Origin of the sequence: Teredinibacter sp. KSP-S5-2 (assembly GCF_032773895.1) — a bacterium.
In the GTDB taxonomy this organism is placed as follows: Bacteria; Pseudomonadota; Gammaproteobacteria; order Pseudomonadales; family Cellvibrionaceae.
Genome location: NZ_CP120416.1, coordinates 4,641,445 through 4,698,333, shown reverse-complemented (window position 1 = coordinate 4,698,333; position 56,889 = coordinate 4,641,445). Strand labels below are relative to the sequence as shown.

Sequence of the window (56,889 nt, the reverse complement as noted above, 5' to 3'; positions counted from 1 at the left end):
CATTCAAACTCTTCTTCCGTGCATGCATTAATTCTGTTCATGCTTGCAATGGCTATATTACTATCGTGTTGCCATGAGACATTTATCGCTTGTAATAAGTTGCCTTTTTGTAATAGATGGATACTGGGATCTTGGATGTGTTTATTAACCTGTAAAACGGAATCCAATACATGAATAAAATCGTCAAAAACAAAATTTCGAATTTCACCTGGTAGGTTAAAGCGGTTTTTTTTATAACAGACATAATTGGATTCTAACGCGTACAGAGGTTGATACTGAGGAATATAGCGGCGGTTAAACGCCGTAAAAAAAGTAACTTTTTTTGATTTAGATAAACTAATCAAGCTTTTAACTTCATCCAAGTAGTAAGCAATCGGTTTATCGATCAGCACTGGAATTTTGTTTTCGAGAAAAAAGCTGGCCAATTCAAAATGGCTTTCTGTCGAAGAATGTACGGTTACCGCATCAATGTTCTTTTTAATTAACTCCCGGTAATCCGTTACATACTCCGCTATTCGATATTGACTTGCCAATGCCCTTACAACGTCTTCGTTTCGGCTACACAGGACTAACTCGATGTTTTTCCAACAAGCTAACAGGGGAAGATATGCTTTTTGAGCGATATCCCCCAGGCCAATCATTGCTATACGCATGTACACCTCAATTATTTGTCGTTATTTGAATGTTAGAGCATCCGAGTTTGGCTCAGAAAAACCTGTACCTAATGTGAGATTTATGTGTTGAGGCCAGTTCTGAGCCATCTTGTTTACAGCATATGGCGATCAACTACCAAATCCCAGCCCCCAGACAACTCATGACAGCCGCCCAAGCGAATATTTGCCTCTGGCACCCAAAATCAGGAGTGATCTCAAGTTCAAAGCACAACAACGATCGGAGACACAAAAAATTACACTAATGAAACATATTCCCGGTTAGAAGAAAATCAAAATACCTTTTCCCCCGAGCGATCTTCCGCTGCAGACCGGATTGATACCAAGCTTCGAACGAGCAAATCTACGACTTTGTTTTCTAAGAAGACCAAATTTCCGGGTAAGCTACCCTTTAATCTGAGAAGGAAGATAAAAAAACGGTGTTGCCATACACCTACGACAACACCGTTTTTAATATTGGTGAGAATTAAAGGCCTAGATGTTTCTCTAATCGACGATTCTCTGTTTCGATGTACTTGTAGAAATCGGGGTCGTCCAACTTAGAAGCCGCAGCTTCGTCAATAATTACGACTACATCTTGGTGGAACTGTAATGCAGAAGCAGGGCACGCAGCAGAAAGAGGCCCTTCCACGGTTTGCTTAACAGCATCTGCTTTGCCTTCTCCAGTAGCAAGTAGAACCACTTTCTTGGCTTCCAGAATAGTGCCAATACCCATAGTAATGGAAAGTTGTGGTTGGAACTCACCTTCTTCGAAGAAACGCGCGTTATCTTCCACAGTTTCCTTGGTCAAGGTTTTTACGCGAGTACGAGACTGCAGAGATGAAGAGGGTTCATTAAAACCGATATGACCATTTCGCCCAATACCCAAAAGCTGAACATCGATACCGCCAGCCTTTTCGATCATGCGCTCATACTCAAGGCACGCTTCAATCGGGTTGTTAGCATCACCCGGTGGAACATTGGTGCGGAACTTTTCGATATCGACATGATTAAACAATTTGTCATTCATAAAGTAGCGATAGCTCTGCGGATGATCTCCAGGTAAGCCAAGGTACTCATCCAAATTAAAGCTGCTTACTTGTCGAAAGCTCACTCGACCTTCTTTATTAGCCGCGATAAGTTCTTGATACATAGCGACAGGAGTGGAACCTGTTGCCAATCCCAAAACAGAATCCGGTTTTTTATTGATTTGTTTTACAAATATTTCTGCACCGTATTTAGCAACTTCTGCAGCGTCATTCAAAATTACGACTTTCATTAAATTCTCCGTTGATTAATGAGCCTGGTGATCACCAGCAACCCACGTATGTTGCACAACAAACTTTTCATTAAAATGGACTAAATCCGCTCGATGGCCAGCTTTAACTCGCCCAAGCTCAGATTCAAGCTGCATAAATTCAGCGGGATATAGCGCAGACATCCGCAACGCCTCTTCTAAACTGATTCCAACATCTTTATGCATAATTCGAACAGCGTCGATCATACCGATTGCACTACCGGCCAAACGACCTTCTGCGTTCACCAAGGCACCATCTTTCTCAAAAATCTCTTCACCATAAATAGTGAACGATTTTTCATCTGACCCAACCGTCGACATGGCATCAGTCACAAGGTAAAGCTTGCCCTGAGGTTTTGCAGCCAATGCCACTAGGATGGAGCCCTTATGTACATGGTGGTTATCCGCAATTAATCCACACCAAGTAGTTTTACTCGACAAAGCAGCACCCACGACACCTGGCTCTCGCCCGGTTTGAGGACTCATTGCATTATACAAGTGGGTGAATCCTTGGAGCCCTTCCTCAATACCATTAACAATATCATCGTATTCAGCATTGGTATGGCCGGCACAAACGACCACCCCAGCATCTGCCAATGATTTAATTTGACCGGCTTTTGCTTTTTCAGGAGCCAGGGTCACCATAACTTTGAAACCCTCGATATCCGAAATCCAGGAGATATCTGTCTTCTCCATTTCCCGGATGTACTTCTCATTATGCGCACCACGTTTTTCCACCGAGAAAAACGGGCCTTCAATATGCACACCCAAAATACCCTTCATTCCCTTTTTGACCGCATCAGCAACCGCTTGCACACCTGCCTGATGAGTTTCACGCGTGTCACTGATCATGGTCGGCAACATTGATGTTGTCCCGGTAGGACGGTGACCATCGAGCATTCTGGCTAAGGAATCAACTGTGGTTTCGTTGGTAAAGAAAGCACCACCACCACCATTAACTTGAAGGTCAATAAAACCGGGGGCAAGAATACCGCCACCCAAATCAACTGAGTCTTGGTCAGAAGTTATTTCGCAAGCAGGAATCACTCGTTCAATTCGATCACCCTTCACTACGACGGCATGATCATGCAAAAAGCGGTCACCAGTAAAAATTTTGGCTCCCACAAGTACTGTAGAAGTATCAGACATGGACCTAAGAACCTTTGTCTCGGTAATAAACCGTTATGAATTTGATGGATTGCGTGTAATGGAGCTTAGTTCAAGTCGTACCCAAAAAGCTCCGGGAGCGCGCACCATATAGTATAAATTGTGCGATTAAAAGAGGTTGTGAAAAGTCAAACTCAGGACAAAATAGCCCAATCAAAGTGAATTTGACCCTCACCAAAGCATGACCAATCAAATGTGACACAATTCACAAATGTGACGGCAAAATTTACACTTGCACATATTAAAAACACGCCAAAACAGATAACCCATTGAAAATATTAAGAAATTTAGTTCTGGCATCAAACCTGCATAGTGCTGAGCAAGTTATGTTTTTTATCCATAAAATTTCTAACAAGAGAAATAGTTATGTTGTCTATTAATAAAGCAATTATTGGCTTGGGCTTGTTGGCTGCATCAACAATCTCAAACGCTGTGCCAGTAGACTTGGGTACTGCCAGCGATTACACCCTGCTTGGCGCAGGTCCTGGAGCATCTCCAACATCAGGCCTTATGCAACTTGGTTCTGAAGCTATCATCCACGGTAATGTTGGTGGTCGCGGCTTTGTTGGCCTTTCTTCCGGTGTGGAAATTCACGGCAACCTTGATGGTGGTTATTTCTCATCTGCTCCCGACGCCACAGTATTCGGGGATACAACCGTTCGCTCAGATGCATACTGGGACGGTGTTTATGCTGACCTGCAAGCAGCGTCTATTGAAGCCTTATCATACGGCGGACAAAGCCTAAGCAGCATCACATCCACCACTGTTTTATCTTCTCAAGGTAGCGGCCTTTCGGTATACAACATCGATGGTTCTATTAGCCTTGGAAGCGGTGAATCCCTAACTATCAGCGGATCTTCCAGCGATACCTTCATTATTAACGTGTCAGAAAAGCTTTACTTAGATTCATTATCCGGAATTCTGTTAGACGGCGTTGAAGCGGATAACGTGCTGTTCAACTTCTATGGTGCAGGTTCTGACGATTCCGCCTACAACAACCACCTTGCCACAATCATTGGCGGTGCTGAATTTAGCGGTACATTCATTGCGCCACGTGCATACTGGCAAATCGGTGACGGCGCGATCATGAATGCAACGCGCGTATTGGCAAATGGGCTGCAAGGAAATCTTCAGGAAGTATTCGGTATTACTCCAGGTACTCCAGTTGAAGTTCCAGAGCCATCATCACTTTACTTGCTGGCTGGTGGTCTTGCACTAATTCTATTACGTCGAAAAATCAACCAGAAAAGAAGTGCTTAATTCTTTTTTGCAATCTACTGACAAAGCCCGGCAAGCCGGGCTTTTTATATACCAATAAAAGCATCCCCAGTCAGTAAGTACCTACTGTCGCACACCTCTCGGTTATATTCATCGCTAACTCCTACTGCACGTAAAACCCTGCCTAGAACTTGATTCTTCATACACTCAAACACCAGAAAATGGCCACTACATGTAACCTGGTTTAAGCTTGTATTAGGACTCAGAATCAAAAGGTGTCTCAGTGACAAACGAAAGCACTCATATACTTATCGTCGAAGACAACAAAGATAATCAGGAGCTGGCAACCTGGATACTGGAAGATGAAGGTTACTCAGTAACCTGTGCGGATTCAGCAGAAGAAGGCCTGGAGCTACTTGAACTCAGGAAATTCGATTTGATACTAATGGATGTATCCCTGCCTGGAATGAGTGGAAAGGATGCAACAGTAAAAATCAAATCATCTCCCCATCTCTCAGACATCCCAGTAATTGCGTTGACAGCACATGCAGTAAAGGGAGAAAAGGAAGAAATTGAAGCCAGCGGTGTCGACGGTCTTCTCACTAAGCCAATAGATGAAGAGCTTTTGATTCAAACATTGGAGACAATATTACCTTCGAAATAACGACCAACCGGTCTAGATATCCCGTACTTTTTCCAAATGGTAATAATTAATAGGTAACCCCTGCTCTAGCTCAACCACAGCGAAACCCGCGTTTTCAAATAGCTCAAGCTTATTGTGGCTATGCCACGCATCCAGGAAAGGTTCATGAACAAAGTTGGCCAGGGTTTTGAAGTAAACTTTTAACCAGCCTTTTTTACCGAAAAATTCTTTCAGTTTAAAAGATTCTAACTGCTGTTCAGATGGCTCAGCGACAATAACTTTGCCGCCAACTTTCAATACCCGGTTAAAAGAAGCAAATGCTAAACGAGCGTATTTAGGTGGAACTTCGTGGAAGAGGAAACAAGCTGCAACACCATCCAATCGTTTATCCGGGAAAGGCAGATCTTCTGCCACCCCAGGAACAAACTTAACACAAGGATGATCTTCGGCGGCATGCTTTAATAAATAGGGAGATGGATCTATACCCCATACTTCCTCCACGCCAGCATCCTTAATTGCACGCCCTGTTTTTCCACCAGCAGTACCAACATCAACAACCGCGTGACATGATTTCAAGCGACTGGCGATCCAACCTCTGGCAACGTCGGCATAACCGAGCATGGAAATGTCGAAGCCGGTTATGTAACCGCGGGAAAAGCGACGAGAGTAGTTACCATTAGGTAGGTTGTGAAACTCTTGCAAGACGTATTTCGGAATTGCGACCTGTTCTAACAAGCTGCTAGGAACGCTGACAGGCCGACGCTTACCAAAGATCAACTTGGTAAAATGCCAGGCACCCGAAAAGGTTCCCAAGTCCAATGAATCCGGCCACGTATCCTCCAACTGAACTTCTTTCCAGTTAGGAACCGCCGGGTCATTTAATTCTCTTGTAACTGCTGCAGAACTCATTGTTTTTTTTATCCGTTTACAGAAACGGAGTTAAGTCACATCGTTTTAGTGGCTATTATCCATCTTTCGTGGAGCCTGCCACACCCAAATTAAAACGGCTTCTGTTCCAGGATGTCATTCCAGATCGAGGAAAACACCTTCGCTTTATGCCCTCCCTTAACCCGAATAACGTTCTTTTCCGGTAATCGAGAGGCCAATAACTCATGGCCAGATAGGCGATCTTTGTCGCCATACCCCAGCCAGATTCTACCACTTGAAAATAGCGCGCCATTATCCAAAATCCAGGCCCATAAAGCCAGAAAGTCTTTTGAATCTTCCTCCTGCCAACGGGCACTTTCCCACGGTGAAGGCCCCGATCCCGCCAGGTAGGTTTCAATATCTTGATGCAATTCTGCCTCACCACTGTATGGCGCAATCAGCACAGCACCGGCAAACTCCGATTCACAACACTGGAAGTTAATGAGGCTTCCCAGGCCACCCAGAGAGATCCCCACCAACCATATTTTTTTATAGCCTTGCGCTCTGGCCGGTTTAAACACATCTTCTTCCAAACGATCGCGCAGGTTTTTTTCTTTGTAGTAGCCAAAGTGCGCATCGGGAATCATGACGTCAAATGACGGGTAATGGCGATGTAAATCAGAAATAAAATGATATTTTTCAAAGCTTTTGACTGAGCCGCCTATACCACGCAAGGCAACTACGAGCGTTTTGCCATCACTTTGTGGCCCAGTATACGAAAGCATTGGCATTGGGCTTTGGGTTGAGGCACAGCCAGTAACACCTAATACCCACATTACAAGGCATGCTTTTAGCAGAGAAAATCGGGAAAGAACATCCATGAAAAATACCTTTACGTAGTGTTTCCCTTACATACGTTTAATAATCAAAGATGTATTAATCCCACCAAAGGCAAAGTTGTTGGTCATCACGAACTCATGATCCATTTCGCGGCCGTCACCAACGATGTAGTCTAGATCACCACATTCAGGATCAACATTCTCCAAGTTGATGGTTGGCGCAAACCAGTTATTGCGCATCATTTCCAGACTCATCCAAAACTCTAGAGCACCACAAGCCCCTAAAGTATGGCCGAGATAGCTTTTAAGTGAGCTAATCGGTTTACCAGCACCCAAAACCCGCGCGGTGGCATTGGTTTCGGCAATATCACCTTTACCGGTTGCTGTACCGTGGGCATTCACATAACCGATATCAGAAGCTGAAACTCCTGCGTCTTTTAACGCAAGTTCCATCGCAATACCCATAGTATTGGCACTTGGCTCGGTCACATGCTGGCCATCGGAGTTGGTCCCATAACCCACCACTTCACCGTAGATTGTTGCTCCACGAGCTTTGGCATGTTCGTATTCTTCGAGGATGATTGAACAGGCACCTTCCCCGAGAACCAGTCCGTCGCGATTGGCATCAAAAGGTCTTGGGGTAAGTTTTGGATCGTCATTTCGTGTACTGGTAGCAAACATCACATCAAAAACGGAGACCTGAGTCAGGCAAAACTCTTCTGAGCCGCCCGCAACCATTAAGTCTTGTTGACCATACTTAATAGCCTCGTAGGCATAACCTATGCCCTGGCTACCAGAGGTACAAGCAGAGGTGGTCGGAATAATTCGCCCTTTCATACCGAAAAACAATCCGATATTCACCGGCGCGGTGTGGCTCATCACTTTCAGGTATGTACCCGAGTTCAAGCCCAATGTGGACCCTTCTGATAAAACCTGGGAAAGCACGGGAACATCCCCGGGTGTGCCAATACAGGAGCCGTAAGAAACACCCATTGCCCCTGACTTAACCACGTCATCATCGAGCAGGCCAGCATTCTCTAATGCCATTTCTGTAGCGCGAACAGACATCACGGCCACCCGCCCCATACTGCGAAGCATCTTGCGCGGGTAATGCTTAGGGGTAGAAAAATCCGTTATGGGTGCCCCCAACCGGGTATGTAATCCCTGGATATCATCCCAGGGCATACGCTGTACACAGTTTTGCTTTGCTTTAAGGCCGTTAAAGATATCCGGCCAGTTATCACCAAGTGCACATATACCAGACATCCCTGTGACCACGACTCTTCTCATAACTACAACATACCACCATTAACTGAAATTACCTGGCGAGTAATATAGGCTGCGCCATCCGAAACAAGGAAGTCTACCAGATTCGCCACTTCCTCTGCCTTACCAAATCGACGCAAGGGAATCATCGCCTTAATCTCTTTCTCGAAAACATCATCAATCATATCGGTTTCAATCACACCAGGTGCCACGCAGTTGACGGTAATTCCGCGCTTACCCAGCTCCAGAGCCAGGGTTTTGGTTACCCCGGTGATCGCGGCTTTAGTCGCGCTGTAATTTGCTTGACCGCGATTACCAGCCAACCCGGAGATAGAAGACATCGTAACAATTCGGCCACCTTTTCTGGCTCTGACCAAAGGCATAATAATGGGCTTCAAAACATTATATAAACCATCCAGGTTGGTGTGGATCACCGAATCCCACTCGTCGTCGGTCATCGCCGGAAAAGCGTTGTCACGGGTAATACCCGCATTACATACCACACCAAAATACACGCCGTTGGCTTCCATATCAGCTTCAATGATGTCTTTCGCCGCCTGGCGATCGGCCACATCAAACTGCAGTACAACCGCTTCCCGGCCCATAGCCTGAATTTCATCTTTCACTTGCTCTGCGGCTTCTCGCCCACCGCGACAATGCACGGCAATGTCATATCCACTGGATGCTAGTTTAAGCGCAACCGCTTTGCCAATGCCCCGACTGGACCCCGTTACCAGGACTCTTTTTACCATTCCACATTCCCCTTCAAATATGCGCTAAGGTCTTCGGGTCGGTAACAAGTGATGTCTCCCCTCGCCAATTGTTCGCCCGATTGATCTTTAATTTCACCTGAAAAAACCATCGTATTGTCTGCTGCCAAAATAACGCGGACATCAATTTGTAATTTACCGAGAGGGAAAAAAGCCTGTTCGGCAATAAAATCGCGAGAACCGAGTAAAAAACCCAGTGTAATCTCTTGATGGTTTTTCAAATCTTCCAATCCAACCCAAGCCGCTACCGCTTGAGCCATTAATTCGATGCCTACCCACGCGGGTAAACCATTAAAATCTGGATCATAAAAAATATGTCCACTATCTACTATGGACTCAGCACTCAAGCCTTTATCTGTGGCATCAAGTACTCGATCGATAAAACGCATTTTACCGCGATGAGCAATGAGTTTTTCCGGCTGGTCAAAGTACATCACTATGCTCTCCTGCCGAGGATCACTGCGGCATTATTGCCACCGAAAGCAAAGGAGTTACTCAAATGAATTTGCTTTCCTCCCGCTACTAATCCAGCTTGGCAGTGACTATCGTTCAGCATAATCAAACTTAATTCCGGGTCCTGCTTGCCATCCCATAAATGCGGAGGCAATTGACCCGAGGTATTCATACTGGAAAGTGCCAACCAACACAGCGCAACTTCATTGGCTGCAGCGGCACCCAAGGTATGCCCTATCTGACCTTTACTGCTACTGCAGGGTACATCCCCGCCAAACATTCGGTGGATCACTTTGGATTCCATCGCATCGTTTAGTCGCGTTCCGGTACCGTGTAAATTGATATAGGTAACCTCTTCCCTGGCAAGCCCCGCGTTATCCAACGCTTGCTGAATCGCCCTTTCCGCACCGCTGCCTTCGGGTTCCGGGGCAGAAATATGATGCGCATCAGAAGAGGCCCCAACAGACATCAACTCAATCGCTTCTCCGCCCACTTCCCTGGTCAATAAGAACAACGCAGCCCCTTCACCAATATTGATGCCTTTGCGATTTTCACTAAACGGATTTGTAACTTCATCAGACACCGATTCCAAAGCCGCAAAGCCATTCACGGTCAATCGGCACAGCGAATCCACTCCGCCAACAATCACGGCGTCAGCGAAACCTTCGTCAATAAGTCGTTTAGCACTGCCAAGTGCGTGCGCGCTGGAACTACATGCGGTGGAAATCGTATAAGCAGGGCCGGCCACACCTGAGTATTCAGCGACAAACTCGGCCACGGTGCCGATTTCCTGCTGCTGGTATTGGTAATTCGTTGGCCGACTTCCAGTTTGCTGGTACTGGAGAATCGCTTCTTCACCCTCTGCGATACCAGAGGTACTGGTACCAATCACCACAGCTATGCGCTCAGCCCCATACTGGGCTTTTGCCTGCTCAAGCTCAGGCTTAAACTGCTGTAACGCGTGCAGGGCGAGTTGATTGTTACGCGACTTAAACTCACTCAGCTTATCCGGTATGACCGGCAGTTCTACATCAACCTGAGCCACGTAGGTAGTTGTTTCCGGAACCCAGTGATTCTCCACCACATTTTTTTGCGAGTTCGCCAACATGTTACTCAATACGCTGGTTTTATCGTGACCCAGCGCATTTACAATACCGAGAGCATTTAGATATACCGTCATTTACCATCCAAAATAAATACTTAGCATGCGGTTAGATATAAGTAATCAATAAAAAATTACCGGGCATTATTTAGCCGTCTTAGCTGCACATTGTATCCTAGATGGGGCAGGGTTAATCCAATTTGATCTACATTCTCATCTTGATAATTTGCCACTAACCAGCCGGTATTTTCCATACCGGAGCGGTAACAAGCGGGCGTATTTGCCTCATTCGCAGCAACAATAACGGCCTGAATCACACTCTTAAAGCGAATATCGCCTAATAAAGGCATGATTTTTTCGTTTTGAAACCCAAGGCGGTTATCTATTTGGGATGAATACACCTTGGCACCCAAACTGTTCAACACCATAGTTTGTAAAAGCGCATCTTTATATTGGAATAACAATATAAACTGATGTTGTTGATCCGGCGCCTGGAGATCCAGTGAATAGGAATAGCTGATAGTGTCAGCCTGAAAGTTTTCGGCGAGCTGGGTGCAGGTCAAGTCGAGATTCCAGCGCTCAAACTGCTTGGCCTGAGTGTGAACGAAGGGCAACCAACTACACCCCGATAAAAACATCAACGAGGTTAAAACAAATACCAAAACGATTTTGGTCAGCCGCCCTTTTTTTTCATTCATATTTAAGCAATACCCATACGACAGATTTCAGCTAACACATTCATTCTTCTGTTAGGTTCTTTTACGTAAGGGTTTTTCTCATCCCAAGCGTAACCAGCCAAAATAGAGCAAATCATATCGGAGACTTCTTTCTTTTTATCCTTATAGAAAATAACATCCTGTAACCGGCAGTCATACCAGGATTCAACAAAGGTTCTAAAAGTATTCACACCTTTTTTCAAGGGTACTGAATACTCGGTTTCCCAGTCCACATCGTCGCCGCTCAACTGCCTATGCAATATATTTGCAGCCATACTAGCCGAACGCATGGCAATGGTGACACCGGAGGAAAACACAGGGTCCAAAAATTCGCCGGCGTTACCCAATAGCGCAAAGTTTTTGCCATACAAACTGGTAACATCTGCCGAATAACCAATAATTTCCCGTGCGGGATAGTTGTATTCTGCTTTCGCTAACAGCGCCTTAAGCTCGGGCGCTTCGTCGACAAAGCGTTGAATATGTTTTTCAATAGTGTCTTCTTTACGACTGTTAATTTGATCTTCGCGCGCAACCACGCCTAGCGAACAGCGACCATCACTAAAGGGAATAAGCCAAAACCAAATATCATCTTCTTCCGGATGAACCGTCACAAGAATTTTGTTTCGATCGTAATTTTCGTCAGAGATATGATCATCAATGTGGGTAAAAATAGATTTACGCACAGGGAAATCTGAAGGCCGTTCCAGGTCGAGTAACCGGGGAAGCACACGCCCAAACCCACTCGCGTCTAGCACGAACTTAGTCGTAATCGTGCTTTCATTCCCGGCGGCATCGGTATAGCTCACCAACGCCTGCTCTTCTTTAAACTCCACCGCTGTTATGGTGTATTCGTAAAAAATGGCAACGCCCTGTTTTTCCGCTTCGTCAGCCAGTAACTTATCGAACGTACCTCGTTCTACCTGAAAAGTGGTACCAGGCCCTTCACTAAACTTCTCTCGAAAATCAAAAAAGCCGTACTTACCCGCTTTACGAAAAGCCGCACCATTTTTAAATTGAAAACCATAATTATTCACGGCTTCCAGCATCCCGGCTTCCTCAACGAATTCCATACAATGGGGCAATAAACTTTCCCCAATAGAAAAACGTGGAAAGGTCTGCTTTTCCATCACAACAACACTGTGGCCTTTACTATGTAATATCGCTGACGCAATCGAGCCGGATGGACCAGCACCAATAATCAATACGTCCGCATGCGAAGGAACCGAGTTCATTTAAATCTCCACTATTTCGATTTAATTCTGAGTTTTTATAGCCAGGGGTGCACAAATGAAACAAACAACAATGCCGATAAGCAGAGTGAAGCCAAAACCATGAATCGCCTCTGTTTCACTCAACGACAAAAGTCCAAAAGCCAGGATGGTAGTTAACACCGAAAGACTAATAGCAAACAGTGTTTCTTCCGGCTCATTTTTGGACTCACGTAAAAATATCGTGTAATCAATGCCAATACCCAACACCAGCAACATCGCCATTAGGTGAAAGATGCTAATACCTGACCCTATCAGGGTCAGTATTACCGTAGCGATGGCGGTGCCAAGCAAAGGCGGACAAACTGTACTTGCTGCACCTCGAAAACCATATCGAACAACCAACAATACCAACACGAGCAGATATGCCACGCACAACAGTATCATTGATCTGATACGATAGTTTTCCAGTAACAGATTCATTTCGCTGACGGTATCCACCCAAATCACTTGGTCCATCGACTGAGCCGCTGCAGCAAAAGCGTCACTTGGAAGAGTACTATTCACTAATACAATCGCGTGCATCCGCCCATCGAGTTCAAATAAGCTTGGAAAATCAATAACACGATTTATTTTGGGGTAGGCTTCAGCAAGAGTAATCAACCGTTCTGAAGAAGGCGTATAGCGCTCAACAATGGTTTCTTTAACATCAGGTTTCACCCCCAATTGATCAAGAAACATTGGTAATTGACCGGATCGAACAAGAGCGTCATAGACAAGTTGCTGATTAGCTTTTTGTTGTCCTTCGGTTTCGATCCAATTGGCGGGAGACTGCAATGTCGCATCCAGCCCGGCGGTGTTGGCGGTTAGCTGTTGTAGCCTCTGGATTAAATCCGCCTCGTCGTTTCCAGATACCAGATAATATCGTCGTCCACTATTTTCCTGAGTTATGGTGTTTATCTCAATGGCTTCACTTAATAACCCTGGATCCAAAGACTGCATAGCTCGAATATCGTCATTGATTTGAAGGTAATGCAATGAAACCGCAAACAGGGTTAAAACAGTCAATACACAACCAAACAGCAACGTCCGTTTTGCTTTTATGTTTATCCAAAAAGCACTATATGCTTTTAAATATCCGAAGATACTCACCAACAGAGGAATGCTTTCAAGTGGCTGACTTTTTGACCGAAAAAGGACAGGGAAAAGACCAATGACTGTTAGGTAGGCGGCAATAAGGCCCGTCGATGAAAATAATGCGATTTGCTTGAGGCCTGGAAATCCCGAAAACACAAAACAGAGGTAGGCACTGGCACTGGTAATCAACCCCATGGTCAACCCGGAGAAAATTCGACCAAGACCATTTTGAGCGACCCACTGTTCTCCAAGAGATAAGCGTGTCGTTAGAAAATGGAACGAGTAGTCGATTGAAACACCAATCAAGCTCACACCAAAAACCATGGTCACCAAATGAATTTGGTTGTAGACCAAACTCACACACAGCATTCCTGCAAGAACGCCCACCACTGCAGGGATCAGTGCAGAAAACAATACAGGCAGCGAACGAAAGACAAAAATTAGCAGAAGCACAATACCAAGAATGGATCCCAAACCTACTGTAGAAATTTCTTTCTTAGCCTGTGTTGCACCGGAAAGGGAAAAGAAAAAGGTGCCGGTTGACAATATATTTAGCTCAGGGTAGTGATCCAGTAACCGTTGTTTTTCCTGCATCAGCACATGATAAATCGCATCTTGGGAGCTGATAGAAAAGGAGGACTCCGCAAGTAACACCTGCACTAACGCATAGTATTTTCCTTGATAGTTGGCAACAAGAAGCCCTTGTTCAATATCCATTTCTTTGGCCAGATTCGACGTAGCCTGTTTTAAATAGTTATCCGAAAACCCAAGGGGGTCTTGAACAAACGCATTAGAAGATAATTGTGCCGGGTGAGTAAAAATTTGAAAAAGCACTTTTTGAACAAGTGCCTGACTGTCTGTTTTTATCGCAGTTTTATCCTGAGTCGATAGCAACGAACCGGCATGTTCGCGATAAAATCCAGCAAGAGCTTCTATATCCTCAGGAGTATGTTCGTGAATCACTTGAGCAACATAAAGTGAAGACTCCAGACCTTTGGCATAGTCTTCGGTTGCCGACTTGATTTGCTGGATATCATCACCGGCAACCAGTACAACAATTCGGTTGGAAATATATTTCGCTATCGATTTTTCTGCGTGGTCGCGCTCAGGAGATGGCGCGGCATTGGGAAAGAGTGTGAGAATATCGCTGTCGAAGACAGTCTTTGGCACATAGACGCCAGCTGCTATCAACAAGCAACACACCACGATCAAACTTAATCTTGATACAAACCCTATGCCCATTATGAATTACTACTACCCGATTACTATTGATATTGAAAGCTCAGTATCTGCTTATCTGCGTTTTGCTGTTGTTCTTGTTTGGTTTCAAGAATAACCACTTTCGTAACTTTTTTTGTATCGTGTTCAATACGAATAGAACTAAATACTTTTTTTAGAAAAGCTTTTTTTGGGTGCATTAGAACAGCAGACTCATCAGTAACAGATTCAATATCAAACCAATTCGTCAGCTCTTCGTTTGAACCCGAAAAAACTTTGGCGAAGAAGGAGAAAAAGCCATGCAGCATGGGGTCGTCAGTTTTGGAAACTTTTCGGCAGCTTTTTTCGTCTTGCAAGTTCGTACACTGCTGTAAGGTATTCTTGTGGTATGAAAAGGCCACAGAAAAAGGCTCATTCACCTGCCATTGTATTGTCTGGTCTTTATCAATGGCGAAATGTCCTTTTGATATTAACGGCATTTGCAGAATTGACAGGTGCCTTTCCTGGGTAAATTCACCTTTATAACTATCTTGCTCGTCCAACTTCTCCAGTACTGATTCCCACTCAGGTTTGTCAGTTACCGGCTCAGCGGCAAATGACACCACGCCGAATAACAGAGCGATGACTCCACATCCATAGAAAAACATTTTCATTCTGCGTTTGCACCTATACGTTGTCGGAAAACTTCGGGTGTCGCATAACACATTTCACGGTTAGTAATATCGATGGCGACTTGTACCGTGTAGCCTTTTGTGAGCACCTCACCGGTTTCAATATCGGTAATCACATATCGAAGTTTTAACCTAAGTTCCCATTCTTCGATTTTTACTTGAACTCGAATACGCTGATTAAAAATGGCCGGACGAACATATTTCAACTGAATATCGACAATCGGCCAACCGTAGCCACAGTCTCGCATTTGAAAATAGTTCACTTGCAGTTGATCTAACAACTTACAACGTGCCACCTCAAAATATTTCACGTAGTTGCCGTGCCAGGCAATTTCCATTGCGTCGACATCATAAAAAGGTACCGTGATGTCGACACTTGTTTGCCAATGTGCCGGAATTGTTTTAGGCACCGTATAAACTCCATCGTCGTTCACGAATGAACTGAACCGTTTGGCGTAACACATGCTCTAATGGACGGTCTTCATCAAGAATATCGAAGAACTCCCGAACATTTGAATACATTTTTTCCAACGAAGGTGTAATTGCCGCCTGATCGAAATCAGCATCATTTTTTCGCAGATACAACGCTTGTGTAACGGCCAGCAATTGCGCCGCAGCGATTTGTTCTGTTAATTCCAGCACCCGGATACAATCACGCGCGGCAATGGTGCCCATGCTGACTTTATCCTGGTTGTGACACTCTGTAGAACGGGAAAAAACACTGGCTGGCATCGTATTTTTTAACGCTTCAGCGGCCCAAGAGGAACAACCTATCTGTACCGCTTTAAAACCATGATTAATCATTGCCCGGTCCGGTGTTGCACCTGACAAGTTGGATGGCAAGCCGTTATTAAATTTGGTATCCATAAGCAGCGCCATTTGTCGATCCAATAGATCCGCCAAGTTGGCAACGGCGTTTTTCATTGAATCCATAACAAACGCAATGTGTCCACCATAAAAATGACCGCCGTGTAGCAGGTGCTCACCTTCACCGTCGATAATCGGATTATCGTTAGCGCTGTTTAATTCTGTTTCAATAAACTGACGCATCCAGGGGAAGGAATCTTCAAGCACACCAATAATATGTGGGGCACAGCGGATTGAATATCGGTCTTGTAATCGATTGGAGTTTCTCGCAACGACATTGCTTTTTAAATCCGAACGGATACGACGCGCCACTTCACCCTGTCCAGGGTGTGGCTTCACGGAAAAAAGTTTTTCGTCAAAATGGTTGGCATTACCTTTCAGTGCAACGGTGGCCATAGACGTAATTTTGGTCACCAATTCAGAAAGATATTCAGCTCGGCTATAAGCCATACACGCCACCGCAGTCATCACCGCAGTACCATTCATAATGGCCAAACCTTCTTTTGGTTTCAGGTGTAATGTTGGTAAACCTTCTGCTTCAAAAGCTTCCTTAGCAGGTATTTTCTTACCCTTGTAATACACTTCCCTTTCACCCATTAACGCCGCAGCAACATAGGAAAGCGGGGTTAAGTCACCACTCGCGCCAACCGACCCTTCTTCAGGTACAACAGGCACGATACCCCGATTCATCATTTCAATCAGGGTTTGTAATAATTCGAGACGGACACCGGAAAAACCCTGTACTAATGAAACAGTGCGCGCAGCCAAAATCGCCCGACCGTAGGTTTCATCAAAATACCGACCCATGCCACAACCATGGAACCGGGTTAAATGAATGGGTAATTCTTCAACCAAATGCGCCGGTACGGTCACAGTACAAGAATCACCATAACCCGTTGTCACACCATAAATCACACCGTCTTCACGCCACAGATCGTCCAGGAATTTGGCACTGGCTTGAATTTTATTCAATTGATTTTGATCGTCTGTCAGGGCAACTGCCCCTGTTCCATTGGCAATAGATACAACTTCCTCAATAGTAATCGGGCTTGCGCCAAATTCGACCGACTGGTGTTTATTAGTCATTTTTCCCAATACTCCTAGTTGCCTCTTCTGTGAGAGACTGCTGATTTAATTCTTTTTGTGTTTGCGGGGTAAAATCACCCCAGTAATCGTAAAAATTGAACCACTGTAAGGGGTGGGCCTTACACAAGTCACTCAATGCATCCAGATACACCGCCGCTAGGGCTTGCACTCTGTCACCCCGTTTTGCTGATGCTGCTCGTTGTTTTACTTTTTCACCAATATTGTCATAAACCACTTCATAGCCATTGGCGGCTTTGACACACGACATAAAAACAACCGGCGCACCCAACGCAACCGCTAGACGGAATGCGCCCTCCGGTAAAAAAACATCATCACCTAAAAAGCGAGCGGCAATTTTTCGGTTTTCACTGCCTTGCGCAATTCTGTCAGCCAGCAAAACCAAACACTCACCTCGATCCAATTTTTCGCGAATACTGATGGCGGTTGCTGGAGTTAATTCATCCATCGCAATCAAGTTCACATCAACGGATGAACTCAAACTGCGCAGCAAACGATTAAATTGTTCGGTATGACGTGAATTCACCACCACGTTCATCACTACATCTTCTTCGCCAATTACTGCGCGACTCATTTCCAGGTTACCGGCGTGAGAGCCCAGAATAATGACGCCCTTGCGCTGCCTGGTTAAACTGAGAATTTCTTCCTTTTCTTCAAAAGTAATATCCTTCAATTTTATGTGGCCCAGCCAGGCGGATGCGCGCTGAAACAACGCATCAGCAAACGCCATGTAGTGACGCCAGGACAACCACAAATTAGGCTGCGCCCAGTTGCCTCCCTTCTCACGGTTTACACGCTGGAGGTAGGCCAAGGAACAACGACGGGTCTCCCGGTTGGAAATAAAAAAATAAAACACCACCACTAACAACACGGGATACATGAGCCATTTTCCACCCCATGCATAGAGCACCATCAAGGCTTTCATTCCCCAGTAGTTACCGCGCTCTTTTACCTCTGTCCAACGACTGTCTGCCATAATGCAACATTCAGCTCTTAATTAATTTTCTCGCCAATAACCACGGCAAACGGATTATCATCCCCAGCGTAAGTTTGGTGTGCATCCAGCTGATACGCAGGTTATCCCGGAACATTCGGAAGTTTGAAACACCATTATCTGGATATCTCACTTCGGTCGGCACTGAAATAACATCCACTCCCCGCCAAAACAGCCGCACAATAATATTGGTATCAAAATCCATTCTTGATGCAGCACTTCGATTGAGAATGCTGACGGTCGGTGCCAACGGGTACACGCGAAAACCACACATGGAATCTTGTATCTTGAAAGACAATGTCTCAAGCCAAACAAAACAATGGGTAATATAGCGACTGTAAAAACGTACCCTTGGCACACTGGCGTCATAGAGCGGTACACCGGTGACCACTGCATCCGGATGTTGCTCTGCTTTATTTAGCAGTTTGGAAATGTCTTCCACCGCGTGCTGTCCATCAGCATCCACTTGCACCGCGTGGGAAAACCCAAGCTCCAGTGCTTTATTGAACCCCAGTGTCACTGCCACACCTTTTCCCGCATTGGGGAACTGCTCTACTAAAGTGGCGCCTTCCGTATTTTGAAAAAGCGCTCGCAGTTGTTCCGTTGCCTGCACATCACCACCATCATTGACGATAATGCAGTGGATACCCAGTTTATTAATCGGTTTAAACACCTGAGACACTAGATGTGCGTGATTAAACACCGGAATGACCGCACAGGCTTTGAAGTCACTCATGCAGGCAACTCCATGGGTTCAACCATAAGATTACCTGCTGCACACTTACCCAGTTCATTTTCAATTTTGTACTTCAGCACCCCTTTTTCCGGCAGATACTGCAACATAAGGTCAATATTTGTTGGAGGCTGAATCAACTGTGTAAACTTAACCGAGCGCATACCTTTAAATGCCAATCGTATGCCCAAAGCTCGTTCCAGAATCGCCATGACCAAGCCTATTTGCACCACACCGGCCAATACCGGCGCTCCGACAAAATGCCCTTCGAAATATTCGTAGGACTCATCAATGGTCATTGAGGCTTTAACAATGTTGCCATCGCTCTCTACGGTTAGAGATTCTGGAAACTTCACGTTCGTAATCCTTATACCTGCTCTAGTTTGGCGGTCGATGCTGTTGCCGTGTCAAATAGGCCAATTAATTGTTGGTACGTTACCTTGCCCTGGCTATCAGCCGGGAAGCGGGTGACATACCGCCATTTTCTCGGCAATAGCGGCTGCTCGAAGTAGTTTGCCAAATACTGTTTTAACTGAAGATTAACGGCGCGCTTTTTCCCTAGTTTTATTTTTTCATTACCAGCGTCGGAAAGTACAGCAACCACATAGACTTCATCACGCTTGGCGGAATTGACGACCAAAACCCGGCTATCAATTACCAGGGGGTGAGCAACGAGCCGCTTTTCCATTTCCGTCAGGGAGAAGCGCTTACCCTCAACCTTGGCGACCTTATCAACACGTCCTTTTAGCAGGAACCGATTGTTGTCATTTGGGCTAAACGCCACCAGATCGGACATTTCATAAATGCCCTCCTCGGCGATATGCTCCGCCTCGATCAGCAGGCATCCAGTATCTTCCGCCTGCTGTACTTTTACCCCGGGAATGGGCTGCCAGTAATGGGGCATTTCACCTTTTTGCTGACGCCAGGCCACCCCCCCGGTTTCTGTGCTGCCAAATATTTCCCAGGGTACTTCCCCTGTCAGCTTGGCAACAGCCTGGGAATCCGCCAGGGGTAACACACCGGTTGAAGAAAAAATAGCGCTAAAGACAGGCTTGGCCTCTTCCAACTCCGCACTCAAACTACATTCCGGCAAACGCTTTAAATGGGTTGGACTGGAAACCAACACCATTGGAGCCAAATGGCATGCGATACCAATTAGCGATTCCGGGTATTGCACGACTTCGTCAATTACCGCAGCTCCGCGGTACAAAGGCCACAAAATATAATGCAAGACGCCGTATATATGCTGATGACTGACCGTCGAGATCACGCAGTGATTAGCCAGCCGCTCCCCCCACAATTGATGCTGTGCCTGAACTTCAACAAGCAACAGTTCTAGGGTTTTGTATATGGATTTGGGCTCGCCGGTGGTGCCAGAGGTATAAAGAGTGACCTCAATATGATCGCTTAGCTGTAGCACAGCTTCGCTCTGGTTTTCAGGTAAGGCATCCCGCGCGTGCAACGCATCCAAATACACCAGTTGAACCAAGTCATAAGATAATTGATTAGATTGGCCAAACGGACTTTCGGTTAGCAAGGCATCGAATTGCCCAGCCAGGTTTTGCATGGTTCCCAGCATTAGATTGCCGGGTAAGACGATGTGCTTATTTGCAGCACACAAGGCAAAAAACTGAACGATAAAGCCTTTGGCAGTATCAGCCCACAACACCCATCGTTTTTCTGGACGCTTAACTAAAACACCGGAAAGAGCGCTCACCTGCTGTCGAAATTGTTGAAGATCCAACACCACGTCGGGTTGGTTGGCAGACAACACCAACGGGCTATTCGGCCCGCTAAAGAGCCGATGGGAAAAGGACTGAGTTAAGCTCATTTCTCGTCCTTTTTATAAATAAAGTTGCGGTAACCCAACTCACCGAGGAATACCAACCCGATAAGTATGTACGCAATAAATCCGTTGTAGAGAGTCCAGGTTTCACGGGAAGTAAAAAAAGCCGTATAGGCGGCAATGGAGCCATTCACAATAAAAAAGCCGATCCACAGGTAGGTCACGCCATCGGTATAACGAATTAATTCATCGTCGAGTTCGCCGTGGGACCTTTGGGCAAATTTGGCAGGGATAGTCGGCCGCTGTAGCAAGGAATGAAGGAACACGCCGCAAAAAACGAAATTAATAATGACCGGCACCAGAACCAATAGCCTTTCACTGTTGATTCCCCAGACAAGCACAGCAACACCCACTGCGGCAAGACACACCACTATCCGCGCTTTAACACTGGTTGAGGTGATAAGTAGCCTTACCAAATATACGAACACAAAGGTTAAGCCGAGAATTCTCGGCTCGAAGCGCTGGAGCCCGAAATATACCAAAACGGGATACGTAATACTCAGGGCTCCAATCAATAGCCAAAGCGCTTTCATAGGATGTAACAGACAGGATGCAGTAACGAGGTTACTGCGGGTTATTCATCAGCAAATAGTTTTGCTACTACAGAGACCACGTCACCAACGGTTTGCACATCGCGAAACTGCTCAGGGTTAAGCTGCTTCCCGGTTTGAGCGTGAACTTTCGCCGCCAAGTCGATCGCATCAATACTGTCAAAGTCCAGATCGTGGAAAAGATGCGCTTCCCGGGTAATATCGTCCGGCTCAAGCATGAAGGACTCAACAAGAATCGATTTTAGTTCTTCAAAGATTTGTTCTTCTGTCATGGTAATGTCCTGCTATTAACCTCTTTTCTCATTTACAAACTTCGCCAATGTGGCGACAGAGCGGAAGTGCTCCTTATTTTCCTCTGAGTTAGCTTCTAACTTAACACCGAAGCGTTTGTTAATGGCCAAACCAAGCTCTAAAGCATCGATCGAGTCCAATCCCAAACCATCGACAAATAACGCATCATTTGTGTCTATGTCGTCAACTTCAGTATCTTCCAGATCAAGCTCCTCAATAATCATCTGTTTGATTTCCGTTTCTAAAGCAGATAACGCATTACTATCAGACATATTCTTGCAAACCTTTTTCAAAATACTCTTGTAAGTTTTTTGTTAATTTACGTGCAGCGGCAGGAGGATCTTCACAACCATCGGCCATATCGATCGGGTCCAGCCATTCACGCACATAAATATCAATTACCGCCTTAGACGGAGGTACTTGGTACCACGCCTCCCCCTTAATCAGGGTGATGGGATTACAGGTAATAAAGACCGACAACATAGGCGCCCGAGTGCGGACGGCTATATTAGCCGCTCCTCGGCGAAATTGTAATGGTTGTTTTGGCACAGATCGCGATCCCTCTGGGAAAATGATCAATGCATCCTGGTCTTCAAACGCCTGCTGAGCACCATTAATCATCATATCCGCATCATCATTACTGATGAAACCGGCCAGAGTAACCACTCTTTTCAGGTATTTGTTGCGAAATAATTCCCCTTTAACCACACAGTTGGGGTAAGGAACAAGCGAGGCCAGAATCACCACATCAATCAGGGTTGGGTGATTAGCAATCACTAGACACCCCTTGGCTTGCTTAAGCAGGCCAGCGTTATGGGTCCTCACTTTAATCAGGCCAAAAAACTCCATTTGACCCACAAACCAGCGAAACGTGTAATGGATAGCCTGCCTGGCTCGGCGGCTTTTCTGTAGCCGGGTTCCAGGCCAAAGATAAAACACTGGAAACAGGGTCGTGGATATAGCAAAGCCACACAGGAAAAAGGTGGCAAAACACAGCCCCGTCGCCAGCACACGATTGTAGTGTTTCAGGCGTACAACAATACGACTCATGAACGGGAGAACCTCCAACTCAAACGTTTCCCGTTATATGTCATATCGGTCTTTTCAGCGTACCAGAAGGATAAGAACTGAATTCCCAATGACAGCTCTGACGCATCGGTTGACTTAGAGCCTGCCGCTTCATAGCCGACAGAAAGCGTGTTGTCCCCACCTTTATTGAGTACCAGCGCAAAAGCGTAAGGCATATCGCGCTCATCGGTATCAGGGAGATAGAACTCTGCCAGAGGCTCATCGACCATGACCAACAATACCCTGTCATGCCCGTCACTCAGTAAGCCATGGGCTTCAATAAAAGCCTGGGCAAGACTGTCTTTACCCGACGCCACAGCCAATGCGGGGCCAAAAACCTGGCGCACCATGGAAAAAATACCGGAGGAAGAATTATGTACGGATAGACTAAACGCCGTAGGCGAAAGCATTTCTTCTTGAGCAATAGACTCTAGCAGGCTTGCTGTGCGGCGAGTGTCGCCATGCCGGGAGGCAAAAATGGTCGGTGTATTTTGATCAATTGATTCAGAACAGGCGGTAGCAACTTCCAAGGCCATTCGACCCCATTGCGTCAGACGCCGCCTGATCATGGGGGGAACCTGTTTGCATTTTGGCTTTTCATCAGCACAAACAGGCATGCTATCCACAGCCCAAGCTCTCCAGCCTTCCTCCGTTTCTATACCCGGCGCCCAGGCAGAGAAAGCCTCAATACCAAACTCCATCATCATCTAACTTATTTAACCGACATTTTTGTTTTTTCTAATAATGCCTAAGTGTACCAGACAACGATTATACAAACGCCATTAAAATGGTTATTCTCCCCATCCAATTTCCAGATGCGCCATATCTATGGAGTTACCTGTTGCTTAGTATCAACGATCTCAGCTTTTGCTACCCAAACAGTTCTGCCTCCGTGTTGCACCATATTTCCCTGGAAGTCGCTCAAGGGGAGATATTAGGCCTACTTGGGCCGAACGGTGCGGGTAAGACCACTTTGGTGTCCCTGCTAGTTGGCTTGCTTAAGCCGGCATCGGGCGCGATTATGATCGGCGATAAACCAGCAGTGCTCGGCCGTAAAGATGTGGCACTAGCGCCTCAAGAATATGCCTTTTATCCACAACTAAGCATTAGAGAGAACCTATCGTATTTTGCAGGTGTACTAGGCGGACATAACAATAAATCGATTGAACAACTGATCGATCACTGTAGCCTCACCTCCGTCGCATCTATTCCTTCCGGGAAATTATCCGGCGGCGAAAAGCGACGACTGAACCTGGCAATCACCTTACTGCAAAACCCCAAAGTACTAATTCTGGATGAACCGACAGCCAACGTGGACCCTGCGTCACGCGCTCAAATTATCGAATTGGTGCAGAAGCAAAACGCCCTGGGAACCACGATTATCTATACCTCTCACCTGCTTGGCGAAGTACAGTCCTTTTGTCAAACTATGGCGCTTATCCACAAGGGAACCATTGCGTTATCCGGTGAATTGAACCGGCTGCTTTCGGCCCACCACCCCATTTTGGAACTGAATTACCTCGAACTGAACAACGAGCAAAGGCAACAATTACTTACCATTGCTCCCGAGGCCAAGGCCAGGGGACAACACAAATTCGACATCCCCATAGCACAGGGAGCTCAAGGAGCTATTCAACTACTGGAACGGTTAGGCGAGACCAAACTGGCACCTGATAGTTTTAGTTTTGCCCAGGGCAGCCTCGAAGAATTATTTCTCTCTATCACAGAATCGGATTCACCCCGGCCATGACACGCTTACTATACCCTTCATTAAAAAAAGAGTTTTTGCTGGTCTCCCGGGACCTTCACGCTCTGCTTGTACTCTTTGTCATGCCGATAGCGTTTATCTTAATTATGTCGCTGGCCCTACAAGAACAATTCAAAGGCGAGTCAACGTTAAGCATTAAAGGTCAGTTACAAGATAATTCCAACAGTGCCTTCGCGCAGCAAATTACAACCTACCTGGAATCCACCCCTTTCGTCACATTGGATTCAGAGGTGGCAACACCACTATTTACCTTGGAGTTCACACCAAACCTGGAACAAGCCATTGTTGGTGAATTTAACGGTGAACCGGCAATTCGGATTTTTTACGCAGCGGAACTAGGCAAAAGAGAACGCGCCTTAATACAAGCCGCCGTGCAGGAGGCCTTTGCTTATATTAATGTTAACCAGACAGCAGAAGAATTGGGTTATGACGAAGAGTACGCAAAAACTCAACTGCTGAAAGAAGGCGCGGTGGTTACACAAGACCAGCTATCCAATACCGAAAAAGCCTCAACACCCACATCAACGCAACAAAATGTACCGGCCTGGCTGGTATTTGCCATGTTTTTTGTTGCGATTCCGATCTCCACCACCATGATTGGTGAAAGACAGCAAAGAACACTTACGCGCCTTAGAACCATGGCCATGTCGCCAGCAATATGGTATTTCGCCAAACTGCTTCCCTATTTCATTATTAACATCTGCCAAATGTGTTTGATGCTGGCAGTGGGAGTGTTCATAATACCCGCTCTTGGTGGTGAGCAACTTCAGCTCAATGTTGATTTTTTTGCGCTCTCACTCATAACGGTCGCGGTTAGCATCTCAGCTCTGGGTTTTGCAGCTCTGGTCGCCACGCTTGCAAAAACAACCGAGCAGGCAACCATACTCAGCGGTACAGGTAATATTTTATTTGGCGCAATAGGCGGCATTATGGTGCCCAGTTTTGTTATGCCTGAGTTTATGCGCTGGATCACACTGCTGTCGCCAATGGGATGGGGATTACAAGGCTTTCTCGATGTATTGGTTCGTCGGGGAGATATACAAAATATTTTAACCGAAGTCATCGTTTTAACGACTTTCGGCGTATTACTGATGTTTATATCTATATTGCTATTTAAGTATCAAAAAGAATCAGGTCGATAAACTAATGGAACAATTAAAACAAGAACTAAAAGAACTTATTATCGAAGAGTGTGAAAAGGATATTTCCCCTGAGGAAATCCTTGATGATCAACCGCTGTTACGCAACCCAGAACTTGATCTCGATTCACTGGATGTACTGCAGATCTGTATGGCGATAAAAACCAACTACGGCGTAAGAATTGAAGGCTCAAATACAGCAAGAAAGCTATTGCAAGACATCAATACACTTGCCGGGTATGTGGCAGAAAACCGAAAGTAATGTCAGTTTATCTTCATAACGCTGCACTGAAATGCAGCCTTGGCGACACAATTCAAGCGTGTACCGATAATTATTTAAGCTATCAAAACACTCCTAGTGATGTGGTGGTGGCCGACTTAAATATGCCGGTAACCATGCCCTATTTCACTTTTGCATCGTCAACCGACGAACTGCCTCACGAAAGAATGTATCACGTGATGGATGAGCAGGTTCGTGATGCTATTGAGCTATTGAATCTGTCGAAAACTGAACGACAAAGAACTGGCTTGTTTCTCGGCTCGTCTTCATTTTCAGCCAACCATTCAGAATACTCCTACGCGCAAGAACTGCATCAACAAGCGACAGACCCTTTAATTTTGCCCAACATTGGCTACGGTAAAATTACTGAAGATTTACGTAATAAATACGACTTGAGTTTTCATTCTTATACTTATGCCACAGCTTGCACATCCAGTGCGAATGCCATGCTCTACGCCAAACGTTTTATTGATCACGGCATTTTGGATCATGCGATTGTGTTGGGCTATGAATTTTATAATAACACCACTGCACTCGGCTTTTACGGCCTGGAACTTATCTCTCCGTCGAAAAGCTTGCGCTCTTTTGACGCCAGAAGAGACGGCCTTATTCTCGGTGAAGGCTGTGCAACACTGTGCCTGTCGAAACAGAAAAAACACAGCGCAATAAAGATTAAGGGCGGCGCCATCAATACCGATTCTCATAGTTTGACAGCGGCTAATCCAGACGGATCTTCAATTGCCAACGTATTTGAAAAAGCGTTGCATTCTATATCCGCTCAACAGGAAGAGGTAGTTGCCGTTAAAACCCACGGTACCGCTTCAATTATGAACGATGAAGCCGAGGCCGCGGGATTATTAAAATATTTTACCCGTACTCTACCAAAACTGTTTGCGATTAAACCCTACATCGGGCACACCTTGGGGGCTTGTGGCGTGCTGGAAAGCATTCTTACAACAGAAAGCTTGTCACGCGGAATTATTCCGGCAACCCCAGGCCTGGCCTGCGCCACCCACGCAGACAAAAAACTGGGGGTCACCCTCGCCCAAGAAAATTCAAATGCAACGCCGGGATTGTACCTACTTAATTATTTTGCCTTCGGTGGTAACAATACTGTGCTCGTTCTGGAAAAAGAGTATTAAATGTTTGTTCTCGCAAAAAGCACATTGTTACACGAAATAGCCGATGAATCGCCAAACATCGTACAGATTCTGGCTTCACTTACCGACATGAAATTTCGACGTATCGATCGCTATACGCTGCTGTGCCTTGCGGGTGCATTAAAGTGTGCACAAACCGTCACCAATATGCCTCGAAATACCAGCATGGTATTAACCACTGGCTCAGGCACAGTTTCAACATCCATTAAAACCATGGATTCCATTGTTGTTAAAAAGAATCCCCCAAAGCCTTTTCATTTTGTTAACTCATTAGGTAATTCTGCTTGTTATTTACTGGCAAAGGCATTCAATCTTGATGGTTCATCCATTGCGTTATCACAGGAACGTTTTTCATTTGAAGCGGCAATCACTCAGGTTTATTTGAATTTCATTTCAGATGATGGGGAAACATCATTAATTGGTGGGGTAGACGAAGCCCCAACGCCGATAACGGATCAACTAAAGCGCTTAAGTATTCAAGGTGATTACACATCCTGTTACGAAGGCAGCCACTGGTTATATTTAACCAAAAACAAACCTGAAAAGCCCTGCTGCCAGATTCACCAACCCGAATACTGCCAAGGCAAACATGAAGTCATTCAATATCTTGAAAGGAATAACATACGCCAGGTATTCTTGAACTACTGTCCGTCCATAGAGTTACACGAGCAATATTCCAACTCTTCCATTCAGATGACCTATCCGAAAGAGGAGTGTTGCCCACACGGCAGTTATTCTGGCCACAATTACATTTTGGCGATCGATTTTCTGGAGTCACATCCAGACACAAACAAAGTAGCGGTTATAGCTAAAGATATGCGCAGCACAGACACACAAAGTGCAAACTTTTGCGTAACCATGCTTTCACGAAGCGAATAAACGATTATTTATTCTTAGACCAGCTTTTTAGTTGCCGCCATACATCCTTTTCCTTTTCGGCAACGACAAGTACTTTGTCAGCTAATCCGTTCAAGTCCATCACACCTTTCGCTTTGGTCTGCTGAACCGCACTCACGGCGAAATCTCGCCATGCATCACCAGTATCCGTCATGGAATCGGAAATTTCTTTCAGTTGCGAATCACCCATTATGCGAGAAGACTCTTCAAGGAATGAAGCATAGATAAAACGAAAACCCGCACCGCCCGTGCCAATCTCTTCCTGCATCCGGACAATATGCCCAAGATACAATTTCTGATCGCGAAGTTCTCGTTTTTTCGATAGGTTTCTTACTTGTTTACTCAAGTGTCGAATACCTCGAATACCGATAATTGGTAGAGGTGCACCTAGCATAACCTTGTAATTTTTCTTTATCGCTGCGGGAATATGTTGCTCGTAATCAATAGTTTCAGGCATCGATTCCAGTGTGTACATCAAGCCCTTGGGAGCAAGTGCACCTTTAGCAAAACGCGCTTTGGTTAAATCTTTTTCCGTTACTTCCACAACATCTTCAAAAACCGGGTCGCTAATCAAGTAGCTGCCGCCCTTTTTCCCATAAACCAACATATTGTGCGCATTAAAATGAAATCGCATTTCTTCGGGGAAATAAGGTAGCCAATATACAGAAGTCTGTAATCCAACAAGCTTTCCGGATTCCACTTCTCGCTCCAAGGCTTCGGCGCCCTGTAACGGATCTTTGAAATTCTGAAAGTTGATTTTTAGTTTTAATCGTTTTGCCAAGCCTTTAATAATGAACTTAGGTGGCAACCGGTAGGATATTAAAGGCTGACCGGCCAGCTTAATGAAGGGAATGTAAGCAAACGCAACGGCATTCGACAAACCCAAAGCCATTGCCTCACTCATCGGCAACCCATTATGCGTCAGCAAAGCCGACATAACCCCGGTTTCACAGTGGGCAGACTGATTGTGTTCAAAATGCATAGTTATTCCGAAATTGTTTTTAATTCTTCAACGGAGATGCCGAACAGATCCGAATATTTTATTAGTTTTTTTTCTGATAATTTTGCAAAGACTTTGGGGTTAAAATGACGTTTTAATTGCCACTGAAACACACCCACAGCTTGGGACAAAAACGGGACGTCCATTCTTTTATCATACATATGGAAGACTAAAGGAGAAAGCTTACCGTCTTTATAACCGTTTTTGGCTTCCAAAGCTAAGCGTTGATACTCTTCCACCGCATCAAGCGTCGCAGCTTCTTCTATTTCCCATCCAGAGGATTTTATCGTCGAATAATTACCGGTCTCGTCTTTAGCATAAAGTAGCTTATGCTGTCCATCATAATGTTTAAGTTTATCCTGAGGCACTTCATTTGTTTTCATTGCGCACCCTCAATTATAACTAGACGACAGTTAACTGAATAAAGGCAGTGGAAAATCTCCCGCTTTCAGGAACATAACAAAGAATCTTCTCACCTTTATTTAGTTTCCCGCTATTGAATAACTCTTCCAAGATAATATAAATCGACGCAGACCCTGTATTACCTTTGTCAAATAGGTTTGTAAACCATTTCTCTTTTTCAATCGAAAAGTCAATGGACTCCAAGGACTGAGCTACTTTATCTTCGAAATAGCCAGAGGAAAAATGTGGCAGAAAATAATCGTAGTCGGAGGTGTTCAAACCTCGTTTATGAATCGATTGTTTTAGCGGCTCTTCCAAAGTATATTTCAAAACAAATTCATTCAACTGCTTTACGTCCTGAGTCACGGTCATACAGTCAGCACGCTCTTTAGATTGAGCATCAAAATTCCGCCATCCGGTTAAGCTTCCGTCAGCATTTTTTGTTGCGCCAGCATACATGCAGGCAGACATTTCGTTTGCAAAGGAGTAAACATCAATCCAATCAATTTTTAATGAGCTTTTTTCATTCTGATTGGGCGTATCGGAAAGCATCATTGCACCGGCACCATCCGATAACATCCAGCGCAAGAAATCTTTTTCAAAAGCAATTTCCGGCTTTGATTCTAACAACTCAACTTTTTCTTCATTTTCGACATCAAAGTGTTTTGCCGTCATCAACGATGAGGGCGCATCTGCAGCACTGGATACAGCAACGGTGGAATCACCGGCCGCGATACTCAGGTAAGCATATTTCAACGCTGTAGCACCGCACACACAGACACCCGAGGTTGAAATCACTTCACAACTGGGGTTACCCAACTCACCGTGAACCATTACACCGTGGTTAGGCATTGTTTGATCCGCCATTGTGGTAGAGCACACCATACACTCAATATCACTAAGCTGAAAACTGTCGCCTTCTAGTTTTCGAATCGCCTCAGCAGCCAATTCGGCAACTGTGTAATTCGGCCGTAGTGTTTCCCTATCAATGGCATAGTATCGTTTTTTGATTTTGTTACTACGCAAAATAAGTTTTCTGGCTCGTGAAGGTCGCGGACCTACTTGCCCCAAAATACGTTCCATATCCCCATTTTCAACAGGTTCATTTGGAAGGAACGACGTAATTTTATTTATATAGACCGATTTCGACATCTTTAAATTACTTCAAGATTACAACTTATCAACAGATTCACCCGAAGGTGCCGCATAATATAATTTTAATTTTTCATTACTGGCCTTCATAAAAGGCGCAAGCAAACGTTTTACCACGTAATTTATTGGTACTACCGTACAAATCAGCGTAATCAAAAAAGCTGCATATGCAAAAACCAAAACTTTGCGTAAAAAGACTTCTTGCCCACCACACTTGAGGAATAACTTCCCCCAAATTTTAAAGCTGCGAGTCGCGATTTTCTCACTGGCAATTTGATTAACATTAATCTTTACCGCACCCAGCCCCCGAAACACTTTATCATCAAGGGGGCGCTTCTCAGACACGTAGCTAAGCAGCGCGTCACCGAAGCGTGACGAGTTTCCGATTTCTTCTTCGGACACCCCCGCTTTAGGGATACCGAATGCAAACGGCCCTTTTTTCCCTGTCCACATCCACAGTGGCGTGGAGAGAAAACTGTACCCGGCTCCTCCTTCATCGGTGAGCGCAATATTGCCCACCAACTCCGCATTCATACGCTGAAGATGAGCCTTGACTCGTTCCTGAGCCTGTAGCCACATGTTACGACAGGCAATCACCGTCACCACGGGCTTATCCCGCATCAGTCGTTCAGCGGCATCAGAATGAAGAAATTCCGTAATTGGGTTGGACGGAGCTAAAAACCAGACTTGGTAGCCAAGTACGATCAGGTCGTAATCCTGGAAGATTTCATCAGGAATGGGTTTGATATCACAGCCCTTTTCATAGACAGCCTCTGGAAAGCTGTTCAGAAATCGAACAAAAGGCCAGGGAAAAGGGTATGCCTTCACAGGCTGGATATTGAGGAAAGAAACATCACAGAGATCGCTTTGCACAAGCGGCGAAACAACAGCCTTGGCAACATCATCTAATTGACCAGTCTGGGAGTAATGGACCACTAGAACTCGAAACGGGGATTCCTTGTCAGGTAACACTGTGCCTAATAACCTTTTTTACTCTTATTGAAAACGCCGTAAGGCAACCAAAACGAACTTAACCCAGTATACTTGTCAAAGCTTCCATGAAAGCAGCGAACCGGAAACCTGCGCTTTGCGCAACAAACTCACCACTCTCCCCCAAAGGGCAACAGAGTTTAGCATGACGATCAATCGATGTAATCTCCTGCATAAGTGTGGCTTCTATCAGGCTTTAGCCGTTTTAATGGTATGCCTCTTCTCACTTTCCACCCAGGCAGAAGCTGTAAGGCTAAGTTTAACGATTGATGGCAATTATTTCCCGAATCATACTCTCTATTTAGCCTTGTATCGTATTGAAACCGAGCACCCCATGAGCTGGCAAGATGAGCCCAGTCTGCAGAAAAAGCTGATCATGAAGGAACAGGAAAAGGGTGAATACTTTTTAGAGGATATTCCCCCAGGCCGCTATGCCATTAAGGGATATATCGATTTAAACCAGAATCAGGTACTGGATAAAACAGTGAAGGACCGACCGAAAGAACCTTTTGGGGTAAGCCTGGGAGAAAACAAAACCAAGCCATCGCTAAATATTCAGCAATCCATCTTCGAAGTATCCACCGAGAAAAACTCCGCAGTATTCGTTCTTCGTACACCCAAGGCAGCTTACAAACTGGCCAATACTGCTCGCCCGGACGCTATTTGAGTCCCCTGTGACTCGATACTAAAGATCACCAGATTCTCCGTTTTAGCCTGTAAGCTCACTGAGGCTAGCTCTTCAGGCCGCAAGATGTTGAGGAACTTCACTTTTTTCAGTGATGAGATGGTTTTTCCAGGAAATGCATTGATGATGGCATCTTCCACTTTGGTTAGCAAAAAAGCACCCGGAACAATTGGCATACCGGGAAAATGCCCCGAGGTACACGGATGAGCCTCACCTATTGTAAACTCTACGGAAATTGCCGAATCGCTCTCAGTCATAGTGGGCCTCACCCTGTAAACTTAGTTCGTAAATTATGTCAAAAAGCCAAATCGCTCATCAAGATATCCCCGCGTTACTGCCTCACAAAGGCGGTATGGTTCTCATTGATACCATTAAATCCTGGTCTGACGAACAAATTGTGTGCACAGCGAAGAGTCATAAATACCCGGATAACCCGCTTCGCTCATTGGATCGCTTATCTTCCATGGCCGGTATTGAATACGCCGCTCAGGCAATGGCAGCCCATGCACGACTTCGGATATCAGAACAAGATCAACAAGGCGAGCCCCAACACGGCTTTGTCGCTGTTGCCTCAAAGGTTAACTGCTTTGTTCCCAGGTTGGATAATCTAGCCGACGATTTAACCATTAAGGTAAATTTGCTGGATTCTACCGGGGATGGTTCACTCTATTTTTTTTCCATTCACAGTAGAGACGTAGAGGTCATTGAAGGTCAATTATTGGTTATGCTGGAAAAATAAAAGCTCATTCTCCGCTTAACAGTAACGAATTTTAAACCCCAAAACCGAGCAAAATGCCGCCGCAAGCCCTTCTGCATCAATGATGGCGGTTTGAATTTCTATCCGATTAGTGTCTTCACCCAGTTCTCGCTCTTCTGTAAGGTGGTACAGCACGTTCAGATTATTTTTTTCCGTAAAAATAGAACTATCTTTATATTTAACTAAGGCTTCAGTTGCACACCACAGGCGAGCAAACCGGTTTTTTTGTTGCTCCTCATCGTCAACACCACTTACATAGCGCCCAACCTCCGGGTTTAAAAAACCTTCGGCTCTTTTCCAGGGCTGCCCACGTCTCTGCAAAGGTTCGATATCAATACCAAGGTTGTGCTCACCAATCGCAACAGCAACATGAGTATCACAATGGGAAATGGAGAAATACGTATTGATGTCGGCTTTTAAGAATGGCTTGCCATTTTCACTGTACCGCAAGCCAAGATCCGCAATAGGTGAGCCGGTTCTCTGATGAAGTGCTTGTTTTAATATTTGGCGGGCATACATAAAGCGTATTTTGGCCGGGGTACTCTTAAACTTTTCTGCTCGACTTTTCTCCTGCTCGTCCAGATATTGCTCTGCTAGGCCAAAATCAAACTGTGAAGAATCAGGTATTTTCTTTAGGTAAAAATCTATTTCCATGAATCAATATCGGGATAATGGGGAGGTATGCGGTTATTTAACTGCACCCTTGCCAGACTCAATGACGCAGCAATTTCGACCTTTCTTCTTCGCGGTATAAAGTGCATTGTCAGCCCGCTCAAAGGCTTCTTCTACTGCATCTTCAGCCTCAAATTCGGTAATACCGAAAGAAATGGTTATCTGTACGGGGCTACTCTTGAATCGGAATGGTGTTTTGCCTACAGCAGCGCGAATTTTATCGAGAACCTTGTGCGCCTGACTAACGGTGGTTTCGGGCAATAAAATAACAAACTCTTCACCACCGTAACGAGCAATAAAATCAACCTTACGCAATCGCGTCTGAACGACTTTCGCAATAAGCTTTAGAACTTTATCGCCGGCCTGATGGCCAAAAGAGTCATTAATTTTTTTGAAGTGGTCGATATCACACACAGCCAAAGCTAACGGCCGGCAATAACGTTTGTAACGCTGATACTCGTGGAATGCTCTCTCGTTATATGCCTCCCGATTAGGAAGCCCTGTCAAAGTATCATGCGTTGCCTTATGTCTTTCCTCTTCCAATAGCTCTTTGGTTTTTTTCGATTCACTCTCAATAACATGAACTCTTTCGAGCAACGTTCTCAATTGATCAGTAAGTGACAGGCTCTCTTTACGGCTGGACTTGTAATCCCCCAACGCGGAATGAATAGCAGTCAGATGGTCAGTCACCGCCTGCTTTAGGCCTTCCAATGTGTCGGACGACGCAACCGTATCCTTCATCATTTCCATCTGCTCAGACACGCAATCGGACAGTCTGTTAGCCGCTTCGGTATTTTTCTCTTCAGCGGACACAGCCAAACCCAGAGCTTCGCTGATGCTGAGCAGTTCATCATTTACCCGTTTCAGATAGGAACTAAATTCCCGATCAACCTCCAAGTAGCGCTGCATTAGGATGTCACGGATATCTTCCAGTGTCACCGCCAGTACATACCAATCCATCCCTCTGGCAATTCTCGCTCGAACCATATCCACTCGATGCTTGATCACCTCATTTGGTTCAATTTTCTCAACCAGCTCTCGAAGCGTGTCAGCAATGCGTTCCGCAACCTGGGTGTAACTCTCCTCATCATCCTCTAACGTAATAGACTGTTTGTTATCAGCCATCGTCCGCGGTTTTGTTTCCTGCTGGATTTGCTGCTGATCCTTGTCAGGGCTCAATTCCAATTCGGATGTGTGTACATCAGGGGGGACAATTTCGCCCTCAATAATCGCTAGAGCAAGATCCTCACGCTTTTTCTTCCCATCAGCTTTATTGATAGTTCGCCCAGACTTTATTCTTTGCCAGAAACTCTGTTCAGGATTAGCCGCTGCATCAAAAGCCAGTTTTTGCAGATCACTAAACTCTTCAACAACGCCGGGATAAGCACGATAGTTAGCCAACTTAGTTTTTAGGGAACCACGGAAACTCTTTAACGTGGTTTTTAAATCTTCAGGGATTTTGAGCTCCAGAAGCTGATCCACTAACTTCGCAAGCCTTTCAGCTGCGCCAGCATGCTCTTGATCCCGTATCCGCTCAAACTGGACAACAGCCCTGTGCACATGCTCCATTTGCTCGATTACCTGGGCAGCTCCAGCACCACGCATTTTGTCTCGCAGATTAACGAGAGAAGCATCTATTTGTTTATCCAGCCCATGTGCCGCAGAACCAAGATCAAACAAGGTTTTCCGCATGTAATCCATTTGGGCATTGAACTGACGCTCCATGCGCTCCTGATCATCCAAAGCCTGGCGATACTTTTCTCGATACCCACCCGAATCGGTCATGTTTACTCTGTTAAGTCGTCTAAAGAAAAATGGATGTTGGCCTAATAAGCAAGTATAGCGGTGAATGAAGAGAGAAGTGACGTCGAAATCCGGAATTGAGACGAGCGTTTGGATATGAAGGTAGGCACCGGGGCTGCCTACCTCACACTATGAACTACTGACCAGCTTTTTTTGCAGCACGTTCTTTTTCGATTAAAAAGTTGGCAACTTTCAACATATCTTCTTGAGAGTTAAGTAAGCGTCCTGAAATACGGTACTTACCAGCAACTACCAACTCAGGCGTGCCAGAAATGCCAAATGAGCGTGCACGCGCATCCGCTTGCTGAACCTGGGCTTTTACGCCAAAAGAATTAAATGCTTTTTTGAAATCTTCTTCAGCAACACCGGCTTCTTTGAATAATTTGGCAATGGCTTCTTCATCAGCCAAAGATTGACGAGGAGAACCATTTAAAGCAGCAAACGCCTTGTCGTTGACTACTTCATCCACTCCTAAGGCTTTAGCAGCGAAATAGATTCGAGAATGTAGCGCCATCACATCACGCCAAATAGCCGGATTCTTAACCAACTCGACATCATCAGCCAAAGTTTTTTGCCAGGGTTTTACAAGCTGCTCAAACTTATAACAGTGGCCACAGCCATACCAGAATACTTCGGCAACTTCTATTTTGTCCCCAGTGATCGTGCGCACTGCAGGATTAATCTCATAGTAGTGCTTACCCGCTTCATATGTATTCTGAGCATCACCTTCGGCACAGGCCGCCAGGGAAAACAGTAGCGACAAAACAAACGCAGCAATACGCATAACTAACTCCTAATAGTTCTTTTTGCGGTTAGAGTAACAAATGTATAGTGAGTTTCATGAACTGAGGCTGAAATTCCCCGTTTTATTCACAATTAGGTCTTTCTCCAAAAAAAAAGGCAGCCTAAGCCGCCTTTTCTTTTGCACTTCCAACTCTAGTTCAGGCCGGAAATATAATTAGCTACAGCTTTAATCTCAGCGTCGCTCATATGCTCTGCAACAGCACGCATAACCATTGCTTCACCGTCGTTTGTTCGATCACCTGCACGGAAGCTTTTAAGTTGCTTCTCAATGTAATCAGCGTACTGACCACTCAAACGAGGGTAACCTGCTGGATCATTGCCTAAACCTCTTGGCGAGTGACAGCCACTGCATGCAGGAACCTTAGTCTCCTGGTTACCCGCGCGGTAAACCTTTTCACCAAGTTTCAATGCATCGACTTTGATACCTGAATTCACTTGAACCTGAAGTTCTTTTGCTCCAGAAAGCTGAGTGGTTTTAGAGGCAAAGAACGCAGCCAGATCTTTCAGCTCTTGCTCACTTTTGCCATCCAACTGACCCGCCATTTCTGGAATTGTGCGTGAACCAGCTTGGATATCTTTTAGTTGCTTAAGCAGGTATTTCTCACCCAAACCTGCGATTTTTGGAAACATAGGTAGCGAGCTATTTCCGTCAGCAGCATGACATGCTGCGCAAGCTGCGGATAACTTTTCCCCATTGGCAACGTCACCCTGAGCTAAAGAGAGCTGACTGAAACCAAAGAGCCCTATAAGTGTAAGTATAATTTTTGTAGAGCGTTTCATTAGTTCTTCCGTTATGTCGGCGTTTGCCTAATTCTTATTCTAAATAGTGGAAATTCAATGGACCTAATCGGTTAGAATAACCGGAATTTAGACCCTGTTTTAAAAATAGGCGCAAATTATATACGTTCATCCGCTATAACTCACCACCTAAAGTAGATAGTTTTTCAATGTCAGGTATTAACTTCCGAAACGCTCAATTTTTAATCAGCTCTCCATCGCTGGCCGATTGTCCCGAAGAAGGCGGAGCCGAAGTCGCTTTCGCCGGGCGATCCAATGCTGGTAAATCCAGTGCAATCAACACACTGACGCAAAACGGTAAGCTTGCACGAACGAGTAAAACACCGGGTAGGACTCAACTCATTAACTTTTTCACTTTTGATCAAAGTGGCCAACAACGGATTGTTGATTTACCGGGTTACGGCTATGCCAAGGTTCCACTGGAACAGAAAAAGAAGTGGCAAAAGCATTTATCCACTTATCTTTACGAACGTAAAAGCCTAAAAGGCCTTGTTCTATTAATGGATATCCGCCATCCCATGCAGGAATTCGACACCATGATGATCAACTGGGCGGCCGAGGCGGAGATGCCTGTCCATGTGCTGCTAACCAAATCAGACAAATTGAAGCGAGGAGCAGCCAAAAGTACGCTTTTGCAATTTCGAAAGTCGATTAGCGAAGCCAATATAAGCGACTTGGTCAGTGGTCAGTTATTCTCCTCTCTCAAGAAGGAGGGCATTCAGGAACTGGAAGAAGTGCTTAACCGCTGGCTCTCCCTTGACGCATCTACTGAAAATTAATTGCTGCTTTAAAGTAAAAAAGCCCGATGGCTTTTGGGGGATAACCATCGGGCTAGAAATGATGCTATTTCCCATAAGGAATTAAGCATCTAGGGCATAGTGTAGGACTAAAAATAAGGGCTGGAGTTCAAACATACGAGGCCTCTTTGCCAATTTACATAATTAAGCCATATTTACCAAATAACCGTGCAAAAATAGATATTTAGACGACACAAAAACTGGAGATAAAAAAAGCCTCGATGTTAGGGGGAGAACATCGAGGCACGCATGCTTGGGGAAGCTTTTTCTCAAAAAATGAGTGCAAAGTTAAGGACAATCAAGGGCCAAAAAATCAATGTCTGTCTAAGGGGTTAAACTGTACATCATTAGCCTGTTCGTATTCTCTGACTGACCCAGCAAAACTAAGTTCCGAATAAAACGCTTAAATTGCCGTTTTTTTTGAAAAAAAGCTCAAATACCTCTTTTCACACCATTTTTGCTACATTAAACGCCACTTTTGTGTATTTCGCAGCGTTAGTTAAGTACGCTATTAGTGAGCTTCATCCCAATTTTCACCCTCACCGACCTCAACAACCAACGGAACTGACAACTCAACAGCTCCTGACATGAGGGCAGAGAGTTCCTCTTTAACTCGACTCAGATCCTGTTCGGCAACCTCCAGAACCAGTTCATCATGCACCTGCATAATCATCAACGCATCAACGTCACTTTCTTCTAACCAGGCGTCGACCTTAATCATAGCCATTTTGATAATATCCGCAGCTGTACCCTGCATTGGCGCATTGATCGCTGTTCGCTCCGCAGCCTGACGACGCATCCCATTTCTGGCGTTGATTTCCGGTAAATACAACCGTCTTCCCATCAGGGTTTCCACATACCCCTGTTCCGATGCCTTGCGACGAATATCATCCATAAACTGTGCAACACCAGGGTATCGGTGAAAGTAGGTATCGATGTAGCTCTGAGCATCGTTCCTACCAATATGTAGCTGTTTAGCCAAGCCAAAAGCTGACATGCCATATATCAGACCGAAGTTGATCGCTTTGGCACTTCTACGTTGTTCAGCACTCACATTATCCAAGTCAACATCAAACACCTCAGCGGCTGTCGCCTTATGAATATCCAACCCATCAGCAAAAGCGCTGCGCAGTCCCTGATCCCCAGAGAGGTGAGCCATGATGCGTAATTCAATTTGCGAGTAGTCTGCCGCCACAATCCGATATCCAGGCCTGGCAATAAACGCCTGCCGAATTCTGCGACCTTCCTCTGTTCGAATGGGAATATTTTGTAAATTTGGGTCCGTGGAGGACAAACGGCCGGTTGCCGCAACCGCTTGATGATATGAGGTATGCACCCGACCAGTCTGCGGGTTCACCATTAAAGGAAGCTTATCGGTGTAAGTAGACTTTAATTTTGCCAACCCTCGATACTGCATAATGACCTTCGGCAATGGGTAGTCCAGCGCAAGCTCCTGCAACACTTCCTCTGCGGTGGAAGGAGCCCCCTTTGGGGTTTTCTTTATTACGGGTAAACCCAACTTGTCAAAAAGTACACTGCCAAGCTGTTTTGGGGATGCCAGATTAAATTCTTCGCCGGCAATATCATATGCCTGCTTTTCCAACTCAGCCATGGTTTTGCCATGTTCACGACTTTGCTGAGCCAATGAATCACTATTAATCAAAGCACCATTACGTTCGATTTTCGATAGGACTTTGAGTAACGGCAGTTCAATCTTTTCAAATACATTCTTAAGCGGCCCAATTGCCTCGAGTTCCGGCCATAGTTTCTGGTGGAGCTGGAGTGTGATGTCCGCATCTTCGGCGGCATATGGGCCGGCATTTTCGAGAGGGATTTGATTGAAGGTAAGCTGTTTCGCCCCTTTCCCCGCTATGTCTTCAAAGTGAATTGTAGATCGCCCCAAATGTGCCAATGCCAAGGTATCCATATCGTGCCTGTTTGCTGTTGAGTTCAAAACGTAGGACTCAAGCATCGTGTCGTAGGCGATACCTCGCATTTCTATTCCGTGGTTCACCAACACACTTCTGTCATATTTGAGGTTCTGCCCAATCTTGAGAATTGAAACGTCTTCCAATACGGGCTTTAGCAAACCTAGAACCTCTTCTTCCGTCAGCTGTTGAGGAGCGTCAGGGTAATCGTGTCCAAAGGGCACATACGCGGCCTTGCCAGCTTCAACAGAAAAAGAAACACCAACGACCTTTGCCTCCATGTAATTCAGGCTTGTAGTCTCGGTATCAAAAGCAAATATCTTGGCTGACCGGATGGATTCAAGCCAGCGATTATAGGTATCCAAATCTGTAACCGTTTCATACTCGGTATCAACAAGTTCAGGTATCGGCTGTCCGTCCGCCCCCCCTTCCTGATCTAATTCATCCAACCAGGACTTAAACTCAAGTTCCCCAAATAGCTCTCTAAGAGTCTCTTTTTCCGGGGATGCATGGGCAAGCTGATCAACCGAAACATCCAGCTCCACATCAGTTTTTATAGTTGCTAACTCGTATGACATAGGCAAATCTGGAATTGCACTACGCAGATTTTCCCCAACCTTCCCTTTCACTTGGTCCGCATTATCCATAACCCCCTGCAAGGTGTCGTATTCCGCCAACCACTTCACCGCCGTTTTAGGCCCGCACTTTTCCACTCCAGGGATGTTATCGACCTTGTCGCCCATTAGCGCGAGATAATCGATGATCTGCTCGGGTTTAACGCCAAACTTTTCAACAACTCCAGCAACATCCATTTTCGTACCGGTCATTGTATTAACCAGCATTACATGCTTATTAACCAACTGAGCCATGTCCTTATCCCCAGTTGAAATGACAACATCCATTCCTTTATCACTGGCTTGTCGAGCTAACGTACCGATAACATCATCTGCTTCAACACCATCAACAATTAGCATTGGAAAACCCATTGCCCGAATGATTTTATGCAGTGGCTCAATTTGACTTCGCAGGTCATCAGGCATTGGAGGGCGATTAGCTTTGTATTCCGCGTAAATCTCGTCGCGAAAAGTTTTTCCCTTAGCATCAAATACTACCGCTACAACACTCTCAGGATATTCTTTCACAAGGCTTCGCAACATACTGACCACCCCTCTTACAGCTCCTGTGGGCATTCCCTTGGTATTTCTCAAGTCGGCTTTTGCCATGGCGTGAAAGGCTCGATAGAGGTATGAAGAACCGTCAACAAGTAAAACTGGGGCCGTATTTGTAGTCATAAGATTTAAGCAAAATGGTTAGTGGACATTGAAATTGGCGCTTAGGATACATCAAGCCCATACGTGAATTGAACGAAACTCTTACCTGATGGCACAGAATAGCTTTACCGCAATGTGTTACCAGACGCCACACTCACATGTGTTACCTGAACTAGATCACAATTAGACTTAGGTCTAAATAGACTAATTTATTACTAAAAATAAATTATTAAAATCAAATGGAAATATAAGGCTAATTATTAAGCGTCATATTGTTGTTTATTGATCAAAAAACACTATATATGGTGTTGCCTTTTAAAATGTGACCTAGACCCTATTACTAAACACTGCCTTTATCAAGTAAAAAGTATTTGCATAATTTCAATCTCGTTGTTAATATTTGTTACGCAAGGTAACACATTGCACGGAAGTTAGGTAACAACCTGACATTCGGTATCAACCATTCATAACTTAAGTATTCGAACTGTTTTTAGGAGAACAGAAATGAAAAACAAACTGGTGTCGCTAATCGCATTAGCACTAGTATCGAATGCTGTCGCTGCAGATGAGGTTGGTGCCCCTAATCCTCAAGTAACTTCCCAAGTTGGAGCTTCACTTGTGGAGGCCGGTGCCAGCAGAAGCTGGGCGAGTCAGCCAGTAAACGTATCAGGCAATTCATACGTTACTGTTCATCAAATGAAAGAATTCGATGCACGCGTTGATGAAATTAACAATGAACTCAACGCTAAATTAACTAAGTTAATAGAAGATCGTCTTAGCTCTTCCATTACAAAGTAAAAGACAGACAAGCGGCCCAGCAATGGGTCGCTGCCCTAATTGAACGAAACGGAATAGTTTTTTAGTAAAAGTTTTGGGTAAGGCAGGTGCAGTTGAGTAGTCGTAGCTGCTTTACCCCCTTCTTTTAAGTTACAGCGAAGTGCCTTAAAAGCAGATTTATACCCCTTAGACAGACCTCCTTTGTAGAGTTTGATCTCTTCGTCCCGGGCAATCTTACCCCCTCCTTACAAAGTTGCCCCGGGTTTTTTTATTCCACCTTTCCACTTTCAAAACAAGCCCTAAAGCTTTTGCTTACCGCCCAATAAAATTCTGAATAAGTATTTATTTTGTCTGAACTCGCCAAACTATCTACCAGGAACAGGGGCAAACCCAACACTTTTGAATAACGAGCTGCAGCCTCTTTTTCACCTTCTTCAGCCATTAGGCAAAGGCAATTCCGGCCCGATTCCTTAATTTTAAGTAAAGACTTACTACCTATACGCTCTTCCGGCACATCGGTAAGTGCAGCCATTTGCTCCAGCTTGTTGTGATCTACAAAGCCATCGAAGCCATCGTGATAAGCAATATATTTAGTTGAACTGAGTTGGCCGAAGCCGTCCAACACCCGCTTATCCATCGCTTCGAACTTTGCTTTTACCTCTGCCATATTTGTAACTAGTGAAGCTTCAAACTCGGGGCGCAGAATAATTAACTCTTTCGTCAACTTTTCAGCGAAGAAGATCACATCAGGCAGACTAAGCCAAAGGTGCAGTAATTCGTCATGGTGGTGGCTATGGTTATGACTTACCTCCCCATCCAGATTCATCGGAAGGTGGGGTTTATTTCTTACCAAGCTCTCCATGAACCCTTCCATCTGCGGCCCGACCCAGACAACAAGATCCGCATTCTGAAGCTTTCTTTTATCAGAGACCTTCAAGGAGTAATGGTGGGGTGATGCAGAGGCAGGTAGCAGGGATTCAACCTCAACCATTTCTTGGCCAATATCTTTCGCAAGCAATGCCAATGGACGGATTGAGGCCAAAACTTTTATGCCCCCCTGCTCTTCAGCCGTTGCATCAGCTGTTAAAAACACGATTTGCAGAGCAATCCAAAACGTCAAACCAAACTTCAGTAAAATATGCATTTTAAACATCAATAAATAACAATAATTTTCGACTATTTCGAGATAAATCACTAATGTTATACAATAACATAAACTCCCACACCCCTTGAAATATCTGTTATGTCGATTTCTCAAGATCTCAATGCGCCTCATAATCACGAAAAGTGTATTGAGGTAGCATTAAACAAGGCAAAAGCACACTGTGAAAGATCTGGTGCTCGCTTAACGCGCCTCCGAAAAGAAGTGCTAAAGCTAGTTTGGCAGAGCCACAGCCCCCTCGGCGCATACTCCTTAATTAAACAGCTTGAGCAAACATCCTCCAGAGACAAGGTAGGTCCACCGACCGTTTACCGAGCCCTCGATTTTCTTGTCGAGCAAGGGCTGGTATACAAAGTTCGCTCTCTTAATGCGTTTATTGGGGTCAGCACACATAACCAAAAAAAAGTTACTTTCCTCGTATGTCAGGAATGTGGCTTCACGGAGGAAGTGACCAACAACTCCATTCAGCAAGCAATTAATTTGCTCGCCTCTCAACACAGATTCAGCGTTAATCATCAGGTTATGGAGATCCTGGGGCTGTGCGCGAAATGCAAAAAGAAAAGCTTATGAGTAACTCACTAATCCAATTTGACAAGGTGTCATACAGCCACCAAAACCGGGGGATTCTACACAAAATCAGCCTCGACTTGCTCCCGGAAACCATTACTACCCTGATTGGCCCTAACGGCGCAGGCAAAAGCACCCTGGTGAAACTCGCCACCGGGCTAATTACCCCAACAGCGGGTCACATTATTCGTACCCCACATCTGCGCATTGGCTATATGCCCCAGAAGCTGTCATTGGACAGGAGCTTACCGATTAAAGTCAGTCGCTTCCTCAGCTTCGCCGAACCATCAAGGCAAGCCCGAAATGACGCAATGCAACTTCTCGGTATTAGTCACTTGAAGAGTCAGCAGATTCACGATCTCTCTGGCGGAGAACTCCAGCGTGTATTACTCGCCAGGGCGATATTACGCAAGCCTCAGGTTTTGATTCTGGATGAACCTCTTCAAGGCGTCGATATTACCGGCCAAACGGAGCTTTATTCCTTGATCGCCAAGCTTAAAGAGGACCTGGGATGTGCCATTCTCATGGTTTCTCACGATTTACACTTGGTCATGGCACAAACAGACTCCGTGCTTTGCCTAAACGGACATATATGCTGTCACGGAAAGCCCGAAAGCGTAACTCAACACCCTGAATACTTAAAACTATTCGGCCATCGGGCTTCTGAAAACCTTGCTGTGTACACCCACCATCACGACCATCACCACACCCTTCATGGGGACGCAGTTCACTGCGACTCAACTTGCGAGCACGAACATGATTGAACTGATTTTAATGCCTATGTTGGCCGGTATTGGTTTGGCAATTGCGAGCGGCCCCCTTGGTGCTTTTGTCGTCTGGCGACGGATGGCTTACTTTGGAGATACCCTTGCTCACTCAGCATTGCTTGGGGTCGGCCTTAGCCTCGCGTTTGAGTTACATACCAGTTTGGGTATCGCGATAGTATGTTGTTTTTCCGCACTCATACTTAGCGCATCAGAAAAATTCTCGATGATTTCCACAGATAGCTTGCTGGGTATACTTTCTCACTCAACTCTGGCACTGGGAATAGTGATTCTCGGATTGATGTCAACACGGGTTGATATTAGCAGCTATTTATTTGGTGATATTCTCACCGTTACACTTTTTGAAGTAACTATTATTACCTCAATTTGCCTGGCCTGTCTTTGTCTAATCTTATTTTTCTGGCGGGCGTTGATCACCATGCTGGTCGACCAGGAGCTTGCTCAAGTGGAAGGCTGCCATGTCGGAAAACTGAAACTTCTCATTGTTTTGCTTTTGGCAATGATCATTTCCGTCTCAATTAAAATTGTGGGAGTGCTTTTAATAACGGCATTATTGATCATACCCGCGGCGTCTGCCCGTAAATTATCTTCATCACCTGAAGCCATGGCTATTACGGCATCTTTTGTTGGTGTTCTATCAGTAATTACGGGGTTATTCGGCTCGATGTTTTTCGATTCTCCAGCAGGTCCAAGCATCGTGCTATCCAGTGCTTTGTTCTTTATTTTGATCACCCTGTTTAACAATTTAAAGTCACCAGAAAAATAGAGAAAAAAAGCCTTTAAAAACAGCCCTCTCTCGGTTGCAATTATAATTAATATCTCTATATATTTATGTTCTGACGAACCGACTTATGTCTTTGATCTACTGAATGAATACAGAAATCTTGTACGAAAATTTGCGCTCTCTCAGCCAGACTGTACTCTCAGTAAAAGACCAAGTGAGTGTATTAAGAAATGGGGCGGAATCAAGCAAGCACGCCATTCAATTGAATAATGTTTTATGTGAAGCATCAGCAAAACTTACTCGGGATCTGAATGATATTCAAAATGTAACATCACTGTTACGAGAAACAGCGAAACAATACGAATATATTTCGGATATCGACAGAGCAACCGTTAACCTTGAAGAACACTCCAGCGAAATATCCATTCACTTAAAAGCAATACGACGCAAGCTTATCCCACTCAATTCCATTCTGGGAGAAAAAAAAGATTCCCGTCCAGGTTATAACAATGAAGTTGTCTCTCGCTTCCAAGTCGGATTAATACAAGTTTTAAATAGCATCCTATACGTACTTTCACTCTTATCCAGCTGTTTGAAAGCACAGTTAAGGGAGCTGGAAGGTGTGAGCAAATCCAGTAGAAAAGACATTCTTTTAGATACTAAAACAACCGAGCTTAATCAGCAGATCATAGAAATTCGAGAGCAATTTGATCTTATTTTAGTGCCAAGATTAACCAAAGTTCATCAGGTATTACTCGGATGCTTCAAACCAGTGCTGGATATCGAGGGGATACTGGAAACATCCCAACAACTCACAAATCAGATCGCTTCAAATATACAACCCATTCATGAACGACACACGCGCTTATTAGAGAAGCTTACGCCACTGAAAGGGCTTAAAAGTATTTTTTTTGGAGGCGAACGTCGTGCGATTCAAATTCTGGATAGATCAGGTTTTGGACATAATCAACTTGTGGAGTTGAAAGGACGTTTAACCCATGCTGACATCAAATTGAGTGCGGATATAGCACCTAAGCTTGAATATCAAACCAGAGAGTTACTGCACAACTATCCCGGTGATCACACACTTGATACAACTGCGATGGATGTTCGCGCATTCGAAACTAAGCTTAAACGCGCGCTATCAAACTTTTTACCTCAATGCGAAGCAAACCGCAGCCTGATAGAGAAGTTGTGCGCAGCTCCAACTACATAGTCTGGCGTCGATGAAATTGTGCCAGTTGTTCTTGAGTGTCAATATCAATAGCCGCGTTCTGTAATTCGACACTGTAAACATCGCTATTTTGCCGAATTAATGCTTTTGCGCCCGAATCTCCAGTCAAAGCTAATAATTGGGAAAAATATTTTTGCGGAAATATTGCTGGCACTCCCTGCTGTCCCGAATAGCTCGAACACGCAATTAACTCAGGCTGTTTTTCCCACCCGTTAATCAGTTTTCGGTAGTCATCAACATTCAAAGCTATCTGATCCGCAAGCGCAATCAGAACCCCGTCAACATTTTTGTTAAGCCCTTCAACACCATAAGCAATACTGCTGGATAGACCATCTTGCCATTGTGGGTTGATAACGATGGATTCAACTAACACTTCATGCTGCAATAAGGACTGTTGGATTACCTGATGATGGGCACCCAAAATCAAAGTGGTGGGTATTTCAATTGGCAGATTATTCAGCGCATTCTGAATAAGCGACTCACCTGCATCATTAATTGAAGCTAATTGCTTAGGCTGACCAAATCTGCTTGCCTGACCGGCAGCAAGTAACAAGCAATGAAGGTTTTTCATAGACACCTGAGCTTGGTTATTCGATTTAATTCATCCTCACGAAATGACTTTTTTACCCGGCAAAATCGAACAACCCACTATGCGATTGAGCTGTTTTCCCGTGATATACCGCCTGAATCTCCGCCAGCACAGAAAGTGCGATCGACTCAGGCAGGTCTCCCCCTAAATCCAGGCCAATTGGGCCAGCAACAGGGCAAGGTAAGAGGTCAGGTGTGAGTTGCGCCAATGCAATAATTTTTTGTTTTCGGTGCTCGGGCCCAAGAAGTCCGATGTATTTTGTTTGGCTATGCCGCAGCAGAGAAAGCCCAGCTGCATCCATATCCAAATTATGATGCATGACCACCACAGCATCATGTTTTGCAAGTTCAGCCATAGGGAAATCATCAAGTCGATAATCACGAACACAAACAGAAGGAAAAAATTCCTGTCGGCCATAAGCTGTACGAGCGTCGTTAACAGTTACCTGCCACCCTAACCGAGCAGCGGCCTCGGCCACGGGGATTGCATCCATCCCGCCACCCAAAACCAAAAGATGAATTGGGGCGACCAAAGGGATAAATAGCGCGTTTTCATCGATCTGCTCCCGCTCGCTTACAAACTGAACTTTAAGCTCGGGGTCGCTCGTCCAAAATACGTTTTGCTTACTGTTTAAATACTCAAGAGCCTGATCAAGTTTAAGGTAATCATTGCTCTTAGTGACGGGAAAAAGTGTTATATCAATTCGCCCTCCGCAACCAATAGCCGGCTGCCATCCAGGCTCATCTGACGCTTCCAGATCATAGCTGGTTGTCAGCGGTTCTCCGGTTTGCATTACCCGCAGAGCTTTGACTTTGAGATCCCCCTCCAGGCAACCTCCACTCACAATCCCTAAAGCCTGGCCTTGACCGCCAATAAGCATCATGGCTCCCGCCTTGCGATAACTCGACCCTTGGGTGGATGAAATAAGCGCAAGCACCCAATCCGTATCGTCTCGAGCCGGATACCAAGTTTGCAGGATATGAAATGTGTGGTTCATAGCAGGGGCAGTAACCTTTAATTACCGATTGTGCTGCCCCAGAGTGTGATTACACAAAAGAGAAACTTGAGAAGGACAACAAGTCGGGTTCTACGTAAGCGTTTCGTGCCTCGGTAGAGTACAACAGCTCTGGCGAGTAAAAAGTGAGTAGCACTTCTTTCGCGCTGCTAAAGAGGTCGTTGTTATATTGCTTGAAGCACTCCCAGTCCCGAAAATCCGAATTTGAGTTCAACCGTCCCTCGATAATACGCAGTAAAGCGATAGTTATCGTTGCATGATACTTTTCCGGCATCCCGATCGATGCGGCATAGTTTTTCAATGCCAGGCAATAACGGGAAACAGCAAGTTCCCGTTCACAGGTAAGCAACAGACACCAGGCCGCATACATATGCCCCTCGTGATCGAAAAACTCCGGCGGTAGCGTTTTATTTTCAAACGCCTCAACAAACTCTTTTGGCTCTAGTCCACTGGGCTTCATGGCACACTACCCCACTTAAATACACGATGATGAAATACCTCAATGAGCATCTAAAGTATCAATGGTTGCTTGGATCCGCCTTGATCGGTATCAGAAAAATTAATAGGTTCACATTCAATGGTTATACTGATCCGGGTTATCCTGCGCTGTATTTTTTGCTTTTACAGGCTTTGCCCAAGGCCGGCCAAGACGCTTTTCAATCTGTTTCTTTTCCCATCCGGTGTCGAAAATTTCGACAAATTTAAAGGTCTTAAGCGCGCCGTATAGAATAGAAATTCCCCAGCCAATGGCCACCCATATCACCCACAAATAGCCTGGGCTGACGAATAAGTTCACCATAGTTAGAAATATCAGAGTGACAATGTAATAGGTAAGACATTGGTAAAAGCTCTTGAGCTTTTTGACATGTTCAATTGCGTCTTTTTCTTCTTCAGTAATGTTTGTGTCCGTGGTCATGTGCGGCTCTCCCTCTTGGAGTAGTTCAATATCGACCTCAAAAACCGCAGCCAGTGACTTATAGCTCTCCAGACCGGCTCCCTTACCACCTTCGATGCGCTGGACCGTTCTGACACTTAAGCCAGATATTTCCGCTAAATGCTCCTGCGACCATCCGTGTTGTATCCGAAGTTTTCTAACCATCATTTCCTTCACCGCTTGTTTTGAGAATGTCTATGCATCCTAGGGGTTAAGCCGTTCAAAACCACGACTGTCGGGTGACACTTTCATGCCAACAGCACATCAACCGCGGCTATTGTCACCAAACCTTGCTCGCACCGGGTCCAGTTCATTCCCGGTTACTTCCGTAATTGGTTTATACATGTGCGGCCTGCGCCCTTTTAGCCAACGCTGGCCAGTGCACACATCCTGTTCTGTCAGATCTAAACAGGCAACAACCATATCATCACCAATCGATGAACTTTCGGCCAAAATTTCGCCATAGCAATCGATAATCATGGCATTTCCCGTGCGAACTTCATCGTCATCCAAACCAACGCCATTGCTAAACAGGTAGAAAACTCCGTTGTCGTGGGCCCTCGAAGGAAGCCAACGCATTAACCAGCCTCGCCCTTTTTTCCCTTGAAAAGCATGACGCAAGCTCTCAGGATCCTGTTCTCGATTATGCCAAAGTTCCGGGTCGATCAAGCCCATAGCTCTTGGACTCCTGGAATTACACCCGCCTGTCTGGTGAGGGGCAAGAATAATCTCGGCACCCAAAAGAGCAGTCACTCTGGCATTTTCGACCAGGTTATTATCCCAACAAGTCAACACCCCCAATTTGACCCCCAAGTCACTATCAAACACGGTATAACTATCACCCGAAGACATGTGTTGACTGATAAAGGTGTGGAGTTTTCGATGTCTGATCCAATTGCCAGAAGGTTCAACAATCACCTGAGTATTAAACAAGCATGAACCATCTTTTTCGATTAATCCCGCACCAATCGTAAGCTTGTATTGTTCCGCAAACCTCGTTAGCACTTGGGTAGATGGCCCGTCAGGCACAGGTTCAGCCAATTCAACCACTTCGCTGCGGGACAGTTTCCGAACATGCCAATAACCGGTAATGCACATCTCTGGGAAACAGAGTAATTGGACGCCCTGCTCCGAAGCTTTTTGACAATAGCGTTCAATCACCGACAGGTTATAGTCTTTATCGCCCGGCTTATGGCAAAACTGGACACTGGCAACCTTAAGCTCGCTTGGTCTGGACATAGCTATTGCTCCTCACTTATGCCCGATCACCCGGGTAGACCAAACCAACCTGCTTTCTAGCCTGCTCGATCACCGAAAGAATATTTTTACTGAAGCGCCAACTGTTAATGTCCGACTCAGTTTTTCCCTGGTGGATTAGTTGCACAAAGTGTTCGATTTCATAACGCATGATGTCTGGGTCTTGCTCAACCGCAATGTTTTCCACGGTTCCATCATTTAGATACAGTTGGATTTTATCAACATAAGAAACGAAGTATATTTCGATTCGACCAAGCTCCCCCTGTATTTCGGTGAAATTATGGCCGTTGGTGATTTTCGAGCAACTCACACAGGCTTGCTTATCCCCATAATCAAGCAGAAGATCTGTGGCACCATCGACACCGGAATCGAGCATAATACTATTTGCTTGAATAATATCCGGCATTCCCCATAAATCAATCACCGGAGATAATGGATAAATCCCCAAGTCCATTAACGCGCCATTAGAAAACTCAGGCAGGAACGTATTTACTCGCTCACCCCGTTTATGTGAATCATATCTGGAGGAATATTGACAATATTGTCCAATGTATTTTCTGGGAACACCGATACGCTGGATATGTTGCTTTAATACCTTGTAGTTCGGCATATGGGTAGTAAGCAATGCTTCCATGAAACAGCGTTTATTCTGTTTCGCGGCAACACAAATACGCTCCAGCTCTGCTACATTAGTTGCCGAAGGTTTTTCTCCCAAAACATGTTTGCCCGCGTTTAATAACAGCTCCGCCTGCTCGCTGTGAAGCGAATTTGGCGAAGCAATATATACCGCATCGATGTCATCATCTTGCGCAAGGTTCTCGATATCGGTATAAATTTTTACCGAACCCAGGCCATCAAGATGCTTGTCAATAAAGCTAGCGCCGCTCTCTTCTTTTCTCGAAAGAACTGCGCACAACTCAACTCCTGTAACCTTCTTCGCTGCTCTGACAAAGCCCCCAGAAATTACGTTGGTACCAATAATGCCAAATCTCACCATGACCCGCCTCGCTATTAAAATCATATCTGGTTAATACTACCAAATAGTAGGTAATTGTCAGTTTCACTCTGGCGTATATTCTCGATACACCTATGCTTAAGGATAAAAAAGAAGGATCAACCCATATGCCCATTACTGCTCAACAAAAGCAACTCGTTCAGGATAGTTTCACCAAAGTAGAACCTATTGCTGATACTGCTGCAGAGATATTTTACGCCAAGCTTTTTGAATACGATCCCATATTAAAATCGCTATTTAAGCATGATATGAAGAGTCAGGGACGCAAGCTAATGAGCACGTTGAAAGTTGCTGTAAAAGGGCTTGATGATTTAGATGGATTGGTTCCCGTGCTGGAAAAGATTGCCGTTCAGCATATTGATTATGGCGTCAAAGCTGAAGACTATACACCTGTAGGCAACGCCTTACTTTATGCATTAAAAACCGGGTTAGGTGATGAATGGACCCCCGAGCTAAGACAAGCCTGGGTTGATACTTATCGGGTAATAGCAAATGTAATGAAAGCCAAAGCCTACGAAAAATAATACAGAAACATGAATGAATACGAACGAAAATGTTTTCGTACTCTCGTTATTCACCTCGTTTTGATCAGATATAAGGTTGTACCAGTATTAACTGCTAACAGCCAGCCTTTCGCTGGCCGTTACATTAATGCAAGAAGTATTAAGACGCCGATGCTTGTTTCAATGGTGTTACGCTGCTTTCAGCTTCTTTTGAAGAGGTACTCTCACCGGGAATACTTTTAACTTTTTTCAAAGAAGAAACTAATAAATCCCGATTATCAACCAAACACTCAGCAACCTGCTCACTGAGATCTTCATTGAGTTCTTTACAGTTTTCCTGAATAAGTTCAGCAATAGTATAGATACAATCCAATTTCTGATCATGGGCATCAGCCAATTTCTTGTCCATATACTCTCCTGCCAGCTCACCGTTGGGTTTTTTCACCCGATATACCACTTCAATCGTCATATCTTAGCCTCCATAGTTTGGAGGAAAGAGAATATCACACACTGTATATATTTCCAGTTATTTTTTTTATCGGTAGGGCATCCCACTTTTTAAGTTTATCTGGGTCTAGATACCAATCCGCCTTTGACCCCCAGTAAATATTGTGTTGTGGCTGAATTTTCGGTTCGGAATCCAAAGTCCCCGCAGGTACGACAACAGCTTTTTTCGTTTTGGTAATCCAGGGCATAAGCGAGCCACAGTTTTTACAGAAAGAGGTTGCAAAATGCTTGCTATCGCTCGGTTCATATCGACCAAGCAATTCTTCTCCCGATGTATAAGAAAAATCATTTGGGTCAACTAATATATTAGACGCATGCGCGCTGCCAGTTACTTTTCGACAACGCGAACAGTGACAATATTGAAAAATACCTAGATTACTACCGAATTCATAGGTAATTTGGCCGCAGAAGCAAGAACCTCGTGTTAGCTTATCTGACATACTGGCTCTCCTGTTTAGTATATGTAATGAGCTATTTATATAGTAAAAAAATATTGAGACTACCTACAAGCCTCAGTCAACGAATCCGTCAAATTGTTTTCTCCGGCGTAAAGTTCAATAATTTGCTTCTGAAAATGGTTGGAATGATGAAAAAAGTATAGGACGGAATCAACAACATCTTCTCTGGAAATATGCTGCTCACTTTCCATGTTCGGTTTAGACGTTGTTATTTTTCCGGTAGCCGGCTCATCCGTTAATCTTCCCGGTCTTAAAATCAAATATTGCAACGAACTGTTAATCAGATGTTGATCTGCAAAGTGTTTGGCAACGCAATAGTATTTTATTTTAGCCGGGCCCGTATCTGGATTACCGGCACCTCTGGAACTGATCATGAGGAAATTTTGTATGCCATAATCCTGAGCATAGTCTACAGCCTTAGTTGCCGCCCATAGGTCAATTAGCAACGTCTTATCCGCCCCAGTTGCTGCACCAGAACCTGCAGTAAAAACAACAGTATCACATCCTTCAAATGCGGAAGAAAAATTCTCTTCCAAATCTGCCACAACCGTTTCTATTCTCATACTGTTAAAAAATAGTGCCTGCTGTTGCTGCCTTACCATAGCTCGTACAGCAAAACCCTGGTCATGAAGCTTTTTCACCAGCTGTTTTCCTATCCGCCCATTTGCACCAATCACTAGAATTTTCTTAAACATAGCGCTAATCCGTTAGTTAAAATGTATACGTTCAAGCATCATAAAATCAGGGGATATAATTGTTTCCGGGACACTTCCATCGATTAGGTGCCTGGATAACTTCTGTAAAAAGCGATCGATCTCTGCAAGCTTATTGTTGTCCGTACGAAGAGTTTTAATAAGCTCACTATCTTTTGAATAGATATTAAAGAACCACTCAATTTGCCATTCTTCTTTCCCTGGTTTTTCGTTAAGCTCCGCCCAGATAAACCCTTTATCTAACGCAACAATAATATTGCCCTTCTCATTCTCATAAATTGGAATTTGAAGGACCTGGCTCTTTTTTTTGGCGAGTTGATAGTGCTTTTTCTGACAGCTATCACACAAAGTCAGAGTCATCAGATTATCTTTCAGTTGTACCGACATCTGCATTTGATATTTTTTTTGTTGATATACCGGCGTCAACATGTAGTAAGTGGTATTTAACTCGGAAGGAGTATATTTTTTCTCCACCAACTGTTTAGATATAGTGATAGCAAACTCAGCAGCTTTTTTCTGATCAATCTCTTTCGGCGATTCCGGTCTGGTATAAACATTAATAAACATGAAGTATTCCCAAACTCTATTGTTACCTAATTCTGAATTTGGAATTACATTTATCCATATTTGATCAGCGTAACGAATTAAATAATCTCCTACTGGCGATAGATAAATATCACTCCCCGAGAGGTCAGAGGCTTCAGTCAAATGTAGGTAGGTTTCTGCAGCACATCCAGGGTAGCACCGGATCTTACGTATTGTTTTGGGGCTAGCAGTTTGGTCTGTACTGAGACGAATCTGTTGAATGGGTTGGTTGAGCCTTCCCTGCTCAGGGTTTAGTGTTTTATATACGCCATCTATCTCACTCGCAAGGCTGGGAATCGCTAAAAACACACTTATCAGAAACAAACACCCAATACGGTAATACATTACGCAACAACCCCATATCTACAACACATGAACTGGCGATGATAGATGTATTCTCCCTATAGATTAATGTTTGGTGTCAATAACACCTAAATTCAGGACATACCCACACCGCGACCTAATAACACACCTAGTAAAGGCATGATTACCAACAAGGTCAGCTCGCCGCGAATACACCAGACGATCTTTTTCGGTAGTGTAATTTCTTCGCTTTCAGTTTTTCGATTTTTTATGAAGAAGACTGTGGGATAGACAGACAGCAATGCGATAACAAAGAACAAGGTAACTTTCAGGTGCATTATCCAGTTTTGACTATAGAAACTTGCTGGCTTGCCGACACCCAACCACAAGGTCATACCGGAAGCAAAAACCACGAGGGCACAAATACCATACGCCATGTCAATCATGGCAAGTCGTTTGAAATCTTGCCTACTGACTTGAGCCTTTGCCAAAACATGCTCTGCTGTCATTAGTGAGCCAAGTACGATGATACCGAATAGATGAAAATAGCGAACGATTATTTCTGCCAACATGATTTAACCTATTGTATAAGTGTTTGGATGATCGATTTCATTACATTATTAATGTGTACGAAATGATCTGGATTTAACATCTGTTCTTTTGTCTGAATATACTGAGAATCAACTAACTCATCACCACATTGTTCAATTAGGGACTGTGCAAGGGTTTCTGTTGTTTCCAGGTGAAACTGCAAAGCAATAACATTTTCACCAAAGATAAAGCCCTGATTTTGACAAGCCTCACTTGAATATATTGCTTCTGCGCCATCCGGTATAGCAAATGTTTCTCCATGCCAATGGAAAGCAAGTATGGCATCCGGTAAAACTTGATTCCATTTATTACTGGAAATTTTTAATTTATTAATAGGAAACCATCCAATTTCCTTTTCTCTGTTTGGTTTAACTTCCGCCCCTAAGGCCGTGGCAATCAGCTGTGCTCCCAGGCAAACACCCAATACTTTTTTACTGCTCTGAATTACTGTTCCAATTGCTTTCTTTTCTTCAACCAGCCATGGGTATTGGCGCTCATCATGAACACTCATTGGCCCACCCATAACGATAAGCAAGTCTATTTCATTCAGGTCGGGCGGATTCTCATTATTGTAAAACCTGGTGTAGGAAATATGATGGCCTTGGGCCAAAAGCACAGACTCGATACTGCCCAAACCTTCAAAAGGTACATGCTGAAAGCAATGAATATTCATATCTACTTCTCGGATATTTCTTCATTCAACAAAAAACGTTGGAAAAAACGCAGTACATTTTCGCTATATTTCTGCGAGTCGAAATTATATAAGTCTTCGTGTTTAGCACCGTCAACTATCCATAGTTGCTTTGGTTCGTTGGCTTCTTTATAAAAAGAAAGTGTTTCCTTCTCTTTAGTTTTCATATCATCCTTGCCACCAAGTACGTATAACGCACCTTGGTATTCCTTTATTTGAGTAATGGGTTGTAACTCATCCAACCTTGCTCCAGCTCTTGGTTCTAATTGAACGACCATTAGAGGGGTAATAGCTGGTTCAAGGATTCCCAGCTTAAGAGCCATCCTGTTGCGCACAGCATAAATAAACTTCGCATACACCCCTTCAATAATTAACGCATCAATATCCCTTTTACTTTCGCTCAGTAATGTTGCAGCACCACCCATCGAAATTCCAATCACGCCTATTTTGCTTTCTGCAAAACGAGATCGAATATATTTAATTGTTGCATCCACATCCTGTGCTTCTTGTTTACCAAAGGTAATTTTCTCGGCGATACTTTCACCGTGAGCACTAAAGTCAACAACAACAACGGTATACCCCGCCTCCGATAGCAATTTTACCCTGGGCAACATTTTCCCTTTATTACTGCCAATTCCGTGAAATACGGCAATTACCGGCATATCGACGTTACCAGGAAAAAGCCAGCCATGAAGTTCTGTGCCCGAGGCACTGGATATAACTACTTTTTCGTATTCCACCCCTGACTCAGGCTGCGAAATGGGCTGATTTACTGGCGTAATAAAACGACTGCCAAAGTTCCAAACAGAATATGACCCCAGGATGGCAAAGCACCATAGGTAAGCTATAAATGTAATAACCTTACGATTTTTCATGAAATACCGCACGTCAATAGGACTGAAGCTGACTGCTTTTTGACCGTTATTTGTATATGGAGATAATGCGTTTTAAATTTGACAGGCTACTATAAAATCAATCGTGTAGAGGTCAAGGCTTTTAATTGAAAAGAAGACAACCCTGCGTAATTAGCATTATGTGAATACGCTAGAGTGTTTTGCCTCAACTAACAGTAAACCATCTAAGCCTGGTCTCAAGGCTTCTCTGGGAATTGAGGAAATATCTTTCTCTTTTCTCTGGAATGAATGATATAAAACCGACTTTTCCCGTAACAACGAATTGAATTTAATTGATGTTAATAAAGCAATCCCATTGATAGATCTCCGGTGACATGAAACACCGTGTATAGGTGGACAACCATACGTATAATATATTCGGGAGTTTTCCTCATCCAGTTATATACCCCCATCTAACTCTATACAGAACTGCGTTAACACCTGAATCGTTTCACTCAAAAGCGCTATAGCTTTTGTATAAGACAACTTTTCTTAAAAACAGAAGCTAAATCCTCGTTTGGCTATCCCATATATTCGAGATTATTAGCCTGACATAATCCATTCATACTTAGGAAATATCACATAGAATCGGTTTTCTCAGCCGAAT

General features: G+C 44.6%; 64 protein-coding genes (1 of these 64 only partly in view). 16 read left to right on the top strand and 48 right to left on the bottom strand.

Going from position 1 to position 56,889, the window contains the following annotated elements; genetic code table 11:
- The 3 genes from P5V12_RS20165 to nagA all read right to left on the bottom strand — a co-directional run.
- Positions 1-653: the 5' portion of a Gfo/Idh/MocA family oxidoreductase gene (locus tag P5V12_RS20165; protein ID WP_316954880.1), read on the bottom strand. It extends 250 nt beyond the left edge of the window; the window shows 653 of its 903 coding nt (coding positions 1-653); it begins with the start codon at positions 651-653; its stop codon lies off the left edge, out of view.
- A gap of 484 nt (positions 654-1,137) precedes the next feature.
- Positions 1,138-1,929, bottom strand: coding sequence for a glucosamine-6-phosphate deaminase (gene nagB, locus P5V12_RS20160; protein WP_316954879.1), 792 nt, complete (start codon positions 1,927-1,929; stop codon positions 1,138-1,140).
- Between the two features lie 15 nt (positions 1,930-1,944).
- Positions 1,945-3,096, bottom strand: a complete 1,152-nt coding sequence (gene nagA, locus P5V12_RS20155; protein WP_316954878.1) for an N-acetylglucosamine-6-phosphate deacetylase — start codon at positions 3,094-3,096, stop codon at positions 1,945-1,947.
- Between the two features lie 384 nt (positions 3,097-3,480).
- Between nagA and P5V12_RS20150 the strand changes: the two genes are divergently transcribed.
- Together P5V12_RS20150 and P5V12_RS20145 are read left to right on the top strand one after the other, a co-directional pair.
- The gene (locus P5V12_RS20150) at positions 3,481-4,374 is read left to right on the top strand and encodes a collagen-binding domain-containing protein (protein WP_316954877.1); all 894 of its coding nucleotides are present in this window, start codon (positions 3,481-3,483) and stop codon (positions 4,372-4,374) included.
- Positions 4,375-4,615: 241 nt separating this feature from the next.
- Complete coding sequence (locus P5V12_RS20145; protein WP_316954876.1) at positions 4,616-4,996, top strand: response regulator; 381 nt, start codon at positions 4,616-4,618, stop codon at positions 4,994-4,996.
- Positions 4,997-5,008: 12 nt separating this feature from the next.
- Here the strand turns inward: P5V12_RS20145 and P5V12_RS20140 are convergent, their stop codons facing one another.
- The 21 genes from P5V12_RS20140 to P5V12_RS20040 all read right to left on the bottom strand — a co-directional run bounded on the left by P5V12_RS20140 (position 5,009) and on the right by P5V12_RS20040 (position 23,383).
- Positions 5,009-5,884, bottom strand: coding sequence for a class I SAM-dependent methyltransferase (locus P5V12_RS20140; RefSeq protein WP_316954875.1), 876 nt, complete (start codon positions 5,882-5,884; stop codon positions 5,009-5,011).
- Between the two features lie 89 nt (positions 5,885-5,973).
- Positions 5,974-6,723: a hypothetical protein gene (locus P5V12_RS20135; RefSeq protein WP_316954874.1), complete on the bottom strand. Its 750-nt coding sequence runs from the start codon at positions 6,721-6,723 to the stop codon at positions 5,974-5,976.
- A 27-nt stretch (positions 6,724-6,750) separates the two neighbouring features.
- A complete protein-coding gene (locus tag P5V12_RS20130) occupies positions 6,751-7,947 on the bottom strand; it encodes a beta-ketoacyl-ACP synthase (RefSeq protein ID WP_410483308.1) in 1,197 nt (398 codons plus the stop codon).
- Between the two features lie 26 nt (positions 7,948-7,973).
- Entirely contained in the window at positions 7,974-8,699 is a 726-nt protein-coding gene (fabG, locus tag P5V12_RS20125; RefSeq protein WP_316954872.1) for a 3-oxoacyl-ACP reductase FabG, read from the bottom strand.
- A complete protein-coding gene (locus P5V12_RS20120; RefSeq protein WP_410483348.1) occupies positions 8,693-9,151 on the bottom strand; it encodes a hypothetical protein in 459 nt (152 codons plus the stop codon). The genes fabG and P5V12_RS20120 overlap by 7 nt, the downstream gene beginning before the upstream one ends.
- A gap of 2 nt (positions 9,152-9,153) precedes the next feature.
- On the bottom strand, positions 9,154-10,350 hold the full coding sequence (locus tag P5V12_RS20115) for a beta-ketoacyl-[acyl-carrier-protein] synthase family protein (RefSeq protein ID WP_316954870.1): 1,197 nt from the start codon (positions 10,348-10,350) through the stop codon (positions 9,154-9,156).
- A 56-nt stretch (positions 10,351-10,406) separates the two neighbouring features.
- Positions 10,407-10,970, bottom strand: a complete 564-nt coding sequence (locus tag P5V12_RS20110) for a hypothetical protein (protein ID WP_316954869.1) — start codon at positions 10,968-10,970, stop codon at positions 10,407-10,409.
- Positions 10,971-10,972: 2 nt separating this feature from the next.
- On the bottom strand, positions 10,973-12,220 hold the full coding sequence (locus P5V12_RS20105; protein ID WP_316954868.1) for an NAD(P)/FAD-dependent oxidoreductase: 1,248 nt from the start codon (positions 12,218-12,220) through the stop codon (positions 10,973-10,975).
- A 21-nt stretch (positions 12,221-12,241) separates the two neighbouring features.
- Positions 12,242-14,503, bottom strand: a complete 2,262-nt coding sequence (locus P5V12_RS20100; RefSeq protein ID WP_316954867.1) for an MMPL family transporter — start codon at positions 14,501-14,503, stop codon at positions 12,242-12,244.
- A gap of 95 nt (positions 14,504-14,598) precedes the next feature.
- Entirely contained in the window at positions 14,599-15,204 is a 606-nt protein-coding gene (locus P5V12_RS20095; protein WP_316954866.1) for a LolA family protein, read from the bottom strand.
- Complete coding sequence (locus tag P5V12_RS20090; RefSeq protein WP_410483307.1) at positions 15,201-15,632, bottom strand: acyl-CoA thioesterase; 432 nt, start codon at positions 15,630-15,632, stop codon at positions 15,201-15,203. Before P5V12_RS20090 ends, P5V12_RS20095 begins: the two co-directional genes overlap by 4 nt.
- Positions 15,625-17,175, bottom strand: a complete 1,551-nt coding sequence (locus tag P5V12_RS20085) for an aromatic amino acid ammonia-lyase (protein ID WP_316954865.1) — start codon at positions 17,173-17,175, stop codon at positions 15,625-15,627. The genes P5V12_RS20090 and P5V12_RS20085 overlap by 8 nt, the downstream gene beginning before the upstream one ends.
- Entirely contained in the window at positions 17,168-18,169 is a 1,002-nt protein-coding gene (locus P5V12_RS20080; RefSeq protein ID WP_316954864.1) for a hypothetical protein, read from the bottom strand. Before P5V12_RS20080 ends, P5V12_RS20085 begins: the two co-directional genes overlap by 8 nt.
- Before the next feature lie 10 nt (positions 18,170-18,179).
- Positions 18,180-18,923 carry a glycosyltransferase family 2 protein gene (locus P5V12_RS20075; RefSeq protein ID WP_316954863.1) on the bottom strand — a complete coding sequence of 248 codons (744 nt, stop codon included), beginning with the start codon at positions 18,921-18,923 and terminating at the stop codon, positions 18,180-18,182.
- Complete coding sequence (locus tag P5V12_RS20070) at positions 18,920-19,276, bottom strand: hypothetical protein (protein ID WP_316954862.1); 357 nt, start codon at positions 19,274-19,276, stop codon at positions 18,920-18,922. The genes P5V12_RS20075 and P5V12_RS20070 overlap by 4 nt, the downstream gene beginning before the upstream one ends.
- Before the next feature lie 11 nt (positions 19,277-19,287).
- Positions 19,288-20,751 (bottom strand): AMP-binding protein, encoded by a 1,464-nt coding sequence (locus tag P5V12_RS20065; protein WP_316954861.1) that lies wholly within the window; start codon positions 20,749-20,751, stop codon positions 19,288-19,290.
- Positions 20,748-21,299 (bottom strand): hypothetical protein, encoded by a 552-nt coding sequence (locus tag P5V12_RS20060; RefSeq protein WP_316954860.1) that lies wholly within the window; start codon positions 21,297-21,299, stop codon positions 20,748-20,750. The genes P5V12_RS20065 and P5V12_RS20060 overlap by 4 nt, the downstream gene beginning before the upstream one ends.
- A 41-nt stretch (positions 21,300-21,340) precedes the next feature.
- A complete protein-coding gene (locus tag P5V12_RS20055; protein WP_316954859.1) occupies positions 21,341-21,589 on the bottom strand; it encodes an acyl carrier protein in 249 nt (82 codons plus the stop codon).
- Between the two features lie 15 nt (positions 21,590-21,604).
- Complete coding sequence (locus tag P5V12_RS20050) at positions 21,605-21,880, bottom strand: phosphopantetheine-binding protein (RefSeq protein WP_316954858.1); 276 nt, start codon at positions 21,878-21,880, stop codon at positions 21,605-21,607.
- A complete protein-coding gene (locus tag P5V12_RS20045; protein ID WP_316954857.1) occupies positions 21,873-22,658 on the bottom strand; it encodes a lysophospholipid acyltransferase family protein in 786 nt (261 codons plus the stop codon). The genes P5V12_RS20050 and P5V12_RS20045 overlap by 8 nt, the downstream gene beginning before the upstream one ends.
- Positions 22,655-23,383 (bottom strand): beta-ketoacyl synthase chain length factor, encoded by a 729-nt coding sequence (locus tag P5V12_RS20040; protein WP_316954856.1) that lies wholly within the window; start codon positions 23,381-23,383, stop codon positions 22,655-22,657. Before P5V12_RS20040 ends, P5V12_RS20045 begins: the two co-directional genes overlap by 4 nt.
- A 134-nt stretch (positions 23,384-23,517) precedes the next feature.
- Here P5V12_RS20040 and P5V12_RS20035 point away from each other — a divergent pair, with 134 nt between their 5' ends.
- The 5 genes from P5V12_RS20035 to P5V12_RS20015 are packed head-to-tail and all read left to right on the top strand — an operon-like array spanning position 23,518 to position 27,902.
- A complete protein-coding gene (locus tag P5V12_RS20035) occupies positions 23,518-24,426 on the top strand; it encodes an ABC transporter ATP-binding protein (RefSeq protein WP_316954855.1) in 909 nt (302 codons plus the stop codon).
- Positions 24,423-25,586 carry an ABC transporter permease gene (locus tag P5V12_RS20030; RefSeq protein ID WP_316954854.1) on the top strand — a complete coding sequence of 388 codons (1,164 nt, stop codon included), beginning with the start codon at positions 24,423-24,425 and terminating at the stop codon, positions 25,584-25,586. The genes P5V12_RS20035 and P5V12_RS20030 overlap by 4 nt, the downstream gene beginning before the upstream one ends.
- A gap of 4 nt (positions 25,587-25,590) precedes the next feature.
- Complete coding sequence (locus P5V12_RS20025) at positions 25,591-25,845, top strand: phosphopantetheine-binding protein (RefSeq protein WP_316954853.1); 255 nt, start codon at positions 25,591-25,593, stop codon at positions 25,843-25,845.
- On the top strand, positions 25,845-27,005 hold the full coding sequence (locus tag P5V12_RS20020; protein WP_316954852.1) for a beta-ketoacyl synthase N-terminal-like domain-containing protein: 1,161 nt from the start codon (positions 25,845-25,847) through the stop codon (positions 27,003-27,005). The genes P5V12_RS20025 and P5V12_RS20020 overlap by 1 nt, the downstream gene beginning before the upstream one ends.
- Complete coding sequence (locus P5V12_RS20015; RefSeq protein WP_316954851.1) at positions 27,006-27,902, top strand: hypothetical protein; 897 nt, start codon at positions 27,006-27,008, stop codon at positions 27,900-27,902.
- Between the two features lie 4 nt (positions 27,903-27,906).
- Here the strand turns inward: P5V12_RS20015 and P5V12_RS20010 are convergent, their stop codons facing one another.
- From P5V12_RS20010 to P5V12_RS19995, 4 genes are read right to left on the bottom strand one after another with little or no spacing between them, the layout of a single operon-like run.
- Positions 27,907-28,902: a BtrH N-terminal domain-containing protein gene (locus P5V12_RS20010; RefSeq protein ID WP_316954850.1), complete on the bottom strand. Its 996-nt coding sequence runs from the start codon at positions 28,900-28,902 to the stop codon at positions 27,907-27,909.
- Positions 28,903-28,904: 2 nt separating this feature from the next.
- Positions 28,905-29,303: a hypothetical protein gene (locus P5V12_RS20005; RefSeq protein ID WP_316954849.1), complete on the bottom strand. Its 399-nt coding sequence runs from the start codon at positions 29,301-29,303 to the stop codon at positions 28,905-28,907.
- Positions 29,304-29,322: 19 nt separating this feature from the next.
- Positions 29,323-30,474 carry a beta-ketoacyl-ACP synthase III gene (locus P5V12_RS20000; RefSeq protein ID WP_316954848.1) on the bottom strand — a complete coding sequence of 384 codons (1,152 nt, stop codon included), beginning with the start codon at positions 30,472-30,474 and terminating at the stop codon, positions 29,323-29,325.
- An 18-nt stretch (positions 30,475-30,492) separates the two neighbouring features.
- A complete protein-coding gene (locus P5V12_RS19995) occupies positions 30,493-31,410 on the bottom strand; it encodes a dialkylrecorsinol condensing enzyme (protein ID WP_316954847.1) in 918 nt (305 codons plus the stop codon).
- Positions 31,411-31,609: 199 nt separating this feature from the next.
- On the opposite strand from P5V12_RS19995, the gene P5V12_RS19990 reads away from it, so the two are divergent.
- Positions 31,610-32,131 (top strand): DUF2141 domain-containing protein, encoded by a 522-nt coding sequence (locus P5V12_RS19990; RefSeq protein ID WP_316954846.1) that lies wholly within the window; start codon positions 31,610-31,612, stop codon positions 32,129-32,131.
- Here the strand turns inward: P5V12_RS19990 and P5V12_RS19985 are convergent.
- Positions 32,092-32,406 carry a hypothetical protein gene (locus tag P5V12_RS19985; RefSeq protein ID WP_316954845.1) on the bottom strand — a complete coding sequence of 105 codons (315 nt, stop codon included), beginning with the start codon at positions 32,404-32,406 and terminating at the stop codon, positions 32,092-32,094. The genes P5V12_RS19990 and P5V12_RS19985 overlap by 40 nt on opposite strands.
- A gap of 35 nt (positions 32,407-32,441) precedes the next feature.
- Between P5V12_RS19985 and P5V12_RS19980 the strand changes: the two genes are divergently transcribed.
- Positions 32,442-32,888, top strand: a complete 447-nt coding sequence (locus tag P5V12_RS19980; protein ID WP_316954844.1) for a hypothetical protein — start codon at positions 32,442-32,444, stop codon at positions 32,886-32,888.
- Between the two features lie 15 nt (positions 32,889-32,903).
- On the opposite strand, the gene P5V12_RS19975 is transcribed toward P5V12_RS19980, so the two are convergent.
- The 4 genes from P5V12_RS19975 to P5V12_RS19960 form a co-directional block, all read right to left on the bottom strand.
- A complete protein-coding gene (locus P5V12_RS19975) occupies positions 32,904-33,560 on the bottom strand; it encodes a 4'-phosphopantetheinyl transferase family protein (RefSeq protein ID WP_316954843.1) in 657 nt (218 codons plus the stop codon).
- Positions 33,561-33,593: 33 nt separating this feature from the next.
- Positions 33,594-35,363 carry a GGDEF domain-containing protein gene (locus P5V12_RS19970; protein ID WP_316954842.1) on the bottom strand — a complete coding sequence of 590 codons (1,770 nt, stop codon included), beginning with the start codon at positions 35,361-35,363 and terminating at the stop codon, positions 33,594-33,596.
- A gap of 154 nt (positions 35,364-35,517) precedes the next feature.
- The gene (locus tag P5V12_RS19965) at positions 35,518-36,165 is read right to left on the bottom strand and encodes a thiol:disulfide interchange protein DsbA/DsbL (RefSeq protein WP_316954841.1); all 648 of its coding nucleotides are present in this window, start codon (positions 36,163-36,165) and stop codon (positions 35,518-35,520) included.
- A 152-nt stretch (positions 36,166-36,317) separates the two neighbouring features.
- On the bottom strand, positions 36,318-36,965 hold the full coding sequence (locus P5V12_RS19960) for a c-type cytochrome (RefSeq protein WP_316954840.1): 648 nt from the start codon (positions 36,963-36,965) through the stop codon (positions 36,318-36,320).
- Positions 36,966-37,132: 167 nt separating this feature from the next.
- On the opposite strand from P5V12_RS19960, the gene yihA reads away from it, so the two are divergent.
- Positions 37,133-37,762: a ribosome biogenesis GTP-binding protein YihA/YsxC gene (gene yihA, locus P5V12_RS19955; RefSeq protein WP_316954839.1), complete on the top strand. Its 630-nt coding sequence runs from the start codon at positions 37,133-37,135 to the stop codon at positions 37,760-37,762.
- A gap of 529 nt (positions 37,763-38,291) precedes the next feature.
- Here the strand turns inward: yihA and polA are convergent.
- Positions 38,292-41,000, bottom strand: a complete 2,709-nt coding sequence (polA, locus tag P5V12_RS19950) for a DNA polymerase I (protein WP_316954838.1) — start codon at positions 40,998-41,000, stop codon at positions 38,292-38,294.
- 483 nt (positions 41,001-41,483) lie between these two features.
- Here polA and P5V12_RS19945 point away from each other — a divergent pair, with 483 nt between their 5' ends.
- Positions 41,484-41,777: a hypothetical protein gene (locus tag P5V12_RS19945; RefSeq protein WP_316954837.1), complete on the top strand. Its 294-nt coding sequence runs from the start codon at positions 41,484-41,486 to the stop codon at positions 41,775-41,777.
- A 247-nt stretch (positions 41,778-42,024) separates the two neighbouring features.
- Here P5V12_RS19945 and P5V12_RS19940 read toward each other — a convergent pair whose 3' ends face one another.
- Entirely contained in the window at positions 42,025-42,900 is an 876-nt protein-coding gene (locus P5V12_RS19940; protein ID WP_316954836.1) for a metal ABC transporter substrate-binding protein, read from the bottom strand.
- Positions 42,901-42,999: 99 nt separating this feature from the next.
- On the opposite strand from P5V12_RS19940, the gene P5V12_RS19935 reads away from it, so the two are divergent.
- The 4 genes from P5V12_RS19935 to P5V12_RS19920 all read left to right on the top strand — a co-directional run bounded on the left by P5V12_RS19935 (position 43,000) and on the right by P5V12_RS19920 (position 46,210).
- Positions 43,000-43,488: a Fur family transcriptional regulator gene (locus P5V12_RS19935; protein WP_316954835.1), complete on the top strand. Its 489-nt coding sequence runs from the start codon at positions 43,000-43,002 to the stop codon at positions 43,486-43,488.
- Entirely contained in the window at positions 43,485-44,249 is a 765-nt protein-coding gene (gene znuC / locus P5V12_RS19930) for a zinc ABC transporter ATP-binding protein ZnuC (protein ID WP_316954834.1), read from the top strand. The genes P5V12_RS19935 and znuC overlap by 4 nt, the downstream gene beginning before the upstream one ends.
- Entirely contained in the window at positions 44,242-45,036 is a 795-nt protein-coding gene (locus P5V12_RS19925; RefSeq protein WP_316954833.1) for a metal ABC transporter permease, read from the top strand. Before znuC ends, P5V12_RS19925 begins: the two co-directional genes overlap by 8 nt.
- A 103-nt stretch (positions 45,037-45,139) precedes the next feature.
- Complete coding sequence (locus tag P5V12_RS19920; RefSeq protein ID WP_316954832.1) at positions 45,140-46,210, top strand: hypothetical protein; 1,071 nt, start codon at positions 45,140-45,142, stop codon at positions 46,208-46,210.
- Here the strand turns inward: P5V12_RS19920 and P5V12_RS19915 are convergent.
- The 6 genes from P5V12_RS19915 to P5V12_RS19890 all read right to left on the bottom strand — a co-directional run bounded on the left by P5V12_RS19915 (position 46,203) and on the right by P5V12_RS19890 (position 51,020).
- Positions 46,203-46,799, bottom strand: a complete 597-nt coding sequence (locus P5V12_RS19915; RefSeq protein WP_316954831.1) for a nucleotidyltransferase family protein — start codon at positions 46,797-46,799, stop codon at positions 46,203-46,205. The genes P5V12_RS19920 and P5V12_RS19915 overlap by 8 nt on opposite strands.
- A 52-nt stretch (positions 46,800-46,851) precedes the next feature.
- A complete protein-coding gene (locus tag P5V12_RS19910; protein WP_316954830.1) occupies positions 46,852-47,814 on the bottom strand; it encodes an XdhC family protein in 963 nt (320 codons plus the stop codon).
- Between the two features lie 49 nt (positions 47,815-47,863).
- Positions 47,864-48,292 carry a hypothetical protein gene (locus P5V12_RS19905; RefSeq protein WP_316954829.1) on the bottom strand — a complete coding sequence of 143 codons (429 nt, stop codon included), beginning with the start codon at positions 48,290-48,292 and terminating at the stop codon, positions 47,864-47,866.
- Positions 48,293-48,406: 114 nt separating this feature from the next.
- The gene (locus tag P5V12_RS19900; protein ID WP_316954828.1) at positions 48,407-48,934 is read right to left on the bottom strand and encodes a 2TM domain-containing protein; all 528 of its coding nucleotides are present in this window, start codon (positions 48,932-48,934) and stop codon (positions 48,407-48,409) included.
- A 96-nt stretch (positions 48,935-49,030) separates the two neighbouring features.
- Positions 49,031-50,005, bottom strand: a complete 975-nt coding sequence (locus P5V12_RS19895) for a nitrilase family protein (protein ID WP_316954827.1) — start codon at positions 50,003-50,005, stop codon at positions 49,031-49,033.
- Between the two features lie 16 nt (positions 50,006-50,021).
- Positions 50,022-51,020 carry a Gfo/Idh/MocA family oxidoreductase gene (locus P5V12_RS19890; RefSeq protein WP_316954826.1) on the bottom strand — a complete coding sequence of 333 codons (999 nt, stop codon included), beginning with the start codon at positions 51,018-51,020 and terminating at the stop codon, positions 50,022-50,024.
- Between the two features lie 92 nt (positions 51,021-51,112).
- On the opposite strand from P5V12_RS19890, the gene P5V12_RS19885 reads away from it, so the two are divergent.
- Positions 51,113-51,562 (top strand): globin family protein, encoded by a 450-nt coding sequence (locus P5V12_RS19885; protein WP_316954825.1) that lies wholly within the window; start codon positions 51,113-51,115, stop codon positions 51,560-51,562.
- A gap of 139 nt (positions 51,563-51,701) precedes the next feature.
- Here the strand turns inward: P5V12_RS19885 and P5V12_RS19880 are convergent, their stop codons facing one another.
- The 7 genes from P5V12_RS19880 to P5V12_RS19850 all read right to left on the bottom strand — a co-directional run bounded on the left by P5V12_RS19880 (position 51,702) and on the right by P5V12_RS19850 (position 56,264).
- The gene (locus P5V12_RS19880) at positions 51,702-52,010 is read right to left on the bottom strand and encodes a YebG family protein (RefSeq protein WP_316954824.1); all 309 of its coding nucleotides are present in this window, start codon (positions 52,008-52,010) and stop codon (positions 51,702-51,704) included.
- Between the two features lie 34 nt (positions 52,011-52,044).
- Positions 52,045-52,488 carry a GFA family protein gene (locus P5V12_RS19875; protein ID WP_316954823.1) on the bottom strand — a complete coding sequence of 148 codons (444 nt, stop codon included), beginning with the start codon at positions 52,486-52,488 and terminating at the stop codon, positions 52,045-52,047.
- 59 nt (positions 52,489-52,547) lie between these two features.
- The gene (locus P5V12_RS19870; RefSeq protein ID WP_316954822.1) at positions 52,548-53,201 is read right to left on the bottom strand and encodes an SDR family oxidoreductase; all 654 of its coding nucleotides are present in this window, start codon (positions 53,199-53,201) and stop codon (positions 52,548-52,550) included.
- A gap of 12 nt (positions 53,202-53,213) precedes the next feature.
- A complete protein-coding gene (locus P5V12_RS19865) occupies positions 53,214-54,149 on the bottom strand; it encodes a hypothetical protein (RefSeq protein ID WP_316954821.1) in 936 nt (311 codons plus the stop codon).
- A 92-nt stretch (positions 54,150-54,241) separates the two neighbouring features.
- Positions 54,242-54,679 (bottom strand): DUF2214 family protein, encoded by a 438-nt coding sequence (locus P5V12_RS19860; protein ID WP_316954820.1) that lies wholly within the window; start codon positions 54,677-54,679, stop codon positions 54,242-54,244.
- A gap of 8 nt (positions 54,680-54,687) precedes the next feature.
- Positions 54,688-55,209: a type 1 glutamine amidotransferase gene (locus P5V12_RS19855; RefSeq protein ID WP_410483306.1), complete on the bottom strand. Its 522-nt coding sequence runs from the start codon at positions 55,207-55,209 to the stop codon at positions 54,688-54,690.
- Between the two features lie 164 nt (positions 55,210-55,373).
- Positions 55,374-56,264, bottom strand: coding sequence for an alpha/beta hydrolase (locus P5V12_RS19850; RefSeq protein ID WP_316954818.1), 891 nt, complete (start codon positions 56,262-56,264; stop codon positions 55,374-55,376).
- Between the last annotated feature and the right edge of the window lie 625 nt (positions 56,265-56,889).

Coding starts and splice junctions, on each gene's coding strand:
- P5V12_RS19975 (WP_316954843.1), bottom strand. CDS start 33,560: ATGGAAATAGATTTTTACCTAAAGAAAATACCTGATTCTTCACAGTTT.
- P5V12_RS19850 (WP_316954818.1), bottom strand. CDS start 56,264: ATGAAAAATCGTAAGGTTATTACATTTATAGCTTACCTATGGTGCTTT.
- P5V12_RS19945 (WP_316954837.1), top strand. CDS start 41,484: ATGAAAAACAAACTGGTGTCGCTAATCGCATTAGCACTAGTATCGAAT.
- fabG (WP_316954872.1), bottom strand. CDS start 8,699: ATGGTAAAAAGAGTCCTGGTAACGGGGTCCAGTCGGGGCATTGGCAAA.
- P5V12_RS20075 (WP_316954863.1), bottom strand. CDS start 18,923: ATGAGTGACTTCAAAGCCTGTGCGGTCATTCCGGTGTTTAATCACGCA.
- P5V12_RS20005 (WP_316954849.1), bottom strand. CDS start 29,303: ATGAAAACAAATGAAGTGCCTCAGGATAAACTTAAACATTATGATGGA.
- P5V12_RS19865 (WP_316954821.1), bottom strand. CDS start 54,149: ATGTATTACCGTATTGGGTGTTTGTTTCTGATAAGTGTGTTTTTAGCG.
- P5V12_RS19870 (WP_316954822.1), bottom strand. CDS start 53,201: ATGTTTAAGAAAATTCTAGTGATTGGTGCAAATGGGCGGATAGGAAAA.
- P5V12_RS19915 (WP_316954831.1), bottom strand. CDS start 46,799: ATGAAAAACCTTCATTGCTTGTTACTTGCTGCCGGTCAGGCAAGCAGA.
- P5V12_RS20010 (WP_316954850.1), bottom strand. CDS start 28,902: ATGCATTTTGAACACAATCAGTCTGCCCACTGTGAAACCGGGGTTATG.
- P5V12_RS20080 (WP_316954864.1), bottom strand. CDS start 18,169: ATGGCAGACAGTCGTTGGACAGAGGTAAAAGAGCGCGGTAACTACTGG.
- P5V12_RS19935 (WP_316954835.1), top strand. CDS start 43,000: ATGTCGATTTCTCAAGATCTCAATGCGCCTCATAATCACGAAAAGTGT.
- P5V12_RS19910 (WP_316954830.1), bottom strand. CDS start 47,814: ATGAACCACACATTTCATATCCTGCAAACTTGGTATCCGGCTCGAGAC.
- P5V12_RS20095 (WP_316954866.1), bottom strand. CDS start 15,204: ATGAAAATGTTTTTCTATGGATGTGGAGTCATCGCTCTGTTATTCGGC.
- nagB (WP_316954879.1), bottom strand. CDS start 1,929: ATGAAAGTCGTAATTTTGAATGACGCTGCAGAAGTTGCTAAATACGGT.
- P5V12_RS19970 (WP_316954842.1), bottom strand. CDS start 35,363: ATGACCGATTCGGGTGGGTATCGAGAAAAGTATCGCCAGGCTTTGGAT.
- nagA (WP_316954878.1), bottom strand. CDS start 3,096: ATGTCTGATACTTCTACAGTACTTGTGGGAGCCAAAATTTTTACTGGT.
- P5V12_RS20030 (WP_316954854.1), top strand. CDS start 24,423: ATGACACGCTTACTATACCCTTCATTAAAAAAAGAGTTTTTGCTGGTC.
- znuC (WP_316954834.1), top strand. CDS start 43,485: ATGAGTAACTCACTAATCCAATTTGACAAGGTGTCATACAGCCACCAA.
- P5V12_RS20085 (WP_316954865.1), bottom strand. CDS start 17,175: ATGACTAATAAACACCAGTCGGTCGAATTTGGCGCAAGCCCGATTACT.
- P5V12_RS19880 (WP_316954824.1), bottom strand. CDS start 52,010: ATGACGATTGAAGTGGTATATCGGGTGAAAAAACCCAACGGTGAGCTG.
- P5V12_RS20050 (WP_316954858.1), bottom strand. CDS start 21,880: ATGTCTGATAGTAATGCGTTATCTGCTTTAGAAACGGAAATCAAACAG.
- P5V12_RS20040 (WP_316954856.1), bottom strand. CDS start 23,383: ATGATGATGGAGTTTGGTATTGAGGCTTTCTCTGCCTGGGCGCCGGGT.
- P5V12_RS19885 (WP_316954825.1), top strand. CDS start 51,113: ATGCTTAAGGATAAAAAAGAAGGATCAACCCATATGCCCATTACTGCT.
- P5V12_RS20055 (WP_316954859.1), bottom strand. CDS start 21,589: ATGACAGAAGAACAAATCTTTGAAGAACTAAAATCGATTCTTGTTGAG.
- P5V12_RS19920 (WP_316954832.1), top strand. CDS start 45,140: ATGAATACAGAAATCTTGTACGAAAATTTGCGCTCTCTCAGCCAGACT.
- P5V12_RS20135 (WP_316954874.1), bottom strand. CDS start 6,723: ATGGATGTTCTTTCCCGATTTTCTCTGCTAAAAGCATGCCTTGTAATG.
- P5V12_RS19990 (WP_316954846.1), top strand. CDS start 31,610: ATGACGATCAATCGATGTAATCTCCTGCATAAGTGTGGCTTCTATCAG.
- P5V12_RS19925 (WP_316954833.1), top strand. CDS start 44,242: ATGATTGAACTGATTTTAATGCCTATGTTGGCCGGTATTGGTTTGGCA.
- P5V12_RS20140 (WP_316954875.1), bottom strand. CDS start 5,884: ATGAGTTCTGCAGCAGTTACAAGAGAATTAAATGACCCGGCGGTTCCT.
- P5V12_RS19965 (WP_316954841.1), bottom strand. CDS start 36,165: ATGCGTATTGCTGCGTTTGTTTTGTCGCTACTGTTTTCCCTGGCGGCC.
- P5V12_RS20120 (WP_410483348.1), bottom strand. CDS start 9,151: ATGTACTTTGACCAGCCGGAAAAACTCATTGCTCATCGCGGTAAAATG.
- yihA (WP_316954839.1), top strand. CDS start 37,133: ATGTCAGGTATTAACTTCCGAAACGCTCAATTTTTAATCAGCTCTCCA.
- P5V12_RS19875 (WP_316954823.1), bottom strand. CDS start 52,488: ATGTCAGATAAGCTAACACGAGGTTCTTGCTTCTGCGGCCAAATTACC.
- P5V12_RS19985 (WP_316954845.1), bottom strand. CDS start 32,406: ATGACTGAGAGCGATTCGGCAATTTCCGTAGAGTTTACAATAGGTGAG.
- P5V12_RS20115 (WP_316954870.1), bottom strand. CDS start 10,350: ATGACGGTATATCTAAATGCTCTCGGTATTGTAAATGCGCTGGGTCAC.
- P5V12_RS20130 (WP_410483308.1), bottom strand. CDS start 7,947: ATGTCTGGTATATGTGCACTTGGTGATAACTGGCCGGATATCTTTAAC.
- P5V12_RS20060 (WP_316954860.1), bottom strand. CDS start 21,299: ATGAAAGCGCTTTGGCTATTGATTGGAGCCCTGAGTATTACGTATCCC.
- polA (WP_316954838.1), bottom strand. CDS start 41,000: ATGACTACAAATACGGCCCCAGTTTTACTTGTTGACGGTTCTTCATAC.
- P5V12_RS19860 (WP_316954820.1), bottom strand. CDS start 54,679: ATGTTGGCAGAAATAATCGTTCGCTATTTTCATCTATTCGGTATCATC.
- P5V12_RS20045 (WP_316954857.1), bottom strand. CDS start 22,658: ATGAGTCGTATTGTTGTACGCCTGAAACACTACAATCGTGTGCTGGCG.
- P5V12_RS20015 (WP_316954851.1), top strand. CDS start 27,006: ATGTTTGTTCTCGCAAAAAGCACATTGTTACACGAAATAGCCGATGAA.
- P5V12_RS19900 (WP_316954828.1), bottom strand. CDS start 48,934: ATGATGGTTAGAAAACTTCGGATACAACACGGATGGTCGCAGGAGCAT.
- P5V12_RS20000 (WP_316954848.1), bottom strand. CDS start 30,474: ATGTCGAAATCGGTCTATATAAATAAAATTACGTCGTTCCTTCCAAAT.
- P5V12_RS20065 (WP_316954861.1), bottom strand. CDS start 20,751: ATGAGCTTAACTCAGTCCTTTTCCCATCGGCTCTTTAGCGGGCCGAAT.
- P5V12_RS19855 (WP_410483306.1), bottom strand. CDS start 55,209: ATGAGTGTTCATGATGAGCGCCAATACCCATGGCTGGTTGAAGAAAAG.
- P5V12_RS19940 (WP_316954836.1), bottom strand. CDS start 42,900: ATGCATATTTTACTGAAGTTTGGTTTGACGTTTTGGATTGCTCTGCAA.
- P5V12_RS19960 (WP_316954840.1), bottom strand. CDS start 36,965: ATGAAACGCTCTACAAAAATTATACTTACACTTATAGGGCTCTTTGGT.
- P5V12_RS20025 (WP_316954853.1), top strand. CDS start 25,591: ATGGAACAATTAAAACAAGAACTAAAAGAACTTATTATCGAAGAGTGT.
- P5V12_RS19905 (WP_316954829.1), bottom strand. CDS start 48,292: ATGAAGCCCAGTGGACTAGAGCCAAAAGAGTTTGTTGAGGCGTTTGAA.
- P5V12_RS19980 (WP_316954844.1), top strand. CDS start 32,442: ATGTCAAAAAGCCAAATCGCTCATCAAGATATCCCCGCGTTACTGCCT.
- P5V12_RS19895 (WP_316954827.1), bottom strand. CDS start 50,005: ATGTCCAGACCAAGCGAGCTTAAGGTTGCCAGTGTCCAGTTTTGCCAT.
- P5V12_RS20150 (WP_316954877.1), top strand. CDS start 3,481: ATGTTGTCTATTAATAAAGCAATTATTGGCTTGGGCTTGTTGGCTGCA.
- P5V12_RS20110 (WP_316954869.1), bottom strand. CDS start 10,970: ATGAATGAAAAAAAAGGGCGGCTGACCAAAATCGTTTTGGTATTTGTT.
- P5V12_RS20105 (WP_316954868.1), bottom strand. CDS start 12,220: ATGAACTCGGTTCCTTCGCATGCGGACGTATTGATTATTGGTGCTGGT.
- P5V12_RS20020 (WP_316954852.1), top strand. CDS start 25,845: ATGTCAGTTTATCTTCATAACGCTGCACTGAAATGCAGCCTTGGCGAC.
- P5V12_RS19890 (WP_316954826.1), bottom strand. CDS start 51,020: ATGGTGAGATTTGGCATTATTGGTACCAACGTAATTTCTGGGGGCTTT.